General features: G+C 67.7%; 48 protein-coding genes and 3 rRNA genes (1 of these 51 only partly in view). 42 read left to right on the top strand and 9 right to left on the bottom strand.

Features of this window, described 5'->3' with window-relative positions; genetic code table 11:
• Positions 1 to 1,040: 1,040 nt before the first annotated feature.
• Together DYZ02_RS01645 and DYZ02_RS01640 are read right to left on the bottom strand one after the other, a co-directional pair.
• The gene (locus tag DYZ02_RS01645; protein ID WP_245945815.1) at positions 1,041 to 1,589 is read right to left on the bottom strand and encodes a YdcF family protein; all 549 of its coding nucleotides are present in this window, start codon (positions 1,587 to 1,589) and stop codon (positions 1,041 to 1,043) included.
• Positions 1,590 to 1,802: 213 nt separating this feature from the next.
• Positions 1,803 to 2,573, bottom strand: coding sequence for a GDSL-type esterase/lipase family protein (locus DYZ02_RS01640; protein WP_281268997.1), 771 nt, complete (start codon positions 2,571 to 2,573; stop codon positions 1,803 to 1,805).
• A gap of 323 nt (positions 2,574 to 2,896) precedes the next feature.
• On the opposite strand from DYZ02_RS01640, the gene polA reads away from it, so the two are divergent.
• The 7 genes from polA to DYZ02_RS01605 all read left to right on the top strand — a co-directional run bounded on the left by polA (position 2,897) and on the right by DYZ02_RS01605 (position 11,658).
• A complete protein-coding gene (polA, locus tag DYZ02_RS01635; RefSeq protein ID WP_245945810.1) occupies positions 2,897 to 5,500 on the top strand; it encodes a DNA polymerase I in 2,604 nt (867 codons plus the stop codon).
• Positions 5,501 to 5,950: 450 nt separating this feature from the next.
• On the top strand, positions 5,951 to 7,411 hold the full coding sequence (gene rpsA / locus DYZ02_RS01630) for a 30S ribosomal protein S1 (protein WP_115684706.1): 1,461 nt from the start codon (positions 5,951 to 5,953) through the stop codon (positions 7,409 to 7,411).
• 65 nt (positions 7,412 to 7,476) lie between these two features.
• Positions 7,477 to 8,076, top strand: a complete 600-nt coding sequence (gene coaE, locus DYZ02_RS01625) for a dephospho-CoA kinase (RefSeq protein ID WP_115686320.1) — start codon at positions 7,477 to 7,479, stop codon at positions 8,074 to 8,076.
• Positions 8,077 to 8,131: 55 nt separating this feature from the next.
• Positions 8,132 to 8,485 carry a DUF4259 domain-containing protein gene (locus DYZ02_RS01620; RefSeq protein WP_115684705.1) on the top strand — a complete coding sequence of 118 codons (354 nt, stop codon included), beginning with the start codon at positions 8,132 to 8,134 and terminating at the stop codon, positions 8,483 to 8,485.
• A gap of 60 nt (positions 8,486 to 8,545) precedes the next feature.
• Positions 8,546 to 10,645 carry an excinuclease ABC subunit UvrB gene (gene uvrB / locus DYZ02_RS01615; protein ID WP_115686319.1) on the top strand — a complete coding sequence of 700 codons (2,100 nt, stop codon included), beginning with the start codon at positions 8,546 to 8,548 and terminating at the stop codon, positions 10,643 to 10,645.
• Positions 10,646 to 10,666: 21 nt separating this feature from the next.
• On the top strand, positions 10,667 to 11,125 hold the full coding sequence (locus tag DYZ02_RS01610; protein WP_115686318.1) for a universal stress protein: 459 nt from the start codon (positions 10,667 to 10,669) through the stop codon (positions 11,123 to 11,125).
• An 89-nt stretch (positions 11,126 to 11,214) separates the two neighbouring features.
• Positions 11,215 to 11,658 (top strand): universal stress protein, encoded by a 444-nt coding sequence (locus DYZ02_RS01605; protein WP_115684704.1) that lies wholly within the window; start codon positions 11,215 to 11,217, stop codon positions 11,656 to 11,658.
• Positions 11,659 to 11,661: 3 nt separating this feature from the next.
• Here the strand turns inward: DYZ02_RS01605 and DYZ02_RS01600 are convergent, their stop codons facing one another.
• From DYZ02_RS01600 to DYZ02_RS01590, 3 genes are all read right to left on the bottom strand, one after another.
• The gene (locus DYZ02_RS01600; protein ID WP_181896861.1) at positions 11,662 to 13,872 is read right to left on the bottom strand and encodes a HelD family protein; all 2,211 of its coding nucleotides are present in this window, start codon (positions 13,870 to 13,872) and stop codon (positions 11,662 to 11,664) included.
• Positions 13,873 to 13,976: 104 nt separating this feature from the next.
• On the bottom strand, positions 13,977 to 14,963 hold the full coding sequence (locus tag DYZ02_RS01595) for a DoxX family membrane protein (protein WP_115684702.1): 987 nt from the start codon (positions 14,961 to 14,963) through the stop codon (positions 13,977 to 13,979).
• A gap of 81 nt (positions 14,964 to 15,044) precedes the next feature.
• Positions 15,045 to 15,647, bottom strand: a complete 603-nt coding sequence (locus tag DYZ02_RS01590) for an MBL fold metallo-hydrolase (protein WP_115684701.1) — start codon at positions 15,645 to 15,647, stop codon at positions 15,045 to 15,047.
• Between the two features lie 94 nt (positions 15,648 to 15,741).
• Here DYZ02_RS01590 and uvrA point away from each other — a divergent pair, with 94 nt between their 5' ends.
• The 4 genes from uvrA to DYZ02_RS01570 all read left to right on the top strand — a co-directional run bounded on the left by uvrA (position 15,742) and on the right by DYZ02_RS01570 (position 21,303).
• Positions 15,742 to 18,594, top strand: coding sequence for an excinuclease ABC subunit UvrA (gene uvrA / locus DYZ02_RS01585; RefSeq protein WP_115684700.1), 2,853 nt, complete (start codon positions 15,742 to 15,744; stop codon positions 18,592 to 18,594).
• Between the two features lie 210 nt (positions 18,595 to 18,804).
• Positions 18,805 to 20,091: a hypothetical protein gene (locus tag DYZ02_RS01580; RefSeq protein ID WP_425450992.1), complete on the top strand. Its 1,287-nt coding sequence runs from the start codon at positions 18,805 to 18,807 to the stop codon at positions 20,089 to 20,091.
• Positions 20,092 to 20,116: 25 nt separating this feature from the next.
• Positions 20,117 to 20,698 (top strand): hypothetical protein, encoded by a 582-nt coding sequence (locus DYZ02_RS01575; protein ID WP_115684699.1) that lies wholly within the window; start codon positions 20,117 to 20,119, stop codon positions 20,696 to 20,698.
• On the top strand, positions 20,698 to 21,303 hold the full coding sequence (locus DYZ02_RS01570) for a hypothetical protein (protein WP_115684698.1): 606 nt from the start codon (positions 20,698 to 20,700) through the stop codon (positions 21,301 to 21,303). Before DYZ02_RS01575 ends, DYZ02_RS01570 begins: the two co-directional genes overlap by 1 nt.
• Here the strand turns inward: DYZ02_RS01570 and DYZ02_RS01565 are convergent.
• The 3 genes from DYZ02_RS01565 to DYZ02_RS01555 all read right to left on the bottom strand — a co-directional run bounded on the left by DYZ02_RS01565 (position 21,287) and on the right by DYZ02_RS01555 (position 23,438).
• Positions 21,287 to 21,952: a response regulator gene (locus DYZ02_RS01565; RefSeq protein WP_115684697.1), complete on the bottom strand. Its 666-nt coding sequence runs from the start codon at positions 21,950 to 21,952 to the stop codon at positions 21,287 to 21,289. The genes DYZ02_RS01570 and DYZ02_RS01565 overlap by 17 nt on opposite strands.
• Positions 21,949 to 22,164 (bottom strand): hypothetical protein, encoded by a 216-nt coding sequence (locus DYZ02_RS01560; RefSeq protein WP_115684696.1) that lies wholly within the window; start codon positions 22,162 to 22,164, stop codon positions 21,949 to 21,951. The genes DYZ02_RS01565 and DYZ02_RS01560 overlap by 4 nt, the downstream gene beginning before the upstream one ends.
• Before the next feature lie 71 nt (positions 22,165 to 22,235).
• On the bottom strand, positions 22,236 to 23,438 hold the full coding sequence (locus DYZ02_RS01555) for a sensor histidine kinase (protein ID WP_115684695.1): 1,203 nt from the start codon (positions 23,436 to 23,438) through the stop codon (positions 22,236 to 22,238).
• Positions 23,439 to 23,796: 358 nt separating this feature from the next.
• Between DYZ02_RS01555 and infC the strand changes: the two genes are divergently transcribed.
• From infC to DYZ02_RS01535, 4 genes are all read left to right on the top strand, one after another.
• Positions 23,797 to 24,318: a translation initiation factor IF-3 gene (infC, locus tag DYZ02_RS01550; protein WP_115684694.1), complete on the top strand. Its 522-nt coding sequence runs from the start codon at positions 23,797 to 23,799 to the stop codon at positions 24,316 to 24,318.
• Positions 24,319 to 24,357: 39 nt separating this feature from the next.
• A complete protein-coding gene (gene rpmI, locus DYZ02_RS01545; RefSeq protein ID WP_052204458.1) occupies positions 24,358 to 24,552 on the top strand; it encodes a 50S ribosomal protein L35 in 195 nt (64 codons plus the stop codon).
• 60 nt (positions 24,553 to 24,612) lie between these two features.
• Entirely contained in the window at positions 24,613 to 24,996 is a 384-nt protein-coding gene (rplT, locus tag DYZ02_RS01540; RefSeq protein ID WP_115684693.1) for a 50S ribosomal protein L20, read from the top strand.
• A gap of 93 nt (positions 24,997 to 25,089) precedes the next feature.
• Positions 25,090 to 25,908 (top strand): TrmH family RNA methyltransferase, encoded by an 819-nt coding sequence (locus tag DYZ02_RS01535; RefSeq protein ID WP_115684692.1) that lies wholly within the window; start codon positions 25,090 to 25,092, stop codon positions 25,906 to 25,908.
• A 15-nt stretch (positions 25,909 to 25,923) separates the two neighbouring features.
• Here the strand turns inward: DYZ02_RS01535 and DYZ02_RS01530 are convergent, their stop codons facing one another.
• Positions 25,924 to 26,931, bottom strand: a complete 1,008-nt coding sequence (locus tag DYZ02_RS01530; protein ID WP_115684691.1) for a dioxygenase family protein — start codon at positions 26,929 to 26,931, stop codon at positions 25,924 to 25,926.
• A gap of 396 nt (positions 26,932 to 27,327) precedes the next feature.
• On the opposite strand from DYZ02_RS01530, the gene pheS reads away from it, so the two are divergent.
• From pheS to DYZ02_RS01395, 27 genes are all read left to right on the top strand, one after another.
• Complete coding sequence (gene pheS, locus DYZ02_RS01525; RefSeq protein WP_115684690.1) at positions 27,328 to 28,374, top strand: phenylalanine--tRNA ligase subunit alpha; 1,047 nt, start codon at positions 27,328 to 27,330, stop codon at positions 28,372 to 28,374.
• Between the two features lie 26 nt (positions 28,375 to 28,400).
• Complete coding sequence (pheT, locus tag DYZ02_RS01520; RefSeq protein ID WP_115684689.1) at positions 28,401 to 30,908, top strand: phenylalanine--tRNA ligase subunit beta; 2,508 nt, start codon at positions 28,401 to 28,403, stop codon at positions 30,906 to 30,908.
• Positions 30,909 to 30,945: 37 nt separating this feature from the next.
• On the top strand, positions 30,946 to 31,989 hold the full coding sequence (gene argC, locus DYZ02_RS01515) for an N-acetyl-gamma-glutamyl-phosphate reductase (protein WP_115684688.1): 1,044 nt from the start codon (positions 30,946 to 30,948) through the stop codon (positions 31,987 to 31,989).
• 37 nt (positions 31,990 to 32,026) lie between these two features.
• The gene (gene argJ / locus DYZ02_RS01510; RefSeq protein WP_115684687.1) at positions 32,027 to 33,187 is read left to right on the top strand and encodes a bifunctional glutamate N-acetyltransferase/amino-acid acetyltransferase ArgJ; all 1,161 of its coding nucleotides are present in this window, start codon (positions 32,027 to 32,029) and stop codon (positions 33,185 to 33,187) included.
• A 36-nt stretch (positions 33,188 to 33,223) separates the two neighbouring features.
• The gene (gene argB / locus DYZ02_RS01505) at positions 33,224 to 34,156 is read left to right on the top strand and encodes an acetylglutamate kinase (protein ID WP_115684686.1); all 933 of its coding nucleotides are present in this window, start codon (positions 33,224 to 33,226) and stop codon (positions 34,154 to 34,156) included.
• Positions 34,153 to 35,361, top strand: a complete 1,209-nt coding sequence (locus DYZ02_RS01500; RefSeq protein WP_115684685.1) for an acetylornithine transaminase — start codon at positions 34,153 to 34,155, stop codon at positions 35,359 to 35,361. The genes argB and DYZ02_RS01500 overlap by 4 nt, the downstream gene beginning before the upstream one ends.
• Entirely contained in the window at positions 35,361 to 36,308 is a 948-nt protein-coding gene (argF, locus tag DYZ02_RS01495) for an ornithine carbamoyltransferase (protein ID WP_115684684.1), read from the top strand. Before DYZ02_RS01500 ends, argF begins: the two co-directional genes overlap by 1 nt.
• Complete coding sequence (locus DYZ02_RS01490; RefSeq protein WP_115684683.1) at positions 36,308 to 36,811, top strand: arginine repressor; 504 nt, start codon at positions 36,308 to 36,310, stop codon at positions 36,809 to 36,811. The genes argF and DYZ02_RS01490 overlap by 1 nt, the downstream gene beginning before the upstream one ends.
• 116 nt (positions 36,812 to 36,927) lie before the next feature.
• On the top strand, positions 36,928 to 38,130 hold the full coding sequence (locus DYZ02_RS01485; protein WP_115684682.1) for an argininosuccinate synthase: 1,203 nt from the start codon (positions 36,928 to 36,930) through the stop codon (positions 38,128 to 38,130).
• Positions 38,131 to 39,561, top strand: a complete 1,431-nt coding sequence (gene argH, locus DYZ02_RS01480) for an argininosuccinate lyase (protein WP_115684681.1) — start codon at positions 38,131 to 38,133, stop codon at positions 39,559 to 39,561.
• 32 nt (positions 39,562 to 39,593) lie between these two features.
• Complete coding sequence (locus DYZ02_RS01475) at positions 39,594 to 39,779, top strand: Trm112 family protein (protein ID WP_115684680.1); 186 nt, start codon at positions 39,594 to 39,596, stop codon at positions 39,777 to 39,779.
• A gap of 9 nt (positions 39,780 to 39,788) precedes the next feature.
• A complete protein-coding gene (gene tyrS, locus DYZ02_RS01470; RefSeq protein WP_115684679.1) occupies positions 39,789 to 41,054 on the top strand; it encodes a tyrosine--tRNA ligase in 1,266 nt (421 codons plus the stop codon).
• 654 nt (positions 41,055 to 41,708) lie between these two features.
• Positions 41,709 to 43,227 (top strand): 16S ribosomal RNA (locus DYZ02_RS01465).
• A gap of 367 nt (positions 43,228 to 43,594) precedes the next feature.
• Positions 43,595 to 46,671 (top strand): 23S ribosomal RNA (locus DYZ02_RS01460).
• 130 nt (positions 46,672 to 46,801) lie between these two features.
• A 5S ribosomal RNA gene (gene rrf, locus DYZ02_RS01455) occupies positions 46,802 to 46,919 on the top strand.
• Together the 16S, 23S and 5S rRNA genes form the textbook arrangement of a ribosomal RNA operon.
• 151 nt (positions 46,920 to 47,070) lie before the next feature.
• Positions 47,071 to 47,949 (top strand): tetratricopeptide repeat protein, encoded by an 879-nt coding sequence (locus DYZ02_RS01450; RefSeq protein WP_115684678.1) that lies wholly within the window; start codon positions 47,071 to 47,073, stop codon positions 47,947 to 47,949.
• Between the two features lie 7 nt (positions 47,950 to 47,956).
• Positions 47,957 to 48,940: an HAD-IIA family hydrolase gene (locus tag DYZ02_RS01445; protein WP_115684677.1), complete on the top strand. Its 984-nt coding sequence runs from the start codon at positions 47,957 to 47,959 to the stop codon at positions 48,938 to 48,940.
• Positions 48,941 to 48,945: 5 nt separating this feature from the next.
• Positions 48,946 to 49,113 (top strand): hypothetical protein, encoded by a 168-nt coding sequence (locus tag DYZ02_RS11280; protein WP_181896860.1) that lies wholly within the window; start codon positions 48,946 to 48,948, stop codon positions 49,111 to 49,113.
• Positions 49,114 to 49,154: 41 nt separating this feature from the next.
• Positions 49,155 to 49,982, top strand: a complete 828-nt coding sequence (locus DYZ02_RS01435; protein ID WP_115684675.1) for a TlyA family RNA methyltransferase — start codon at positions 49,155 to 49,157, stop codon at positions 49,980 to 49,982.
• Positions 49,982 to 50,902, top strand: a complete 921-nt coding sequence (locus DYZ02_RS01430; RefSeq protein WP_115684674.1) for an NAD kinase — start codon at positions 49,982 to 49,984, stop codon at positions 50,900 to 50,902. Before DYZ02_RS01435 ends, DYZ02_RS01430 begins: the two co-directional genes overlap by 1 nt.
• A complete protein-coding gene (gene recN, locus DYZ02_RS01425) occupies positions 50,902 to 52,629 on the top strand; it encodes a DNA repair protein RecN (protein ID WP_115684673.1) in 1,728 nt (575 codons plus the stop codon). Before DYZ02_RS01430 ends, recN begins: the two co-directional genes overlap by 1 nt.
• Before the next feature lie 41 nt (positions 52,630 to 52,670).
• Positions 52,671 to 53,885 carry a putative cytokinetic ring protein SteA gene (steA, locus tag DYZ02_RS01420; RefSeq protein WP_115684672.1) on the top strand — a complete coding sequence of 405 codons (1,215 nt, stop codon included), beginning with the start codon at positions 52,671 to 52,673 and terminating at the stop codon, positions 53,883 to 53,885.
• Between the two features lie 22 nt (positions 53,886 to 53,907).
• Complete coding sequence (locus tag DYZ02_RS01415) at positions 53,908 to 54,777, top strand: copper transporter (RefSeq protein WP_181896859.1); 870 nt, start codon at positions 53,908 to 53,910, stop codon at positions 54,775 to 54,777.
• Between the two features lie 41 nt (positions 54,778 to 54,818).
• Positions 54,819 to 55,466, top strand: coding sequence for an NUDIX domain-containing protein (locus tag DYZ02_RS01410; RefSeq protein WP_115684670.1), 648 nt, complete (start codon positions 54,819 to 54,821; stop codon positions 55,464 to 55,466).
• Positions 55,466 to 56,374: a site-specific tyrosine recombinase XerD gene (gene xerD / locus DYZ02_RS01405; RefSeq protein ID WP_115684669.1), complete on the top strand. Its 909-nt coding sequence runs from the start codon at positions 55,466 to 55,468 to the stop codon at positions 56,372 to 56,374. The genes DYZ02_RS01410 and xerD overlap by 1 nt, the downstream gene beginning before the upstream one ends.
• 100 nt (positions 56,375 to 56,474) lie before the next feature.
• A complete protein-coding gene (locus DYZ02_RS01400; protein ID WP_115684668.1) occupies positions 56,475 to 57,347 on the top strand; it encodes a ParA family protein in 873 nt (290 codons plus the stop codon).
• A protein-coding gene (locus DYZ02_RS01395) for a segregation and condensation protein A (RefSeq protein WP_115684667.1) crosses the window boundary here: on the top strand, positions 57,344 to 57,671 show its start. It continues 494 nt past the right edge of the window; 328 of the gene's 822 nt are visible here — the first part of the coding sequence; it begins with the start codon at positions 57,344 to 57,346; its stop codon lies off the right edge, out of view. The genes DYZ02_RS01400 and DYZ02_RS01395 overlap by 4 nt, the downstream gene beginning before the upstream one ends.

The following is a 57,671-nucleotide window of genomic DNA, read 5'->3' as shown; positions in this document are numbered from 1 at the left end:
ACGTGTCCACGCCATTGCTCGGCGACAGGCCAAGCACTGACCCGCAGCCCTCGCCCCCGCCCACCGCGGCGGGGGCTTCGTCATGCGTGGGCGAGGTAGTGGCGAGGTGTTGTCACGTCCCGGCTCGCGAGAGTGCGTGGTGTAGAGCCGGGCCCGGTTTGGGCCACTTTTGGAGCACGCCCACACACGAACCCCGTAGACAGGTACCCACGGGGTCTACCAGGAGCGGAGCTATATGCGGAGGTGGGGCAAAAATCATCCGAAAATGGTCACCCGTCCGGTGTGAGTTCGAGTCTCACCTGGGGCACCGTAACGGCAGACGATCAGCGCGCGGGCTCTGCGGTTTGCGAAGGCGGTATTCGCTGCGTTCCGTCGGTGATCAATGAATGCATGAGATGAATGCTGCGGCAAGGGTGGTGCGGCGCACTGCGCATTATTCCGTGCGCGGGGGGCTAACTCACGGAAGGCGGGCACATCGCCCAGGGGAGTCGTTGTCTGGGAAGAGTAAACCTGTTTTGCGTTCGTACCGTTTCGTTCCCGGGATACTCGGTGCGGGGCCTTACGGCAATCCGGGTGAGAGTATTCTCCGCGTACCCGGCAGGGTGATGATTCGCGGCGGATCCGGGGCCGGCGGCTGGCTTTGCCCTAGTAGGCAGCCCGCAACAGCCTCTCAAACGGAGGGAGCGCGAGGGAGGACCAGCAGGTGTTATGCCTTCAAACGGGGTCTCTGGGCTCCGCTCGGTCGCGGCGCGGTACCTGAAGCCCGTTCTGGAGCGAATGCCCCGAATGACATTGACGAGATGGCGGGGCCAAGCCGTGAGGAGGCGCCCGGTTACCGGCCGCGGCGGCTCATTACTCGTTCTGAGTCGTTGCTTCCGCGGCAGCGCGGCGGCGTGAAACCGGACGTACGTGCTTGGGGAGAGGAAATAAGCTCACGTTCCCGGCTGCTTTGGCCCCGGAGGTTCCACCTCGTTGAAAACGGTGCCACCGTGGTGGGGCAGGAATTGCGGTCAACTGATTCACGGCCGCCCCAGTCGGGGCTAGTCAACCTGGGAAGCCACGGCAAGCCACAGCGCCGCAGAGTCGGTGGCTGCGTATGTGTCTACCGCGCGAGGGACATGGGAAGGAGAGGTGACAATGACGCCGACGCGGGGGCCATTGCCCGCCGGGGCCGCGTAGTGCGCCGTTTCCAGGGCGTTGCCCACGGTGGAGAAGGACCCCTCCTTGACCGAAATGCGGCCGGGGGCGACGCCGGTGGCGGCGAGCGCATCACGCATGTGTGTGGCCTCGCTGGGGCACCCGGCCTGAGTATGCCCGCCCGTAACGATGACCGGGTTCGCCGGGTGCACCGCCGCCAGAACCCGAGCGGTGGCCAGACGATCCGTGAGAACAGCGGGTGCCGAGCAGTCCGGGTTAAGCCGAGCGCCGAGGACTATAATCGGAACACGCGGGTCAAGGAGAGCGACGTCTGCTGCGGCGCGACCGACAAGGGTCGCTTTGAACTGCGATGCGGCCGGCAGATTGCCGTAATCGAGCAGGGCCTCGTTCGGACTTATCCCGGCTGCCTGCGCCGGAGTTAGTGCGAGCACGGCTGTGGCGGCGACGGCCGCGGCCAAGGTGCCTATCTGTTTTTTCAAAGTTAATCCTTGTGTCGTGGGCTTTTAATCGTCGTCCGTGGGACTCCGGCGGCAAGTGGGTAACTCGCGACGACATTGTACAAGTTCTCGGACTGAATGTCCTTTGCGATGGTCGTCGCGGAGGCTTCGGCAGTGCTTCGCTTCTCCCTGACTGGTGGGGGCCGCCTAGACGTGCGGGGCAAGGCGGTCAGCGATGAATTGCGACCCGAGATCGGAGGGGTGCGTGTTCATGTTGTAGTTCGGCGTGGTGGTGTCGATGATCCCGGCGACATACCGCTCACGGTCCGGAGCGCAGGTGCCGTGCCCGCCCGAGGGAAGACGCATATCAACGAAGGTGGCGCCCGTGGCCTGGGCGGCTGCGCGTTGGTTGTTTTCGGTGCCCGCTTCAGCCGCCGCCAGCGCAGGAAAAGGGAATCCGCCCGGGGCGTTGGGGACGACGTTGAGCGGGCAGAACATGTGGGGTGCGGATGGGTGGGAAATCGCAATCATGCCGGAAAGCACCAGCTTTGCGTTGGGTGCGACGTGGCGAACCTTGTCTGCGGCGATGCGCATGTTGGCAACGTAGTTTTCGGTCATCATGGTCGGGTTCCACGGCTGCAGGCCCTGCTGGACGCCGGCGAGGCCGTAATCGTTGATTCCGACGGAGATCACCACTGCACGGGTCCCTGCGTGAAGGTCCCCAGTCTCGATCGCCCGGTCCAGACGCTGGATGACGGTCCGGGATGATTGTGCGTTGCAGGACCAGTCGGCAACGGGGGCGCCAACGCGCGCACCGAGCTTTCGCGGCCAGTTGTTGGGCCCCTGCAGGCATCCCGACTGGTGGGGGTAGTTCCCCACGAAGTCCTGAACCGCTGGGATGTTCACCCTGCGCAGAGAGTTGCGAATTTGATCCGGGTTAGCGGTGTACGAGTCCCCCAGCGTGACAATATTTCCCACGGGCGCCGCGCCAGAGACGGGTGACTGGACCGCCGCCGCGGCGAGGGTGAGGCCTGCGGCGAGAGTGGAGAGGAGGCGTCGAAACTGCACAGGGGCCCTTTCTCGTTGCTGAATCGGCGATGAAGAGACGTACCTAGACTGCTTACCTACTGAAAATCTAAAAATCAACTGAATTACACCATCGGCGTGGCTGTACGTGCGATTCTGGCCGGAGGGCTGATTGGGCGATCCTGCGGTGGTGCCGGTGTACGGGGAGGGTCGGCCGCGGGTGTCTAGACTGGGGAACCGTGACTAAGCGCCTTCTTCTCATCGACGGACATTCCATGGCCTTCCGCGCCTTCTACGCCCTCCCCGCGGAGAACTTCTCCACTTCGGGCGGGCAGCACACCAACGCCGTCTACGGGTTCTTGTCAATGTTCGCCAACATCGTCGCCGAAGAGAAGCCGACGCACGCCGCGGTCGCGTTCGACGTGGGGCGAAAGACCTTCCGCACGGAGAAGTTCCCCGAGTACAAGGCCCAGCGCGAGGCGGCGCCGCCCGAGTTCAAGGGGCAGGTGCCGCTTATCGACGACCTCCTGGGCGACCTCGGCATTGTCACCCTGTCTAAGGAGAACTTCGAGGCCGACGACATCGTCGCCACCCTGGTCACCGAAGCGCGCGCGGAGGGCGGCTACGAGATCGTCATTGTCACCGGCGACCGCGACTACCTGCAGCTTGTCGACGACACCACGACCGTCCTGTACCCGACCCGCGGCGTGTCCGTCCTGACCCGGTTCACGCCGGAGGAGGTGGAGAGGAAGTACGGGCTGACGCCGGCGCAGTACCCGGATTTCGCGGCGCTGCGCGGCGACCCCTCGGACAACCTGCCCAGCGTGCCGAAGGTGGGGGAGAAGACCGCGACGAAGTGGATCGTGCAGTACGGCGGTCTCGACGGGCTCATCGAGCACGCCGAGGAGATCAAGGGCGTCGCCGGGAACAACTTCCGCGAGCGCATCGACCAGGTCTGGCTCAACCGGGAGCTGACCCGCATGGTCACGGACGTCGAGCTGCCGGTCGTGCCCGATGACCTGGAGCTCAAGCCCGCCGACGTCTCGCGCGTGGCCCAGGCCTTCGACGACCTCGAGTTCGGGGTCAACCTGCGCGAGCGCGTGCTCGCGGCCGTGCCGACGGAGGGCGGCGCGCCCCAGCCCGAGGTGGCCGAGCTGGAGGAGATCCAGATCGAGGAGGGCCCGCTCGACGAGTGGCTCGCCGCCCGCGAGGGCGAGGGCCTCGCGCTGCACCTGACCGGCAACGGCGCCCCGGGCCGGGGGGACGTCGGGGCGCTGGCGCTCGTCGACAAGCGCAGGCGCGGCATTCAGAAGGAAGCCGCGGATCTCTCGCCCGCCGAGGACGCGGCGTTCCAGGCGTGGGCCGAGTCGGCGAGCCCGAAGTACCTCCACGAGGCGAAGCGGGCATTCCACATGCTGCGCGGCAGGGGAATCACCCTGCGCGGCATAGCCCACGACACGGCGATCGCCGCCTACCTCCTTCGCCCCGGCCAGCGCACCTACGAGCTGGCTGACGTGTACCAGCGCCACCTCCAGCGCCAGCTCAGCGAGGGCGGCGACCAGCTCAGCCTCCTCGGCGACACCTCGCTGGTCGATTCGGCCGCCGCGGTCCTCGAACTCGCGGAGGCGCTGACCGCGCAGCTGCGCGAGATCAAGGCCTACGAGCTGTACTCCGACCTCGAGGTGCCGCTGGTGACGATCCTCGCCGAGATGGAGGACGCGGGCATCGCGGTCGACGTCGCGGTCCTCGAGGGCGAGCTCGAGCAGTTCACCCGCAAGGTCGCCGAGGTGGAGGAGCAGGCGCGCACGCTCGTCGACGAGCCGGGCCTCAACCTCTCCAGTCCGAAGCAGCTCTCCGTGGTGCTCTTCGACAAGCTGGAACTGCCGAAGACCAAGAAGACGAAGACCGGCTACTCCACCGCCGCGAAGGAGATCGAGGCGCTGGCGGCGAAGAACCCCCATCCGTTCCTCGACGCGCTGCTGGCGCACCGCGAGTACCAGAAGATGAAGTCCACTATCGAGGGCCTCATCAAGACGGTGCAGGACGACGGGCGCATCCACACCACCTTCAACCAGACGGTTGCCTCCACGGGGCGGTTGTCCTCGACGGAGCCGAACCTGCAGAACATCCCCGTACGCACCGACGCCGGGCGCGTCATCCGCTCCGCGTTCACGGTGGGGAAGGGCTACGACTGCCTGCTCACGGCGGACTACTCCCAGATCGAGATGCGCGTGATGGCCCACCTCTCCCAGGACGCCGGCCTCATCGAGGCCTACCGGGAGGGCGAGGACCTGCACAACTTCGTCGGCTCCCGGGTCTTCGACGTGCCCATCGACGAGGTGACCCCCGAGCTGCGCCGCCGCGTCAAGGCGATGAGCTACGGCCTGGTCTACGGCCTGTCCGCCTTCGGGCTGTCCCAGCAGCTGGGCATCACGGCCGCCGAGGCGAAGCAGATCATGGACAGCTACTTCGTCCGCTTCGGCGGCGTAAAGCGCTACCTCGACGAGGTGGTGGAGCAGGCGCGCCGCGACGGATACACCGAGACGGTTTTCGGGCGCCGCCGCTACCTGCCCGAGCTCAACTCCGATAACCGCCTGGCCCGGGAGAACGCCGAGCGCGCCGCGCTCAACGCCCCGATCCAGGGCACGGCAGCCGACATCATCAAGGTCGCCATGGTGCGGGTGGACCGCGCCCTTGAGGGGTGCGCCTCGCGCGTCCTGCTCCAGGTGCACGACGAGCTCGTGGTGGAGGTTGCCCCCGGCGAGCTCGACGAGGTCCGCGCCATCGTCGAGCGTGAGATGGACGGCGCGATCCACCTCCGCGTCCCCCTCGAAGTGTCCACCGGCACCGGCCCCAACTGGGACGCCGCCGCGCATTAACCCCGAACACTAACCCCGAACAATCAACCGGGCCCCCGCCGCCCCCGCAGCTTCAGGGCCCGGGGCCGAAGCCCCGATATACAACCCAGATACTAGCGTCGACCTAATAGTTCTGTGTGTGTTCACTGAGGAACAGTGGGGAAACTTCCGGTTAACGGTCGGTCGTGGTCGCGCGAGCGGCGAACGCCAGTCAACGGGAGTAAACGCCTGTGAATCGGCGCGGGGTGACGGCTCGGTTTATTTGCCCGAGCTGCGAAAAGGCGATAGAGTATCAGGCGCGTGTCTGTGCCGAGGGGTGCTCCAAGTCGTATAGGAGGGCTCGGGGTATGCCTGGAGTGAGATCGCAATGCGCGGCGTCGGCGCCGGGAAACCGGCTGGTCAACCCGCGGATTCGAGAGACGCGCTCATGTTCATTTTCGATCTCCTACCCGTTTCGGAGCACTTTAACCTATGCCCACTTCCAACGCACCCCAGGTTGCCATCAATGACATCGGCAGCGCTGAGGACTTTCTTGCCGCAGTAGACGCGACCATCAAGTACTTCAATGATGGCGACATCGTCACCGGCACCGTCGTCAAGGTCGACCACGACGAGGTTCTCCTCGACATCGGGTACAAGACCGAGGGCGTCATCCCCACCCGCGAGCTCTCCATCAAGCACGACGTCGACCCGGACGAGGTTGTCGAGGTCGGCGACGAGATCGACGCGCTTGTCCTGACCAAGGAGGACAAGGAAGGCCGCCTCATCCTGTCCAAGAAGCGCGCCCAGTACGAGCGCGCCTGGGGCACCATCGAGGAGCTGCAGAGCAACGACCAGCCGGTCACCGGTACGGTCATCGAGGTCGTCAAGGGCGGCCTCATCCTCGACATCGGCCTGCGCGGCTTCCTGCCGGCGTCGCTCGTCGAGATGCGCCGCGTGCGCGACCTGGAGCCCTACATCGGCCAGGAGCTCGAGGCGAAGATCATCGAGCTGGACAAGCACCGCAACAACGTCGTGCTGTCCCGCCGCGCCTACCTGGAGGAGACCCAGTCCGCGGTCCGCTCCGACTTCCTGCACCAGCTGCAGAAGGGACAGGTCCGCAAGGGTGTCGTGTCCTCCATCGTCAACTTCGGCGCCTTCGTCGATCTCGGCGGTGTCGACGGCCTGGTTCACGTCTCCGAGCTGTCCTGGAAGCACATCGACCACCCGTCCGAGGTTGTCACCGTGGGCGACGAGGTCACCGTCGAGGTCCTTGACGTCGATCTCGACCGCGAGCGCGTTTCCCTGTCGCTGAAGGCGACCCAGGAGGATCCGTGGCGCGTCTTCGCCCGCACCCACGCTGTGGGCCAGATCGTCCCGGGCAAGGTCACCAAGCTCGTCCCGTTCGGCGCGTTCGTCCGCGTCGAGGAGGGCATCGAGGGCCTCGTCCACATCTCCGAGCTGGCCCAGCGCCACGTGGAGGTCCCGGACCAGGTCGTCAACGTGGGCGAGGAGGTCATGGTCAAGGTCATCGACATCGACCTGGACCGCCGCCGCATCTCCCTGTCGCTCAAGCAGGCCGACGAGGACTACTCCGAGGAGTTCGATCCGTCCCGCTACGGCATGGCCGACTCCTACGACGAGCAGGGCAACTACATCTTCCCGGAGGGCTTCGACCCGGAGACCAACGAGTGGATGGAGGGCTTCGACGAGGCTCGCCAGGCATGGGAGGCCCGCTACGCCGAGGCCGAGCGCCGCTTCCAGGCCCACACGGCCCAGATCGAGCGCCACCGCGCGGCAGCCGCCGAGGCCGCCGAGCAGGGCACCGATTCCAACTACTCCTCCGAGTCCGGCGCTGCAGCTCCGGCAGCGGACCAGGCTGAGGAGTCCATCGGTTCCCTCGCATCCGACGAGCAGCTCGCTGCTCTGCGCGACAAGCTCGCAGGCAACTAAGAGCTAGCCGCTTCGCGACGACCCGCCACCGCAACAGGGGCGGGTTTTCGCATATCATGGGCCGCATGCTCAGGATTGGACTCACCGGCGGCATCGGCAGCGGCAAGTCGACGGTCGCCCGCATGCTGGCCGAGGCCGGCATCCCCGTCGTCGACGCCGACCAGGTCGCCCGCGACATCATGGAGCCCGGCGAGCCCGCCTTGGCCCGGGCGGCCGAGGAGTTCGGCGCCGACATCCTGGACACCGACGGCAGGCTAATCCGCTCCGAGCTGGCGCGGCGCGCCTTTGCCACCGAGGAGGCGACGGCGAAGCTCAACGCGATCACCCACCCCGCGATCCGGGAGGAGGCCACCCGCCGCCTCGACGCCTGTGAGGCGGCGGGGGAGCGGGCGGCGGTCTACGACATGCCCCTGCTGTTCGAGCTGGGTCTCGACGAGGCGATGGACCTCAACGTCGTGGTGGACACGGACGTCGAGGAGCGCGTGCGCAGGCTCGTCGAGAAGCGGGGGCTCGACGAGGCCGACGTGAGCAACCGGATTGCGCGGCAGGTGGGCGACGAGGTCCGCCGCACGAAGGCGGACGTGGTGCTGGACAACAACGGCTCTCCGGGGCAGCTCGAGGAGCAGGTCCGCGCGCTGGTGGCGCGGATCGACGCAGCGTCCTGAGACGTTCAACTGTTGGTAAATTCCCATTAATCTGCGTTGTCTAACGTGTCCCGACATGGGTACGTGGAACTACGGGCCGTTCGACAACGACAAGGCCCGCGACACCGTTCGCCAGCTGGCCGACGGCTCGTTCGACATGGCCCAGTTCCGCTTCGACTGCGGCGACGCGCCCCTGGACTCGGAGAGGGCGGAGGTCGTCGTCGCGCTGGTCGCGGTGCTGAACGGCCACCTGCCGGCGGACGCTGATCCCCGGGCGCTCGACTACCAGTTCACCTTCCGCGAGCGGCGCTGGCTGCGCTCCAAGCTGCGCGAGGCCCTCGACCCCCACAACTCCGAGCTCTACGAGCTGTGGAGCGAGACGGGGGAGGTGGACCAGTGGCTGGAGGCGACGGGGAAGGTCATTCACTAGCCCGCGCTGGGGCGCTTCAACGCCCGTGTCAGTAGAACATTCGTGCGCTACGATGGCGGCATGGCTTTTGCTGCTGAACACCCCGTCCTGGCCCAGTCCGAGTTCCGCCCGGTGGGCGAGATCGAGCGCCGGGAAAAGCCCTTCGAGGTTATCTCCGAGTATTCCCCCTCGGGCGACCAGCCGGCGGCGATCAAGGAGCTCGACGAGCGGCTGCGGCGCGGGGAGCGCGACGTGGTTCTCATGGGTGCGACGGGCACCGGCAAGTCGGCCACGGCGGCGTGGCTGATCGAGAAGCAGCAGCGCCCCACACTCGTCATGGCGCCGAACAAGACCCTGGCGGCCCAGCTGGCCAACGAGCTGCGCCAGCTCCTGCCGAACAACGCGGTGGAGTACTTCGTCTCCTACTACGACTACTACCAACCCGAGGCGTACATCGCGCAGACGGACACCTACATCGAGAAGGACTCCTCGATCAACGACGACGTGGAGCGCCTGCGCCACTCCGCCACCTCCGCGCTCCTCAGCCGCCGCGACGTGGTCGTGGTCGCCTCGGTGTCCTGCATCTACGGCCTCGGCACCCCGCAGTCCTACCTCGACCGCTCCATCGTTCTCAGGATCGGAGAGGAGGTCGACCGCGACCAGTTCCTCCGCCTGCTTGTCGACGTCCAATACGAACGCAACGACGTCGACTTCAAGCGCGGGACCTTCCGCGTCAAAGGCGACACCGTGGACATCATCCCCGCCTACGAGGAGGTCGCGGTGCGCGTGGAGTTCTTCGGCGACGAGATCGACGAGCTCTACTACATCCACCCGCTCACGGGAGACATCCTCAGCAAGGAGGACGAGGTCCGCATCTTCCCGGCCACGCACTACGTCGCTACCGATGAACGGATGGAAAAGGCGATCGAGGCGATCAAGGAGGAGCTGGCGGATCGGCTGGAGGACCTGGAGAACCGGGGCAAGCTGCTGGAGGCGCAGCGCCTGCGCATGCGCACCGAGTACGACCTGGAGATGATCCAGCAGGTGGGCTTCTGCTCGGGCATCGAGAACTACTCGCGCCACATGGACGGCCGGCCCGCGGGCTCGGCGCCCGCCACGCTGATCGACTACTTCCCCGAGGACTTCCTCACCATCATCGACGAGTCCCACGTCACCGTCCCCCAGATCGGCGGCATGTACGAGGGGGACATGTCGCGCAAGCGCAACCTCGTCGAGTTCGGCTTCCGGCTGCCCAGCGCGGTGGACAACCGGCCGCTCACCTTCGACGAGTTCGAGGCCCGCGTCGGCCAGACCGTGTACATGTCCGCCACCCCGGGCGACTACGAGCTCGAGGCCTCGGGCGGCGAGTTCGTCGAGCAGGTGATCCGCCCGACCGGCCTGGTCGACCCAAAGGTCACCGTCAAGCCGACGAAGGGGCAGATCGACGACCTCATTGAGGAGGTCCGCCAGCGCGTGGCCAAAGACGAGCGCGTCCTGGTGACCACCCTGACCAAGCGCATGGCGGAGGACCTGACGGACTACCTCCTCGACCACGGCATCAAGGTGCGCTACCTGCACTCGGACATCGACACCCTGCAGCGCGTGGAGCTGCTGCGCCAGCTGCGCCTGGGAGAGTTCGACGTCCTGGTTGGCATCAACCTCCTGCGCGAGGGCCTCGACCTCCCCGAGGTCTCTCTGGTGGCCATCCTCGACGCCGACAAGGAGGGCTTCCTGCGCTCGACGAAGTCGCTCATCCAGACCATCGGCCGCGCCGCCCGCAACGTCTCCGGGGAGGTGATCATGTACGCCGACACGGTCACGGAGTCGATGCAGCAGGCCATCGACGAGACGGAGCGGCGCCGGGAGAAGCAGCTCGCCTACAACAAGGAGCACGGGATCGACCCGACGCCGCTGCGCAAGAAGATTGCCGATATTCTGGATCAGGTCTACGACAACGCCGAGGCGGAGACCGAGGCCGGGGCGGCGGGCGAGGCTGCGGTCGTCGACAAGCCCGACGTCTCCGCGATGGCCTCCGACGAGGTGCAGAAGCTTATCGACGACCTCACCGCCCAGATGGGGGCCGCAGCGCGCGAGCTGAAGTTTGAGCTGGCGGGCCGGTTGCGCGACGAGATCGCCGACCTGCGCCGCGAGCTGCGTGGTATGAAAGAAACCGGAAACTAGCTGGAAGGACGGATGCACAGCATGCATACCTACACATCGATCGCGGTCGGGACGGACGGATCGCCGACCTCGCTCATGGCGGTGCGTGCCGCCGCGAGCCTGGCGCGGGTGTACGACGCCGACCTGACCGTCATCTGCGCCCACTACTCGGCGAGCGGGTCAATGCTCAATGCGACGAACGCGGAGCTGTCGAAGATCGAGATCGTCAGCGACGACGACGCGGAGCGCATCCTCTCCGCCGCGCGGGTTATCGCGGAGGAGGAGCAGGCGCCCCGCGTCACGCTCACCGCGCGCCCCGGCCAGCCGGCCAACGTCCTGCTCGAGGCCGCGCTCGAATACCACGTCGACCTGCTCGTGGTGGGCAACAAGGGGATGCGCTCGCTGGCCGGTCGGTTCTTCGGCAACATCCCCGGCAGCGTGGCGAAGAAGTCGCCGGTGGACGTCATGCTCGTTGATACGAGGGCGGAGGGTCACGACTAGTTTTTTCGGGGTAAACTGTTTAGTCAATCGCAGGTTCCGTGGTGGCGCGCCCGCCCGAGGCCCGAAGTTCAGGAAAGGTTAATTCACCCATGGCCAACAACTACAAGACCATCGTCGTCGGCAGCGACGGCTCGAAGTCCTCTCTCCTCGCCGTTGAGCGCGCCGCGAAGATCGCCGCCGCCTTCGGCTCCACGCTCGTGATCGGCACCGCCTACTACGAGACGGAGGACGACGCCTCCAAGACCCTGCGCCAGGACTCCGTGACCATCCTCGGCGACGAGCAGGCCCGCGCCAACCTCGACGCGGCCGTCGAGCACGCCCGCAGCGTCGGCGCCGAGGACGTGCAGACCGCGATCCGCCCCGGCACCCCCGTCGAGGCTCTTATGGCCATCGTCAACGACAACAAGGCCGACCTGCTCGTCGTGGGCAACCGCGGCATCAACTCCCTGACCGGGCGCCTCCTCGGCTCCGTCCCGGCCGACGTCGCCCGCCAGTCGGACTGCGACGTCATGATCGTCCACACCGTCAACTAGCGGCTAGGACGGCATCGGGCCGATCACTGTCAGCGTCTGGGTGGCGCGGGTGATCGCCACGTACAGGTCCTGCCACCCCTGGGGCGAGGACCCCACGATGGCCTCGGGTTCCACCACGACGACGTGGTCGAACTCGAGGCCCTTGCATTGGGCGACGTTGCCCGCCGTGATCACGGCGGAGGTGCGCCCGTCCTCGGCGGGCAGGGCGGAGGCCGGGTCGGTGCCCGAGGGCAGGTAACGCACCGGTACGCCGGTGGAGCGGATCGCGGTCGCCGGCTGTGCCCCCGGGTCGATCGCCGCGAGGACCTCGTTGGCCGATCCCATCACCTCCGCCGGGGTGCGGTAGTTCACCGTCAGCTCGTGGGTGCGGTAGCGCTCCCCGACGAAGGGGGCGAGCGCGGCCGACCAGTCGTCCGTACCCGCGGGTGCGGAGGTCTGCGCGGTGTCCCCCACGAGCGTCATCCACCGTGAGGGGCAGCGGCGGAACACCATCCGCCACTCCATCGGGGACAGCTCCTGGGCCTCGTCCACGATGACGTGGCCGTAGGCCCACGTCGCGTCGGCCCGGGCGCGCTGCGCCGTCGAGCGCACGTCCGTCTCCCGCTGGCGCTGCGCGAGCGTCTCCGCGTCGATGACGTCGGCGGCAGAGAGGATCTCCGCCTCGAACTGGTCGTCGTCGTTGTCCGTGGACTCCGAGGAGGCGAGGACGTCGAGTGCATCCTCGGCCTCGGCGACCTGCCGCAGCCACTCCTGCCGTTCCTGCTCCCGCTTCTCCTCCTCGTCCACGCGGCCGATCAGCTCGGCAAGCTCGTCGACCAGCGCCGCGTCGGAGGGGGCGAAGGCGGCGCCGTCGGGGCGGAAGAGGGCGTCGCGGGTGTAGTCGTCGTAGTCCTTCGCCACCTCGGCGATGAGCTCGCGGGAGGAGAGCAGCTCGGCGAGCACGGCTTCCGGGTCCAGGGCGGGGAAGAGGGCGTCGACAAGCTTCGCGACGCCCGGCTCCTCCGCCAGGTCGTCGTGGAGCTGGTCCACGTCCGCGGTGCTCAGGAGGTTCTCCCCGCCCAGGGGGTCCTCGCCGATGCGCTGCGCTAGCGCCTCGGCCAGCGAGCGCGTCAGCGCCTCGGCGAACACGCCGCGGGCGCGGTTGTGCGGCAGGCGCGCGCGGCGCGCGCGGGTGCGGGCGGCCTTGACCATCGCGGGGGTCGCGGCGATGCGCACCGAGCCCACCGCCAGCTCCACCGCCTCGTCGGGGACGCGCTGGTGGTGCTGGACGGTGCGCTTGAGGATGGTGGCCATCTCCTCCGAGCCCTTCACCTCCCGCGCGGCGAGAGGCTCGTCGCGGACGGTCGGGGAGAAACCGGGGACGAGGGTGTCGACGGTGCTGAGCACCACGCCCGTCTCGCCGAGCTCGGGCAGCACGCGCGAGATGTAGTCCAGGAAGGTTCGGTTCGGCCCGAGGATGAGCACGCCGGTGCGCGAGAGCTGCTCGCGCCACGTGTAGAGCAGGTAGGCGACGCGGTGGAGGGCGACAGCGGTCTTGCCCGTGCCGGGCCCGCCCTGCACCACGAGCACGCCCCGGGTGGAGTCGCGGATGATTTCGTCCTGCTCGCGCTGGATGGTCTCCACGATGGACTGCATGCGGCCGGTGCGGGCGCGGTTCATGGCGTCGCGAAGCGCGGCCTCGTTGCCCACGTCCGCCGTCGAGCCGACGCGCGCCTCACCGGAGAGGACCTCGTCGTCGACGCCGGTGACCGTGCGGCCGCGCATGCGGATGTTGCGCCGCGTCTCCACCCCCTCCGGGTGGGCGGTGGTGGCCAGGTAGTAGGGGCGGGCGAGGGGAGCGCGCCAGTCGAGGAGGAGGGTGCGGTAGTGGTCGTCCCGGTCGTCGATGCCCATGCGCCCGATGTAGCGCCGGTCCACGTCCGCGCGCCCCGGGGCGGGGTTCTCGGGCTCCGTGTCGGCGACGTCGATGCGCCCGAAGACGAGGCCGACCTCGGCCACGCCGAGGGCGTCGAGCTTCGCGTTGAGGCCGTGGTATTCCGTTTCGCGGCGCACGAGCGCGTCCGCGTCCGGGTTGTCGGGGTCGACGTCGGCCTGGACCTGTTCCAGCTTCTCCTGCGCCGCGCGGACCTCCGCGTCGAGGCGGGCGAAGAGGCCGTCCGCGTACGCCTGTTCCTCGGCTGGCGCCGGGTCGGCGTTATCCGTCGGGTTGTGCACCCGCACACCTCCTGGGGTCGATCATGGGAGGGCAACGATCCTAGCAACAGTACACCCCGCCGCCCTCGCCGAGGAGGGAGACGGGGTGCCGGCCGGGGTTCGGTTTAGCCCAGCTTCTTCTGCGCCCGCTTCACGGCCTTCTGGGCGCGCTTCTGGGCCTTGTTGGCCTTGCGCTTCCACTGGCGCTGCTGGCGCTTGGACGGGGCGACATCGAGGTTGTCGAACGCATCCTGCAGCTTGTCGACGGCCTCCTGAGCGCGGCCCTGAACCTTGGCGCTGGCCTTGGTGGCCTTGCGCTTCGCCTTCTTCTTGTCCGCGTCGGAGGGGGCGAGGTTGTCCAGCGAGTTCTGCAGGTCGCCCACGAGGCTGTTGACCTTGCGCTTCGCCTTGAACTGCTGCACCTTGCTCGGCTTCAGGTCCTCGTAGGTGCTCTGGGCCTGGTCTGCGGCGGTGGACAGGAGGCTGGTGGTCTGCTCCTTGGCGTCCTCGAGGAAGGAGCCGGCGGCCTTCTTCCAGTCGTCCTTGTTGTCGTCGACGTAGGAGGTGACCTGCTCGGTCGTGTCGGAGAGCCAGTCGCTGGCCTTGCCCATGGCCTTCTCGGTCTCGGACTGGGTGGGCAGCGCCTTCTGCACGTTCTTCTTCGTCTGCGACGCGGCCTTCTTGGCGCGCCACTGCAGGTTCGGCTTGCCCTCCGTGTCAACGGTGGCGAGCAAAACGCCGCCGAGGAGGGCGACGTCGGTCAGGGCACCGGTGCGGCGGCGGGTCTTCTCCTGCTCGTCGTGGGCGTCCCAGAAGGCGTGGCGGCCCAGCAGAGAGGGCACGGCGGTCGCGGCCAGCAGCGAGGCTGCGGTGCGCGGTGCCTTGCCCAGGGCGAAGAGGGCGCCCGCGCCCACCTTGACCCCGCCCATTGCCAGGGCGGCGGTCTCCGGGGAGTCCGGGACGAAGGAGCGGTACTCTCGCGGCACAACCGAGCGCACCTTCTTCAGGACGGCCTGGGCGTCGTCGCGGTGCGCGGAGGGGTTCAGAACCGTCTCCACGCCGTCGGCGACGTAGACCGACGCCAGCATCGGACGTGCGAACTTGCGAATCATCAGTTGCATTCCTTTTCTCTTACCTATTGGATGTTCGACTTCCACTCTAGACAGATTCCGCGGGCCGGTGCCACGGTTTTCTCACCACCTGCGCTCCCACCATTCGTCCAGGCTGGGGCGCTCCCGCCCCAGCGTCGTGGGCTTGCCGTGGCCGGGCCGCACGACGGCGTCGTCGGGGTAGGCCTCGAAAATCTTCTCCCTGACGTCGCGGAACAGGCGGACGAAGTCCCCCTCGGAATCCGTCTTGCCCAGCCCGCCCGGGAAGAGGGAATCGCCCACGAAGAGGTTGGTCACCCCGTCGATCTCCGCGACCACGCAGGCCCCGCCCGGGGTGTGCCCGCGGAGGATGTGCACCGGCAGCGCGTGCCTGGCGAAATCCACGGTGTCGCCCTCGTTGAGCTCGCGGTCGACCTCGGCGGGCAACGCCGGGGCGTCGAGGAAGGGGGCCCAGTGGGTCGCGCCGGTGTGCTCGAGGACCTCCGGCAGCGCCCGCACGTGGTCGTGGTGCCGGTGGGTGGTCAGCACGTCGGTGATCTGCACGCCCGCCTGCTCCGCGAGGCGGAGCAGGGCCGGGGCGTCGTCCGAGGCGTCGATAAGCAGGCCCCGGCCCCCGGCGGCGAGGAGGTAGCAGTTGTTGTCCATCTCGGAGACGGAGATCTGGTGGAGGGAAAGCTCGTCGGTCATGGGGGCCAGGGTAGCGGCGAATGAAATAACCCGGCTGACATCGGCGTTGGTAAGTTCGGTAGAAAAGCCCCCGACCCAAAGGACGAGAGACAACGTGGCTGATCGGCTCACTGTGCGCGGCGCGCGCGAACACAACCTCAAGGGCGTCGACGTAGAGTTGCCCCGCGACAAGATGGTCGTCTTCACGGGGTTGTCGGGCTCGGGGAAGTCCTCGCTCGCCTTCGACACCATCTTCGCCGAGGGGCAGCGCCGCTACGTGGAGTCCCTGTCCTCCTACGCCCGCATGTTCCTCGGCCAGATGGACAAGCCGGACGTCGACTACATCGACGGGCTCTCGCCCGCGGTGTCCATCGACCAGAAGTCGACCAACCGCAACCCGCGCTCCACGGTGGGCACCATCACCGAGATCTACGACTACCTCCGCCTGCTCTACTCCCGCGCCGGCACCCCGCACTGCCCGGTCTGCGACGCCGTCATCGACCGGCAGACCCCGCAGCAGATCGTCGACCAGATCCTCTCGCGCGAGGAGCGCGCCAAGTTCCAGGTCCTCGCCCCGGTCGTGCGCAAGCGCAAGGGCGAGTTCGTCGACCTCTTCGCCGACCTCGCGGCTCAGGGCTACTCGCGCGTCACCGTCGACGGCGAGACCCACCAGCTCTCCGACCCGCCGACGCTGGAGAAGCAGGTCAAGCACACCATCGACGTTGTCGTCGACCGCCTCCAGGTCAAGGAGAGCCAGAAGCAGCGCCTCACCGACTCCGTCGAGACCGCCCTCAAGCTTGCCGACGGCCTTGTCGCCGTCGAGTTCGTCGACGCCGAGGAGGGCGACCCGGAGCGCTACCGCATCTACTCCGAGAAGATGGCCTGCCCGAACGGCCACGCGCTCGGGGTGGAGGAATACGAGCCCCGCGCGTTCTCCTTCAACTCGCCCTTCGGCGCCTGCCCGGCCTGCGACGGCCTCGGCGTGCGCAAGGAGATCGACACCGAGCTGGTCATCCCAGACCCGGACGCGCCAGCCGTCGATGCCTTCCAGCCCTGGAACTCCAGCCCGAACAAGAACTACTTCGTCAAACTCATCGAGGCGCTCGCCGCTGAGGAAGGCTTCGACGCCCACGCGCCGTTCTCCTCGCTGACCAAGCCCCAGCAGAAGCACCTCGTCTCCGGGTCGAAGACCAAGATCAGCGTGCGCTACAAGAACCGCTACGGGCGGCAGCGCTCCTTCTCCGCCGCCTACGAGGGCGTGATCGGTTACCTCGAGCGCAAGATGGAGCAGGCCGAGTCGGACAGCCAGAAGGAACGCCTCCTCGCCTACACCCGGGAAATCCCGTGCCCGACGTGCGAGGGGACCCGCCTGAAGCCCGAGATCCTCGCCGTGCGCCTGGATTCGACCTCCCACGGCGAGAAGTCGATCGCGGGACTGACCGAGCTCTCCGTCGAGGACGCCTCCGAGTACCTCGACAACCTCAAGCTCGGCTACCGCGAGGAGATGATCGCCGGTGCGGTGCTCCGCGAGATCCAGGCGCGCCTGCACTTCCTCCTCGACGTCGGCCTCAACTACCTCACCCTGGCCCGCTCGGCGGGGACACTGTCGGGCGGCGAGGCCCAGCGCATCCGCCTGGCCACCCAGATCGGCTCCGGGCTGGCCGGGGTCCTCTACGTCCTCGACGAGCCCTCCATTGGCCTGCACCAGCGCGACAACCAGCGGCTCATCGCCACGCTGAAGAAGCTGCGCGACCTGGGCAACACGCTCGTGGTGGTGGAGCACGACGAGGACACGATCAAGGCTGCGGACTGGATGGTGGACGTCGGCCCGCTCGCGGGCGAGTACGGCGGGGAGATCGTCTACCAGGGCGAGCCCGCCGGCATCCTCGAGGCGGAGAACTCGCTGACGGGCGACTACCTCGCCGGGCGCAAGGAGATCGCGGTCCCCGAGACTCGCCGGCCGGTGGACAAGGACCGGCGGATCCGGATCACCGGCGCGCGGGAAAACAACCTGCGCAACGTCAGCGTGGACATCCCCCTCGGCGTCCTCGTCGCGGTGACGGGCGTGTCCGGCTCGGGCAAGTCGACGATGGTCAACGAGATCCTGGCCAAGACCCTGCAGAACCAGCTCAACGGAGCGCGCCAGGTGCCCGGCCGGGTGAAGAAGATCGAGGGGCTGGACAACCTGGACAAGCTGGTGCAGGTGGACCAGTCGCCGATCGGGCGCACCCCGCGGTCCAACCCGGCCACGTACACTGGGGTCTTCGACAAGATCCGCAACCTCTTCGCGGAGACGCAGGAGGCGAAGGTGCGCGGCTACAAGGCGGGCCGGTTCTCCTTCAACGTCAAGGGCGGCCGCTGCGAGGCCTGCCGCGGCGACGGCACCATCAAGATCGAGATGAACTTCCTGCCGGACGTGTACGTGCCCTGCGAGGTCTGCGGCGGCGCCCGCTACAACCGGGAGACGCTCGAAGTGCGCTACAAGGGCAGGAACATCGCCGAGGTCCTCGACATGCCCATCTCGGAGGCGGCCGAGTTCTTCGAGCCCATCACCTCGATCCACCGCTACCTCAACACGCTTGTCGACGTCGGCCTCGGCTACGTCCGCCTCGGTCAGGCCGCGACGACCCTGTCGGGCGGCGAGGCGCAGCGCGTCAAGCTCGCCGCGGAGCTGCAGAAGCGCTCCAACGGCCGGACCATCTACATCCTCGACGAGCCCACGACCGGCCTGCACTTCGAGGACATCCGCAAGCTCATGCTCGTGCTCAACGGCCTGGTGGAGAAGGGCAACACCGTGCTCGTCATCGAGCACAACCTGGACGTGATCAAGTCTGCGGACTGGATCATCGACATGGGCCCGGAGGGCGGCTCCGGTGGCGGCACCGTCGTCGCGCAGGGCACGCCGGAGGACGTCGCCCGGGTGGAGGGCTCGTTCACGGGCGGGTTCCTCAGGGACATCCTGGCCTAGCAGAACACCTGGCCGGGCGCACCCTGAAGGGTGGAGACGAAAGTAGATACCCTCGCCGTCTCCCCGGCCGAAACGCGCGGTCGGGCCAGGTTGGGCGCGACAGCGAAGGGGGATACTTTCGTTCACGTCTCCCTCGGGTCCCTCCCGCGGGCTCTTTCCTGGGCATAGCCTTCCAGCAGGAAGAGAAATGCCGAGAAAGAGGGGCACACGTTGACCAAGATTGCAGCAGCTGCCGTCGCCACGGCGCTGACGGCCCTGGCTGTGGGGGCCGCGCCCGCCGGCGCGGCGAACGTACCGCCGATGCCACAGGGCTACCCGATCGAGAACCTCTACCAGCCCTGCACGCCCGGCGAGGCGCACGCGCAGGGCTACCCCGAGTGGCGCTACGGCGAAACCGCGCGGCGCTACCTCAGCGACGGCGTCCTGGAGTTCAGGAACACCACCAGCCAGGCCGTCGACTATACGGCGAAGGTGGAAAGCGGCACCAACCATGTCATCTCCGCCAACTCGAAGGCGGCCCTGCCCTCCAACTGGGACACCACCGCGCGGTCCGACATAGGCCTGACCACGGACAACGGCTGGATTGAAGGGGAGACCTTCGGGCCGATCAAGCTCGGCCCGGGGGAGACCTTCCGCGTCGAGTTCGGGGTGCTGGAAAAGGACTTCATCTCGATGATGGTCACCTGCCAGGACGGGTTCTACCAGAACATGCCGGGCGCGAACGTCGTCCGCGGGACCGGGCCCGCCGAGCGCTACGCGTTCGCCCACATCATCCACGCGGACGGCAGCGTGGACCAGCAGGCCCTCCACATCCCCTCGCGCGCGCAGGGCGCGAACAGCAAACCCATCGACAAGCCCTACAACGCGGTGACCGGCCCGAGCCTGGAGAAGATCGCGGACGAGAAGCAGGACCGCATCGTCACCCCCTCCGCCACGCCGAAGCGCGACCCGAGCTGGCCGGAGTTCGGCGCGGCGTGCGACGCCGCCTACCCGCAGTGGTACCCGCACGAGATCCGGGGGATCGCCCCGACGTTCCGCAAGCCGGGCTACTCCCAGGACTTCCTGAACTGGTCCGACGGCCAGCAAACCTACACGCCCGTCGTCGACCACGTTGTCGGGGCCCAGTTCAACGGGGAGATGGCGTACCGCGGAAACGCCGGGCGCCTCCCGGAGGGCTGGCTCGAGTCCGTCGGGGCCGCCCAGCGCGCGTACATGCCCGTCGGCACGGCACTCGACCCCATCGAACTCGAGCCCGGAGACCGGGTGCGCGTGGAGTACGGCACCACGATGATGCGCGTGCAGTACTCGGAGTTCACCTGCGGCACGGCGGGCGCGGAGCGCAGCTACGACCGCGTCTTCGCGCGCGGCACCTCGACAGCCCCGGCCGGGTTCTGGGCCGAGGCGACCGTCACCTCGCGCGACGGCTCGACCCAGACTACCGACGTCACCCCCGACGAGTGGGCCGGGCTGCCCGTTCCCACCCAGACCACCTACTGACACCCCAACCGAAAGAGCACACCCCATGAGCATCGTTTCTCGCGCCGCGGCCACCGCCGCAGCCCTCGCCGTATCCGCCGGCGCACTCACCATCCCGGCCGCCCCCGCCGACGCCCTCCCCGCGCGCGACATGGGCACGGCGAACCCGACCACCATCGGCGCCGCCTGCGCCAACCCCGGGGACACGGGCCAGACCATCCGCATCGACCGCACCTACTTCGACGCCTCCGCCGGCACCTGGACCGTGTCCAACTACAACGCCACCCCGATCCCGCTGACGCGCTCGATCACGGAGAAGAAGACGAAGGAGTGGAAGGTCTCGGCGGGCATCGACTTCCCGATCCTCAACCTGATCAAGATGTCCTTCTCCACCAGCTACACGACGTCCGACTCCTACGAGGTCGGCGAGGTCGTCGGCCCGTACGACATCGCCCCGGGCACCACGGCCGTCATGCGCGCCGGCTGGGTCGTCTCCGACTTCTCCGGCGAGAAAACCGTGTGCGGCCAGGACGGCACCTGGCACGGCACCGGCCAGACCTTCACGGCCTCCCTGCCGGCGGAGCGCCACGTGGAGGTCAGCACCCGCGACAACGTGAAGTTCAGCTGATGCGGGCCCCGATCCTGTATGCGGTGGCGGCGGCCGCGGCCCTCGCGCTGGCGTGGCCCGCCCCGGGCGCGGTGGCCGAGACGCGGGGCCCGGTCGAGTACATCCTCCCGCAGCGCTGGAACGACGATTACCGGCCGGGCAGCCGCTGCGCCACACCGGGCGAGGGCGGGATCGACGTCTCCGCCGAGCGCCGCTGGTTCGACCAGACGGACGCGGCGAGCGTGGCCAACCGCAACGACTTCGCGCTGCCGGTCAAGCAGACCGTCAAACAGGCCCGCACCACGACCCTCCAGGTCTCCGCCGCGGTGGCGCCGAAGGGGGAGATCGAGAAGTACCTCAGCATGGCCTACGGGTTCAACTACGTGCGCGTGCAGCACTGGTCGGTGGGCCAGGTCGTCGGGCCGTACCAGCTGGGGCCCGGCCGCCAGGGCAAGCTGGTGTGGGGGTTCATGATGCTCGACACGGACGCGCGGAACGTGCGCTGCTCCGAGGATCAGAAGTGGGTCGCCGAGGGCGCGCCGTACTCCGCGACGGTGCCCGAGTCCCGCTACGCCGAGCTGCGGGAGGATGACGCCCCCGTGTTCGGCTTCAGTACTCGGCGTTGAGGACCTTCACCACCAGGTTGAGGCGCGAGGTGGCCCCGAATTGGTCGATGATGCTGGAGACGTACTTCTTGATCGTCGACTCCGAGTAGTTCAGCTCCTCGGCCATCTCCGCGTTGGACATTCCGCGGCAGAGCAGGGTGAGCACGCTCTTCTCGGAGTTGGTGAGGGTCTGCAGCTTCATCGCCTCGGCGAGGGGGTCGACGCGGCTGTGCGCTGGCCGTTCGTCGCGCAGGTGGGTGACCAGGCGCGCCATGGCCTGTGGGGAGACGACCATGCCCCCGTCGGTGGCGGAGCGGACGGCGTCGATAAGCACGCGCGGGCGCTCGCTCTTCAATACGTACCCCGCCCCGCCCAGGCGGAGGATGCGCAGCATCGTGCGGTCCGAATCGAAAGCGGTCACGGCGATGAAGATCGGGCGGCGCTCCAGCAGGTTGATGTTCTCCAGCAGCGTCGGGCCGTCCATCGTCGGCATGTGGATGTCGGCGAGGACGACGTCGACGTCGTGAAGCGCGAGTTGCTCGAGGGCCTCCTCGCCGTTCGACGCCACCGCCACCACCTCGATGTCCTCCGTGGTGTCGAAGTAGTGGCGGAAGGAGCTGAGGACTAGCGGGCTGTCATCAACGAGGAGGACGTTGATGGTGCTGCTCATGCGTAGCGGGAGGCGTTAGGGCACCACGGGCGCATGGGGTAGTAGGTGCAGGAGAGGAAGTCGGTCATCGCGGAGTAGAAGCCGATGGTCTGGGTGGTCTCCTCCACCATGGGCTCCTCCGCGCGTGCGGGCGAAGACTCGGCCTGGGCGGACGGCGCGCAGCTCAGCGCGACCAGCGCGGCAGCGAGGCCGGCGACAATGCGGTTCTTCATCTCAGTTCCTTTCGCGAAAGGCGGTGTGTACGTTCACGCGGGACGCTGGATCCACGGGTTCAGCTCCATTTTCATCCCTGTGGTGCCGGCGGCTGGTGCCGGGCGGCAACCTTGGCACGAAAGTCTCCACCCGGAATGGGGGTGTGGTCGGGGCGGAAGAGCGCGGTGACGGGCAGTTCGAGGACGACCGCCCACCGCCCGTCGCGCACCCCCGCGGAAAATGTTCCCCCGTGGTGGGCCACGAGCCGCGCGCTCTGCTTCAGGCCGAAGCCGCTCGTCATGGCGGGCAGCGCCCGGCGCCGGGACGCCTCGTTCGACATCGTGAAGCGGAGGTTCGCGCCGCCCTGCTCCAGCGCCATCCTAATCTCCGAGCCCGGCCGCGCGTACTTCATCGCGTTGGTGGCCATCTCCGCGAAGACGCGCTCAAATCCCGCGGGGAAGGAATCGCGCCGGCCGCGGGCGGAGGCGTCGCCCTCGACCGTGAAGCCGTGGCTGCGCAGCAGGCGCGCGGTCACGCTGACCTGGTCGGAGATCGTGCGGTCGATCGGTGCGGGCTCGGGCTCGAGCGCGTCGTCGACCCTCGTGACCTGGATGAGGTGGCGCACCTCCTGCATCGCCTGGCGAGTTTCCTCGGCGATGAGCTCGGACGTCTCCTCCACGGCGGGGGAGTCGGCGGCGCTCAGGCCCAGCGTCTCCGCGCGCATCACCACGGAGGTCAGCGTGGTCGCCACAGAGTCGTGCAGCGCCCGCGTCAGCTGCTCCCGGCGCTGCTCCATCTCCTCCTCGAGGCGGCGCTGCTGGGCGCGGTGCTGGAGGCGCTGTCGGCGCAGGTGGGCACCCGCCCACAGGCCCGCGGCCAGAGTCGCGGCGAAGATGACCGTGCCCGAGAGGTCGTAGGGGAGCCACTGGCCGGTGAAGGGGCTGGTCACGCAGACGTATCCGAGCGCAACCGCGAAGGCGGCCGCGGCGCGGAGGTGGCCGGCGAGAGCCTGCGAGGCGACGAGGAAGGGCACGGAGAACACCACGACGGGGCTGCGCACGGTCTCGTTGGCGGAGACGACAAGAAACAGGGCAAGCATCGCGCACCCCGCGGACACGGGCCACCGCTGGGCGAGCGAGACGATCGCGACGGCGACGAGCCCGGCGGCAAGCGCCCCCAGGCCAGTGGGCTGGATGGCCGCCGAGACGGCGAGGGCCGCGGCCCCGAGGGCGGCAACTTTCCAGTTCAGTGCCGGGGCGTTGCTGGGCTGGCCCGGGGCGGCTACCTTGTTCACGCGTACAGGGTAGCGTCTCCGGCCGCTGATACCTAGGGGTGCCCAGGAGATACAGAGGATCAATACCTGGGGCGAGGGAGGGATTTGTGCCACCGGGGTAGAGGTGCTAACATTCGACTCACTACCGCCCGTGCGCCTTTGGCAGCGCGGGCCACAAGTGGAGTTTCTCCCACCCTCCGCCGCCCGGCAACGGGAAGGCTGCGGGTCAACGGTACGGCACGCGCCCCCCGGGCGCGGGCTGCACCCGGAAGGACTCCCGTGACGTCGTCAGGCGCGCGGGATTTTTTGCATGGGTTGAGCTCGACAAGAGTGGTTCGGTAGCGACCGACATTGTTTCTCACGTCTTTTAGGAGTTCTCATCAGCGCTGAAGCTCGGATCAATGAGCGCATCCGCGTTCCCGAAGTTCGTCTCGTCGGCCCGTCCGGCGAGCAGGTGGGCATTGTCCGCACCGATGACGCCCGCAAGTTGGCTTACGAAGCGGACCTCGACCTCGTCGAGGTTGCGCCCAACGCGAAGCCGCCCGTGGCCAAGATCATGGACTACGGCAAGTTCAAGTACGAGCAGGATCAGAAGGCCCGCGAGGCCCGGAAGAACCAGCAGCAGACTGTGGTGAAGGAACAGAAGTTCCGCCCCAAGATCGATGAGCACGACTACCAGACCAAGAAGGGCAACGTCGAGCGCTTCCTGGAAAAGGGTAACAAGGTCAAGGTCACGATCATGTTCCGCGGCCGCGAGCAGTCGCGCCCGGAGCTCGGCTACCGCCTCCTCGAGCGCCTCGCGGACGATATCGGGGAGCTCGGAGTGGTGGAGTCCCGTCCGAAGCAGGACGGCCGCAACATGACCATGGTCTTCGGGCCGGCCCGCAAGGGCAAGAAGTAGTACACATATCAACCGTCTGAACTCTGAAGGGCTTTCAACATGAAGCAGAAGACCCACAAGGGCACCGCCAAGCGCATCAAGGTCAACGGCAAGGGCAAGCTGCGTCGCGAGCAGGCCGGCAAGCGCCACCTGAACGAGAAGCTTTCCTCCAAGCGCCGCCGCAAGCTCTCCGGCACCACCGACGTCGCCCCCGCCGACGTCAAGCGCATGAAGCGCCTCCTCGGCATGTCCTAAGCACTGCCACACGTTAAGCAACCGCACCATCTTGAACAGCTAGACAAGGAAGTATGACTCATGGCACGTGTTAAGCGTTCGGTCAATGCCAAGAAGAAGCGCCGCGCAATCCTCAAGTCCGCCAAGGGCTACCGCGGCCAGCGCTCCCGCCTGTACCGCAAGGCCAAGGAGCAGTGGCTCCACTCCCAGACCTACGCGTACCGCGACCGCCGCCAGCGCAAGAACGAGTTCCGCAAGCTGTGGATCCAGCGCATCAACGCCGCGGCCCGCATGAACGACATCACCTACAACCGCCTCATCCACGGCCTCAAGCTGGCCGAGGTCGAGGTCGACCGCAAGATTCTCGCCGACCTCGCGGTCAACGACTTCGCGGCCTTCTCCGCCATCTGCGAGGTGGCCAAGAACGCCCTCCCGGAGGACGTCAACGCCCCCAAGGCTGCCTAAGCACGAGCTTGCCGACGCCCGCCCGCCCCCACCTCACCGTGGGACGGGCGGGCTTTCGCGTGTTCCGGCGGGGCCCCGGTACGCTGAGTATCCATGGCCCTCGACTTTTCTGAACCCTTCACGGAACGCACCCCCCGGATCGTCAACGCGGCGAAGCTGCACAGGGCGCAGGGGCGTCGTAAAGCGGGGCGGTTCCTCGCTGAGGGGGCGAACTCGGTGGAGGCTGCCGTGGCCACGGGCGCGGCGACGGACGTCTTCGTCACCGAGCGCGCGGCCGACGAGTTCGCGGAGATTGTCACCACGGCGGGGTACATGAACGTTTTCACGCACGCGATCACGGACAAGGCGGCCGCCCACCTCTCGGACACCGTGCACACGACGGGAATCTTTGCGGTGTGCTCGCCGGTCCTGTGGACCCTCGGGTCTGTGCTCAAGGGAAAGCCCCGCTTCGTCGCCGTGGGGGTGGAGACGAACGATCCCGGCAACGCGGGCACGCTCGTGCGTATCGCGGACGTCTGCGGCGCCGACGCCGTCGTCTTCGCGGGCGACGCTGTGGACCCTGAATCGGGCAAGGCGGTGCGCGCCTCCGCCGGGTCCCTCTTCCACGTGCCGGTCGCCCGGGAACGCGACATCGCGGGGGTTCTCGGTCAGCTGCGCGCGGCGGGGCTGACCATCGCGGCGACCACCGCAGGTGGGGAGGTCCCGCTCGACCAGGCGGCCCCGCGGCTGCGCGAGCCGACGGCCTGGCTGTTCGGCAACGAGGCCCACGGGCTGCCCGAGGACGTGATTGAGGCCGCGGACTACCGCGTGTCCATCCCCATCCACGGCAGCGCCGAATCGCTCAACCTGGCCACCGCGGCCGCGATGTGCATGTGGGAAACCTCCAAGGCGATCCACGCCCCGGAGGTGTAGGAGAGAGTACCCGGGCTAGCGGGTCGGGGGCTGCGGCGGCGTCCCGCCCATCGGGGGCTGGCCACCGCCCGGCATCCCGCCCATCGGGGGCTGGCCACCGCCCGGCATCTCGCCGCCGCTGTTGGCCGTGGTGGTGTCGATCGGGACGTCGATGGTGAAGGTGTAGCCCGCCTGGGTGTCCCCCGAAACCGTAGGCAGCTGCTGCTCCCAGCCGTCGGAGAAGACGTTGTCCGTGGCGAGGCTGACCTTCGCCAGGTTGGCGGCGGAGTTGCCGTAGTTGCCGGTGGCGTAGGCGGCGCTGGCCACCTCCGCCGGCACGGCGACCTGGGAGGTGAGGATCGCCTTGGTGGAGTCGGTGATGTCGGTCACCGAGGGGAAGACCTCGAAGTGGATGTGCGGCCAGCGCCCGTCGTAGCAGCCCGGGACGATGGTGGTGAATTCGACCGCGCCGTCGTCGCCCGTGACCTGGACGCCGCGCAGGTAGGTCTCGTCCTCCAGACCGCTGGAGTACATCGAGTACTGTCCCTCAGCGTTGCAGTGCCAGACGTAGACGGCGGCGCCCGCGAGCGGGGCGTTGGAGTTGACCATGTCGATGATGTTCATCCGCAGCGTCAGGGGGATGCCGCTGGCGGTGGCGCCGCCGCCGATGGAGCCGCGGATGTCGCGCCGCTCGACACCGACCTTCTCCAGCACGTCCGGCCCGTTCGAGCCGTCGCCGGGGTAGGGCCCGGCGGTCTCGGTCTTCATCTCGGTGAGCGCGGAGGTGCTCGACACAGCGCTCGATGCAATGCTCGACGCGGTGCCTGACGCAGTGCTTGACGACGCCACACCCGACGTCGTTCCCGAGGAGGAGCCGCCCGGGGCGCAGGCGGCGAGGGCGACGGAGCCGGCCCCGACGCCGAGCATGCCGAGGAGCCGGCGGCGGGACAGGCGGTTGTCGATGGTCTGGAGGTCGAACGCGAGGCCCTGGTCCTCGACGTCCTCGGCTTGTCGGTCGAGCGGGCGTCCTTCGAAGAAGCGCATGGGGTGTGATCCTTTCGGGAGTGGAGTGGCGGCCTCGTGGACCGTTGAAAGACACGCTAAACGCCGCCGCTGCGCCCGCCGTGCCATCGACCAGCCGGTTTGCCCCGAAAACGGCGGAAAGTCCCCGGGGTGATTCTGGGCGTTTGCTGTATGCCGCGGCCTTCACGCCCGGGCCCACCGGGAGTCCCTCGCGGAGGCGTTCGAGCTCATGGACCTGTACCTGCGGGACGACCGCACCGTCTTCGAGGCGGTCGAGTGGACAGGAACGTGGAGTAGGTGTTCCGGTGCGCCCGTGGGGCGTCGGCAAGATCGGCGCGACCAGTTGCCTGGTGCCCTGGTGAACCCCGCTAAGATAGCCCACGAAAGTTTTCGCGTGAGAAGAAGGCATACAGGCACGTGTCCGACACACCTCAGATCGAATTGACCGAAGCTGCGCTGGGCGCGGCTGCCGATAGCGCCATCGCGGCCTTCGACGCCGCGACGACGCTCGACGAGCTCGCTGTGGCGCGCCGCGAACACCTGGGGGAGCAGGGGTACATCCCGCAGGCCCGCATGGCGCTGGGCCAGCTGCCGAAGAGCGAGCGCAAGGACGCCGGCAAGGCCGTCAACATCGCGCGCGGCCGCGTGGAAAAGCACTTCGCACAGGTCAGGGACATGCTCGAGGCGGAACACCGCGAGCGCCAGCTCGCCGAGGAGACCGTCGACGTCACCCTGCCCACCAACCGCGGCCAGCTCGGTGCGATGCACCCCATCACCACCCTGAGTGAGAACATCGCCGACATCTTCGTCGGCATGGGCTGGGAGGTCGCCGAGGGCCCCGAGGTTGAGGCGGAGTACTTCAACTTCGACGCGCTCAACTTCATCCCGGACCACCCCGCGCGCACGCTGCAGGACACCTTCTACGTGGGCGAGGAGGGGTCGAAGCAGGTCATGCGCACCCACACGTCCCCGGTCCAGGTGCGCACCATGCTCGAGCGCGAGGTGCCCATCTACATCGCCTGCCCTGGCCGCGTGTTCCGCACCGACGAGCTCGACGCCACCCACACGCCGGTGTTCCACCAGATCGAGGGGCTGGCCGTCGACAAGGGCCTGACGATGGCGCACCTGCGCGGCACCCTCGACCACCTGGCGAAGGTGCTGTTCGGCCCGGAGACGAAGACGCGCATGCGCACCAACTACTTCCCGTTCACCGAGCCCTCCGCCGAGGTCGATGTGTGGTTCCCGAACAAGAAGGGCGGCGCCGGCTGGATCGAGTGGGGCGGTTGCGGCATGGTCAACCCGAACGTGCTGCGCGCCGTCGGGGTCGACCCCGAGGTTTACAGCGGCTTCGCCTTCGGCATGGGCCTGGAGCGCACCCTGCAGTTCCGCAACGGGCTGACCGACATGCGCGACATGGTCGAGGGCGACGTCCGATTCACCATCCCGTTCGGCGTACAGGCCTAGTCAGGCGTAGGAGGAGCACAACAACAATGCTGATTTCACAGAACTGGATCACCCGCCTGCTGCAGGGAGCCGGAAACGAGGGCTGGGCCGTCAGCCCGGAGGAGCTCGACGCCGGGTTCGTCCGCGTCGGCTTCGAGACGGAGGGCTACGAGCCCATTCCGGAGACGACGGGGCCGCTCGTCTTCGGCCGCGTGCTCGAGATCGAGGAGCTCACCGGCTTCAAGAAGCCCATCCGCTACTGCCAGGTCGACGTCGGGCAGGCCAACGGGACCGGCGAGCCGCAGGGCATCATCTGCGGCGCGCGCAACTTTGCAGAGGGCGACCTCGTGGTCGTGTCCCTGCCGGGCGCGGTGCTGCCGGGCGGCTTCGAGATCGCCGCGCGCGAGACCTACGACCACATCTCCAACGGCATGATGGCGTCGGCCGCTGAGCTCGGTCTGACGTCGAGGAGCGAGGGCATCATCACCCTGCCGGAGGGCTTCGGCACCCCCGGCGAGGACGCGCGCGAGGGCCTCGGGCTCGCCGACACCGTCTTCGACGTCAACGTCACGCCCGACCGCGGCTACGCGCTGTCCGCCCGCGGCCTGACCCGCGAGATCGCCTCCGCGTTCGGCCTCACCTATGCCGATGTCGCCCGCGACCCCTCGGTCGCCGGGATCGACGTCTCGGGCGTCCCCGCGCCGAGCGGCACGCTCATCGACGTCCACCTCGACCCCGCCACGGAGGCCAAGCGATTCGGCCTGCGCAAGGTCGAAGGCATCGACCCGGCCGCCCAGGCACCGTTCTGGATGCAGCGCGAGCTCATGCTCTCCGGCATCCGCTCCGTCAACGCCGCGACCGACATCACCAACTACGTCATGGTCCTGCTCGGCCAGCCGATGCACGCCTTCGACGCCGACAAAATCGCCGGCGGCCTGCGCGTCCACAACGCGGCCGGGGGAGAGAAGTTTGAGACCCTCGACCACACCACCCGCACGCTCAGCGAGTCCGACGTGGTGATCTCCGATGACAACGGGATCCAGTCGCTCGCAGGCGTCATGGGCGGCACGACCTCCGAGATCTCCGGGTCCACCACGAACGTCTACTTCGAGGCCGCGACGTGGGACGAGCTCACCGTCGCGCGCACCGCGCGGCGCCACAAGCTGAGCTCCGAGGCTTCCCGACGCTTCGAGCGCGGCGTGGACCCCGCGATCGTCGAGGTAGCCCTGGACATCGCCTGCGCGCTGCTGGTGCGCTACGCCGGCGGCACCGTCGCCGCCGGCCGCACGCTGGTCGGGGAGGTGCCCGGGCGCGAGGCTATCGAGATGGCGGTCTCCGCCCCCGGCGCGCTCATCGGCGTGGAGTACGCCCCGGAGGTCGTCGTGAAGCGGCTCGAGGAGGTCGGCTGCGCCGTCGAGTCCGCCGGCGACACGCTGCGCGTGACCCCGCCGACCTGGCGCGGGGATCTGACCGTGCCGGTGGAGCTGATCGAGGAGATCGTCCGCCTCGAGGGCCTCGACGCTATCCCGTCGGTGCTGCCCACCCCGCGCGGCGGGCGCGGACTCTCGCGCGGGCAGAAGCGCCGCCGCGCCGTCACCCACGCCCTGGCCTACGCCGGGTACGTGGAGGTCATCCCGACGCCGTTCATCGCCAACGACACCTTCGACACCTGGGGGCTGGACGCTGACGACCCGCGCCGCAACACCGTGAAGGTGCAGAACCCGCTCGACGCCGACTACGGGGTGCTGGGCACCACGCTGCTGCCCTCGCTGCTGGAGGCCGTCGGCCGCAACGTCGCGCGGGGTCGCCACGACCTCGCCCTCTTCTCCGTCGCCCAGGTGGCGTTCAAGCGCGCCGACGCCTCGCCGCTGCCCAGCGTGGCCTCCCGCCCCGACGACGCCACCATCGCGGAGCTCATCACTTCCCTGCCCGAGCAGAACCTCCACGCTGCCACCGTCGCCACGGGCGCCGAGGAACTCGCCGGGCCGTGGGGAGAAGGCAGGGCCTACACCTGGGCCGACGCGATCGAGTCCGCCCGGGCCGTGGGCCGCGCGGCGGGAGTCGAGCTCGAGGTCGCCGCCGCGCAGCACCTGCCCTGGCACCCGGGCCGCTGCGCTGAGCTGCGGGCGGGGGAGCGGGTGGTCGGCTACGCCGGCGAGCTGCACCCCCAGGTCCTTGAGGCGCTCGAGCTTCCCGCGCGGACGTGCGCCATGGAGCTGGATCTCACGGCCCTGCCCTTCGAGGAGCGGCTCCCGGCGCCGGTGCTCTCGGCGTTCCCGGTGGTGAACCAGGACATCGCGCTGGTCGTCGACGAGGAGGTTCCGGCGGAGGCGGTGCGCCGCGTCGTGGAGGAGGGTGCGGGAGAGCTTGTCGAGAGCGTGACGCTTTTCGACGTCTACCGTTCCGCTCAGCTGGGGGAGGGCAAGAAGTCCCTGGCATTCGGCCTAGTTTTCCGCGCCGCGGACCGCACGCTGACCGAGGCGGAGGCATCCGAGGGCCGCCTGGCGGCCGCCGCCGCGGCGAAGGAGAAGTTCGCGGCGGAGATGCGTGCATAACTTGCAACTAGGCGCATAATTGCGTAATGTGGCCCCTATGACACTCAAGGTAGCGGTAGCGGGGGCCACGGGATACGCCGGAGGCGAGATCCTTCGCCTTCTGCTGGGCCACCCCAGGTTCGCCGCGGGCGAACTGGAGATCGGCTCGCTCACCGGCAACAGCAGCGCCGGTCAGCCGGCTGCCGAGCTGATGCCGCACATCCCCGCCCTCGCCGGGCGGGTGATCGAGCCGACCACCGCCGAGGTGCTGTCCGGCCACGATGTCGTCTTCCTCGGCCTGCCCCACGGGTTCTCCGCCGAGATCGCCCGCCAGCTGCCTGAATCGACGCTCATCCTGGACTGCGCCGCCGATTTCCGGCTGCGCGACGCCGCCGACTGGAACCGCTACTACGGCGAGGGCCACGCTGGCTCCTGGCCCTACGGCATCCCCGAGATGCCCGGCCACCGCGAGCAGATCGCGGGTTCCTCGCGCGTTGCGATCCCCGGCTGCTTCCCCACGGGCGCAACCCTCGCCGCCCTGCCGGCCTTGGCCGCCGGGATCGCCGAACCCGACGTCTCCGTCGTCTCGATCACGGGCGTCTCCGGGGCGGGGAAGAAGGCCAGCGTCGCCCTCTTGGGGGCGGAGACGATGGGCTCGCTCAAGGCATACAACACGGCCGGGCGGCACCGCCACACCCCGGAGATCGCGCAGAACCTCGCGGAGGTGACGGACACGCCGGTCACGGTCAGCTTCACGCCGGTGCTCGCACCAGTCCCGCGCGGTATCCTCACCACCGTCACCGCCCCCCTCGCCGAGGGTGTGACCACCTCGCGTGCGCGCGAGGTCTACGAGGAGTTCTACCGCGACGAGCCCTTCGTCTGGGTCCTGCCGGAGGGCACGCAGCCGCAGACGCAGAACGTCGTGGGCAGCAACATGTGCCACGTCCAGGTCGAGGCCGACGAGGACGCGGGGCGCCTCCTTGTCACCTCCGCCATCGACAACCTGACCAAGGGCACCGCCGGGGCCGCAATCCAGTGCATGAACATCGCGCTCGGCTGGGAGGAGACCGCAGGTCTCCCCACGGTGGGCGTCGCGCCCTAGCCTGACACCGCCCGACCACACAGAACACGAGGAGAGGATCCCCATGACGGGAGTCACCACACCCGCCGGCTTCAGCGCGGCGGCCACGACCGCAGGCATCAAGCCCTCCGGTACCCCGGACATGGCGCTGGTGGTCAACGAGGGCCCGGAGTTCTCCGCGGCCGCCGTGTTCACCCGTAACCGCGTCGTCGCCTCGCCGGTGAAGGTTTCGCGCCGCGCGGTCGAGGACGGGCAGCTACGGGCCGTCGTCTTCAACTCGGGCAACGCGAACGCCTGCAACGGCGCCCAGGGCGACCGCGACGCAGCGGAGGAGCAGGAGCTCGTCGCCGCGGCCCTCGGGCTGGCGGCGGCAGACGTCGCGGTGTGCTCCACCGGGCTGATCGGCGACATGCTGCCGATGGACAAGGTCCGTCGCGGAATAAACGAGCTCGCCGGGGGCCTCGGCGGCCACGGTGCGGAGGCCGCGCGGGCGATCATGACCACCGACACGGTGGCCAAGGAGGCCCACGCAGCCGGAGACGGATGGTCGGTCGGGGCGATGGGCAAGGGCGTCGGCATGATGGCGCCGTCCCTGGCGACGATGCTCGTGTGCGTCACCACGGATGCGTCGGCAAGCCCGGCCCAGCTCGACGAGGCCCTGCGGAAGGCGACCGCCGTCACCTTCGACACCCTCGACATCGACGGCTCCACCTCGACCAACGACACCGTGATCGCCCTGGCCAGCGGGGCCAGCGGCCGCACCCCCACGCAGGAGGAGCTCGACGCGGCCGTGCTCTCGGTCTGCGCCAGCCTGGCGGAGCAGATGCAGGGCGACGCGGAGGGCGTGACCAAGCGCGTCTCCATCACCGTGCAGGGCACCGCCAACGACGAGCAGGCCCGCAACGCCGCGCGCACCATCGGGCGCGACAACCTGTTCAAGTGCGCCATGTTCGGCTCCGACCCGAACTGGGGGCGCACCCTGGCCGCCGTCGGCATGGCGGACGCCGAGATGGACCCGGAGAAGATCTCCGTCAGCTTCAACGGCCACCCCGTCTGCGTCGACTCCACCGGGGCCCCGGGCGCGCGCGACGTGGACCTGTCCGGCACCGACATCGACGTGGTCGTCGACCTCGGCACCGGCGGGCTGGGGCGCGCCACCGTGCGCACCACCGACCTGTCCCACGACTACGTGGAGATCAACTCCGCCTACAGCAGCTAGGTGCTGTGGGCCCGGACACCGAGGGAGGAGACAACCGTGAACCTCAACAATGAAACGCGCGCCAACGTGCTGGCCGAGGCGCTGCCGTGGCTGCAGCACTACCGCGACAAGATCGTGGTGGTGAAGTACGGCGGCAACGCCATGATCGACGAATCGCTCAAGGCCGCCTTCGCCGCCGACATGGTGTTTTTGCGCACCGTCGGCGCGAAGCCGGTGGTCGTCCACGGCGGCGGTCCCCAGATCTCCGCGATGCTCTCGCGGCTCGGCCTCGAGGGCGGGGAGTTCGTCGGCGGGTTCCGCGTGACCACCCCGGAGATCCTCGACGTGGTGCGCATGGTGCTCTTCGGCCAGGTGGGGCGCGACCTGCTGGGCAAGATCAACTCCCACGGGCCCTACGCGGTGGGCACCTCCGGCGAGGACGCGGGCCTGTTCCACGCGGTGCGGCGCACCGTCGAGGTGGACGGCGAGCAGCGCGACATCGGGCTGGTCGGAACGATCGTCGACGTCAATCCGTCCGCCGTGATGGACATCATCCAGGCCGGCCGCATCCCCGTGGTGTCCGGGATCGCCCCCGGCGACGACGGGGAGGTCTACAACATTAACGCGGACGAGGCTGCCGGCGCTCTGGCCGCCGCGATCGGCGCGGAGCGCCTCGTCGTGCTCACCAACGTCGAGGGCCTGTACACGGACTGGCCCAACAAGGACTCACTGCTGTCCAAGATCCAGGTGGGGGAGCTGGAGCGGATGATGCCCAGCCTCGACTCGGGCATGATCCCAAAGATGGAGGCCTGCCTCACCGCCGTGCGCGGGGGAGTCAGGGCCGCACACGTCATCGACGGGCGCATTGCGCACTCCGTCCTGCTCGAGCTCCTCACCATGGGCGGCATCGGCACGATGGTGCTTCCCGACGCCTACGATGCCGCCAACTACCCAGAGGGAACCGTCTTTCGGAAGGATGACCAGGCATGAGTGAGATCACCTCCCAGTGGGGCGAGGTGCTGATGAACACCTACGGCACCCCGCCCGTCGAGCTCGTTTCGGGCCGCGGCGCCGTGGTGACCGACTCCGAGGGCAACGACTACATCGATCTGCTGGCCGGGATCGCGGTCAACGCGCTCGGCCACGCCCACCCGGCGATCGTCGACGCGGTGACCGCGCAGCTGTCCTCGCTCGGCCACGTCTCGAACATCTTCGCCTCCGCCCCGGTGGTGCGCCTCGCCGCGCGGCTCAAGGAGATCGTCGGCGACGACTCCGCGCGCGTGTTCTTCTGCAACTCGGGCGCCGAGGCCAACGAGGCCGCCTTCAAGATCGCGCGCCTGACCGGCCGGCGCAGGGTCTTCGCCGCACGGCACGGTTTCCACGGCCGCACGATGGGCTCGCTCGCGCTGACGGGTCAGCCCGACAAGCGCGCGGCTTTCGAGCCGCTGACTCCGGGCGTGGAGTACTACCCCTACGGGGACAGCGACTATCTGCGCACCCTCGTCGGGATGGACCCGAGCTCCGTCGCGGCGATCTTCCTCGAACCAATCCAGGGGGAAACGGGCGTCGTCCCTGCCCCGGAGGGCTTCCTCGCCGCCGTCCGCGAGCTCTGCGACGAGCACGGCATCCTCATGGTCGTCGACGAGGTTCAGACGGGCGTCGGCCGCACCGGCGACTTCTTCGCCCACCAGCACGAGGGCGTCTCTCCGGACGTGATCACGATGGCGAAGGGCCTCGGTGGGGGCCTTCCCATCGGTGCGGCCATCGCGCGGGGCCGGGCGGCGTCCCTGCTCACCCCCGGCTCCCACGGCACCACCTTCGGCGGCAACCCGGTGGTGTGCGCCGCGGCCAACGCGGTGCTCGACACCGTGGACGAGGGTTTCGTCGCGGAGGTCGCGAGAAAGGGTGAGGCTTTCGCCGGCCTGCTTCGCGACGTCCCCGGGGTGCGGCAGGTGCGCGGACGCGGGCTCATGCTCGGTGTCGTGCTCGACGAGCCGCTCGCCAAAGAAGCGGTGGGCGAAGGACTGCGGCGCGGGCTGATCCTGAACGCGCCGTCGGAAAGCGTTGTGCGCCTCACCCCGCCGCTGGTGATCACCCACGATGAGATCGCGGAGGCCGCGCTGCGCTTCGCGGAGACCCTCGCCGCCTGCAGCTCGCGCGACGTCTCGGGTACACAGACTAAGGAGAACAACTGATGAGCCACACACCCCGGCACTTCCTCGCCGACGACGACCTCACCCCCGCCGAGCAGGCGGAGGTGCTCACCCTCGCCGCGGAGCTGAAGCGCGCGCCGCTGTCTCGCCGCCCGCTCGAGGGCCCTCTGTCGGTCGCCGTGCTCTTCGACAAGACGTCCACGCGCACCCGCTTCTCCTTCGACGCGGGGATTGCCCACCTCGGCGGCCACGCGATCGTCACCGAGACCGGCAACTCCCAGATGGGCAAGGGTGAGACGTACCAGGACACCGCGGCGGTGCTGTCGCGCTACGTCGAGGCGATCGTGTGGCGCACCTACGCCCACCAGAACCTGCTCGACATGGCGGAGACGGCCACCGTTCCCATCGTCAACGCCCTCTCCGACGACCTGCACCCCTGCCAGATCCTCGCCGACCTGCAGACCTGCGTGGAAAACCTCTGCCCCGATGAGGGCCCGGCGGGGCTGAAGGGGCGCAAGGCCGTCTACCTCGGCGACGGGGACAACAACATGGCCAACTCCTACATGATCGGATTCGCCACGGCGGGCATGGACATCTCCATCATCGGCCCCGAGGGCTTCCTGCCCAAGGAGGAGTTCGTGGAGCGTGCCCGCGCCCGCGCCGCGGAGACGGGGGCGACGGTCACCGTCACCTCCGACATCGGGGAGGTGGTCGGCGCCGACGTGGTCATCACCGACACGTGGGTGTCGATGGGCATGGAGGGCGACGGCAAGGACCGCCGCACCCCGTTCCTGCCGTACCAGGTGACGCAGGAGGTCATGGACCGCGCGGGCGCCGAGGCCATCTTCCTGCACTGCCTGCCCGCCTACCGCGGCAGCGAGGTGACGGCCGAGGTCATCGACGGGCCCGCCTCCCGCGTGTTCGACGAGGCGGAGAACCGTCTGCACGCGCAGAAGGCCCTGCTGGTCTGGCTCCTGGAGCACCAGTAATGGCCCAACCCGTCTCGCGCACGGCGCGACAGGCCCGCATCCTGGAGATCCTGGGCGCGACCCGCGTCTACTCCCAGGTCCAGCTCTCCGAGCTCCTGCTTGCCGACGGCATCGACATCACCCAGGCGACGCTCTCGCGCGACCTGGACGAGCTCGGCGCCAAGAAGGTCCGCCCGGCGGGCGGAGGCCGCTCCTTCTACACCGTCAACACCACCGCCGAGTCCCTCGGCCACGGCCAGTCGGGCCCGCGGGAGAAGCTGCGGCGCATGCTCGACGAGCTCGTTGTCTCCGCGGATCACTCCGGTTCGACCGCGGTACTGCGCACCCCGCCGGGTGCGGCCCAGTACCTGGCCAGCTACATCGACCGTGTGGGGCTGGAGCAGGTCGTCGGGTGCATCGCGGGCGACGACACGATCTTCGTCCTCGCCCGCGACCCCCTCTCCGGCAAGGAGCTGGCGGAGGTTCTCCTCAGCGGTTCCACGCCGGGCGAACCCGACGCCTAAAGCCCCGGGCCCGGCCCCGACGTGTCGGGGAGGGCCGGTATTGTCACTTATAAGCCTTGAACTCACCCGTTTTCGGGCGGTCCGCTGCGGCCGCCCGCAGTAAAGGAGTCTTTTCCATGACCAACCGCGTAGTCCTCGCATACTCCGGCGGCCTCGACACCTCCGTGGCCATCCCGTACCTGGGCGAAATGCTCGAAGGTGACGTCGTCGCCGTGGCCCTCGACCTCGGCCAGGGCGGCGAGGACATGGAGTCGGTCCGCCAGCGCGCCCTCGACTGCGGCGCGGCGGGGTCCATCGTCATCGACGCGAAGGACGAGTTCGCCGAGGAGTACTGCCTGCCGGCGATCAAGGCCAACGCGCTCTACCAGGGCGAGTACCCGCTCGTTTCGGCGATCTCCCGCCCGCTGATTGTCAAGCACCTGGTCAAGGCGGCGCAGGAGCACGGCGGCACCCACGTCGCCCACGGCTGCACCGGCAAGGGCAACGACCAGGTCCGCTTCGAGGTCGGCTTCCTCAACCAGGACCCGGACCTGGAGATCGTCGCGCCGGCGCGCGACTACGCCTGGACCCGCGACAAGGCCATCGCCTACGCGGAGGGCAAGAACTTGCCCATCGAGCAGTCCGCCGCCTCGCCCTTCTCCATCGACCAGAACGTGTGGGGCCGCGCCGTCGAGACCGGCTTCCTGGAGGAGCTGTGGAACCCGCCGACAAAGGACCTCTACGCCTACACCGAGGACCCGGCCATGGGCAACGCCCCGGACGAGGTCATCATCTCCTTCGAAGCCGGCAAGCCCGTCGCGATCGACGGCCGCCAGGTCACCGTGCTGGAGGCCATCGAGGAGCTCAACCGCCGCGCCGGCGCGCAGGGCATCGGCCGCCTCGACATGGTCGAGGACCGCCTCGTGGGCATCAAGTCCCGCGAGGTCTACGAGGCCCCGGGCGCGATCACGCTCATCACCGCGCACAAGGCCCTCGAGGACGTCACCGTTGAGCGCGAGCTCGCCCGCTACAAGCGGCTTATCGACGCCCGCTGGTCCGAGGAGGTCTACGACGGCCTCTGGTTCGGCCCGCTGAAGCGCTCCCTGGACGCCTTCATCGAGTCCACCCAGGAGCACGTCACCGGCGACATCCGCCTCGTGCTGCACGCGGGCCGCGCTGTGGTCAACGGCCGCCGCTCCAACCACTCGCTGTACGACTTCAACCTGGCCACCTACGACACCGGCGACACCTTCGACCAGACCCTGGCCAAGGGCTTCGTGCGCCTGCACGGCCTGTCGTCGCAGATTGCCAACAAGCGCGACCGCGAGGCCGGCAAGTAAATGGAGCAGCACAAGACCAACGAGGGCGCGCTGTGGGGCGGGCGCTTCTCCGGCGGGCCGTCCGAGGCGATGTTCGCCCTGTCCGTGTCCACCCACTTCGACTGGGTGCTCGCGCCCTACGACGTGCTCGCCTCGAAGGCCCACGCGAAGGTGCTCAACAGGGCTGGCCTGCTCTCCGACGCTAACCTCGCCACCATGCTCGACGGGCTTGACCAGCTCGGCCGTGACGTGGCCGACGGGTCGTTCACGCCCGCCCCGACGGACGAGGACGTCCACGGCGCGATGGAGCGCGGCCTGATCGAGCGCGTCGGCCCCGAGGTCGGTGGCCGCCTGCGCGCGGGCCGCTCACGCAACGACCAGGTCGCGGCCATGTTCCGCATGTGGTGCCGCGACGCCCTGCGCGGCGTCGCCCTCGACGTCGCCGACCTCGTCGATGCGCTCGTCGAGCAGGCGGCGGCCCACCCCGACGTGATCATGCCGGGCAAGACCCACTTCCAGGCTGCGCAGCCGATCCTTTTGGCGCACTCGCTGCTGGCCCACGCGCAGCCGCTGCTGCGCGACCTCGAGCGCATCCAGGACGCCGACAAGCGCTTGGCCGTCTCTCCCTACGGCTCCGGCGCCCTCGCCGGCTCCTCGCTGCACCTCGATCCCGAGGCTATCGCGGAGGAGCTCGGGTTCGACTCGGCCACGGACAACTCGCTCGACGGCACCGCCTCGCGCGACTTCGCCTCCGAAACCGCCTTCGTCCTCGCCCAGGTCGCGGTGGACCTCTCGCGGCTCGCGGAGGAGATAATCGCGTGGTCGACGCCCGAGTTCGGCTACGTCACGCTTCACGACGCCTGGTCGACCGGCTCGTCGATCATGCCGCAGAAGAAGAACCCCGACGTTGCCGAGCTCGCCCGCGGCAAGTCCGGTCGCCTGATCGGCAACCTGACCGGCCTGCTCGCCACCCTCAAGGCGATGCCGCTGGCCTACAACCGCGACCTGCAGGAGGACAAGGAGCCGGTCATCGACTCCGTCACGCAGCTGCGCATCCTTCTGCCGGCCATGACGGGCCTGGTCTCCACCCTCGTGTTCCACGAGGAGCGGATGCGCGAGCTCGCCCCCGCGGGCTTCACGCTGGCCACCGACCTCGCCGAGTGGATGGTGCGTCAGGGCGTCCCGTTCCGCGAGGCCCACGAGGCCTCCGGGGCATGCGTGCGCATTGCCGAGGCGCGGGGCGTGGACCTCGTCGACCTGACGGACGAGGAGCTGGCGGGCGTCGATAAGCGACTGCTCCCGGAGGTCCGCGAGGTGCTGACCATCGACGGCGCCGTCGCCTCGCGCGACACCCGGGGCGGCACCGCCCGGCCGCGGGTGGAGGAGCAGCGCGAACGCGTCGCGGCGGCGAGCGGGCGATATCGCGCGTGGGCGCAGACCCCGCTGCGCTAGACCGGCGGCGGCCACCCACTAGGATGGTCGCCATGAGTCTTGATCCGCAGCTGCTCCAGGTGTTGGCGTGCCCCAAGGACAAGGGTGCGCTGACCTATCTGGAGGATCAGCAGCTCCTCGTCAACCCCCGCCTGGGCCTCGCGTACCGCATCGAGGACGACATCCCGGTGCTCCTCATCGATGAAGCCCAGCCCTACCCGGGCGAACCCCACCCATAGAAAGCTTTCATGTCTACCGAGAACACCATCATCGACGAGCTCGAGTGGCGCGGACTGATCAACCAGTCGACCGACCTCGACAGCCTCCGCGAGGCGACCGCCTCCCCGATCTCCCTGTACTGTGGCTTCGACCCGACCGGCCCCTCGCTGCACGCCGGCCACCTCGTGCCGCTGCTCATGCTGCGTCGCTTCCAGCTCGCCGGGCACCGCCCCATCGTGCTCGCCGGCGGCGCGACGGGCATGATCGGTGACCCGCGCGACGTGGGGGAGCGCTCGATGAACTCCTCCGACACGGTAGCCGACTGGGCCCAGCGCATCTCCGGGCAGCTGTCCCGCTTCGTCGACTTCGACGGTCCGAACGGTGCCCTTCTGGTCAACAACAACGACTGGATCAAGGACTGGACGGTGATCGACTTCTTGCGCGACGTGGGCAAGCACTTCTCGCTGTCCACCATGCTGGGACGCGAGACCGTCAAGCGCCGGCTGGACAACGACGGCATCTCCTACACCGAGTTCTCCTACATGCTGCTGCAGGCGAACGACTTCGTCCAGCTGCGCCGCAACCACGACTGCGTGTTGCAGGTCGGTGGCGGCGACCAGTGGGGCAACCTCGTCGCCGGCGTCGACCTGAACCGGCGTATGGACGGCGAGCAGGTCCACGCGCTCACCGTGCCCCTCGTGACGGACTCGGAGGGCCGCAAGTTCGGCAAGTCCACCGGCGGCGGTTCCCTCTGGCTCGATCCGGAGATGACCAGCGCCTACACCTGGTACCAGTACTTCGTGAACACCGCCGACGCAGACGTCATCCGCTACCTGCGCTGGTTCACCTTCCTCGACCATGAGGAGCTCGACGCCCTCGCCGTCGAGGTGGAGGAGCGCCCCTTCAAGCGCGAGGCGCAGAAGCGCCTGGCCCAGGAGATGACCAACCTCGTCCACGGCCCCGAGGCCACCGCCGCCGTTGAGCTGGCATCGCAGGCGCTGTTCGGGCGCGCGGAGCTCACGGCTCTCGACGAAGCCACCCTGGCCTCGGCCGTGCGGGAGACCTCGGTGCACTCCGCCGCAGCCGGCGAGACCATCGTGGACTTCCTGGTCGGGACAGGCCTGGCCGACTCCCGCGGCGCCGCCCGGCGCTCCATCAAGGAGGGCGGTGTCTACGCGAACAACGCCCGCGTCGAATCCGACGAGTGGGTTCCCGGACCCGAAGACCTGCTGCACGGGAAGTGGATCGTCCTGCGCCGCGGCAAGAAGAACTTCGCTGGGGTCGAGGTTTCCTAGGGGGCCACTTAGCGCCGCGATGTGAGGGGCAAGCCCGAGAAAAGCTTGCCCTTTTTGCATGTCTACCTGCGGGTTTGTGTTGTTGGTGGGTTGGGGTTAATGTTTCTCCTCGTCGCCGCGGCCGGGTTGGTTCGGTTGGGGTGAGTGGGATGTTTTAAGTGCATAACGGTGGTTTCCGAGGGTTGTCGGGGTTGTTGTTTACTTCGATTTTGACTTTTGGTTACTGGTTGTGTAGATTCATCTCTTGCTGCTTGACTGGCCTGGTTTTTGCTGGGTTGTGTTGGGTGTGCGTGTGTTGTGTGAGAACTCGATAGTGTGCCAATGTACTTTTTTGTTTGTGGGTTGGTTGTGTGCTGTGTGTGCTTGCTGCTGCTTTTGTGGTGGTGGGTGTGTGCCGGTGGGTTGTGCCTGAACCATTTGATGGGGCGCGGCTTTGTTGGTGTTTGCATGGTGCGTGATTGATTCGCGTTTGTGACAGATACTTTTTTGTGGTTGCCTTTCCCTGTTTTTTCCCTCGTCAGGGTGGGGAGGGGTGGCCGGTAATTTTGTGGATTGCCAGCGCGCTTGGTGCCTGCTTTTTGGTGGGTGTTGGGTGTGGTGGTTTGTTTTGGTTGGGTTTTGGGCTTTTCACGGCCTGTTTCTTCTGAAGCATTTTTTGTGGAGAGTTTGATCCTGGCTCAGGATGAACGCTGGCGGCGTGCTTAACACATGCAAGTCGAACGGAAAGGCCCTGCTTGCAGGGTACTCGAGTGGCGAACGGGTGAGTAACACGTGGGTGATCTGCCCTGTACTTCGGGATAAGCTTGGGAAACTGGGTCTAATACCGGATAGGACTGCATCGTGGGTGGTGTGGTGGAAAGCTTTTGCGGTATGGGATGAGCTCGCGGCCTATCAGCTTGTTGGTGGGGTAATGGCCTACCAAGGCGTCGACGGGTAGCCGGCCTGAGAGGGTGTACGGCCACATTGGGACTGAGATACGGCCCAGACTCCTACGGGAGGCAGCAGTGGGGAATATTGCACAATGGGCGCAAGCCTGATGCAGCGACGCCGCGTGGGGGATGACGGCCTTCGGGTTGTAAACTCCTTTCGCCAGGGACGAAGCGTAAGTGACGGTACCTGGATAAGAAGCACCGGCTAACTACGTGCCAGCAGCCGCGGTAATACGTAGGGTGCGAGCGTTGTCCGGAATTACTGGGCGTAAAGAGCTCGTAGGTGGTTTGTCGCGTCGTTTGTGTAAGTCCACGGCTTAACTGTGGGACTGCAGGCGATACGGGCATAACTTGAGTGCTGTAGGGGAGACTGGAATTCCTGGTGTAGCGGTGAAATGCGCAGATATCAGGAGGAACACCGATGGCGAAGGCAGGTCTCTGGGCAGTAACTGACGCTGAGGAGCGAAAGCATGGGTAGCGAACAGGATTAGATACCCTGGTAGTCCATGCCGTAAACGGTGGGCGCTAGGTGTGAGTCCCTTCCACGGGGTTCGTGCCGTAGCTAACGCATTAAGCGCCCCGCCTGGGGAGTACGGCCGCAAGGCTAAAACTCAAAGGAATTGACGGGGGCCCGCACAAGCGGCGGAGCATGTGGATTAATTCGATGCAACGCGAAGAACCTTACCTGGGCTTGACATACACCGGACCGGGCCAGAGATGGTCTTTCCCTTTGTGGCTGGTGTACAGGTGGTGCATGGTTGTCGTCAGCTCGTGTCGTGAGATGTTGGGTTAAGTCCCGCAACGAGCGCAACCCTTGTCTTATGTTGCCAGCACGTTGTGGTGGGGACTCATGAGAGACTGCCGGGGTTAACTCGGAGGAAGGTGGGGATGACGTCAAATCATCATGCCCCTTATGTCCAGGGCTTCACACATGCTACAATGGTCGGTACAGCGCGTGCGCGAGTTCGTGAGGATGAGCTAATCGCTGAAAGCCGGTCGTAGTTCGGATTGGGGTCTGCAACTCGACCCCATGAAGTCGGAGTCGCTAGTAATCGCAGATCAGCAACGCTGCGGTGAATACGTTCCCGGGCCTTGTACACACCGCCCGTCACGTCATGAAAGTTGGTAACACCCGAAGCCAGTGGCTCAAACTCGTTAGAGAGCTGTCGAAGGTGGGATCGGCGATTGGGACGAAGTCGTAACAAGGTAGCCGTACCGGAAGGTGCGGCTGGATCACCTCCTTTCTAAGGAGTTTTTGTTTTTGTGTGCCCCACGGTTGTGGGGTGTGTGGTTGAGTGCCCGTGTGTGGTGCTGCCGCGTTTTTTGTTGAAATCCGGGTGGAGGCATGCCGGCATCATTGTGTGTGGTGCTTTGTGCGTGTGGTGTGCAATTGTTGCCTGCAAGCGAGTGGTCTTTTGTGGACGGGTATGTTGGTGCGCTGTCGGGTGTCTGGGATGATACGCGTTTGTGTGTTGTTTCCTTAGGCCCTGCATGCTTGGGCACGTCCGTGTGGTGTGTTTTTGGTGTGTGGGTGTGGTGTGTGAGAACTGTATAGTGGACGCGAGCATCTTTATTCTTGTGTGCGTGCCTGCCTTGTGGTGGGTGCGTGTTGTTAGTGTTTTTTAAGGGCGTACGGTGGATGCCTTGGTATGCTGAGCCGATGAAGGACGTGTGAGGCTGCGTTAAGCCTCGGGGAGTTGCCAACAAAGCGTTGATCCGAGGATGTCCGAATGGGGAAACCCGGCACCAGTTGTGTGGTGTGACCTGCAGGTGAATTCATAGCCTGTGTGGGGGTGACGCGGGGAAGTGAAACATCTCAGTACCCGTAGGAGAAGAAAACAATTGTGATTCCGTTAGTAGTGGCGAGCGAAGGCGGATGAGGCTAAACCATGTGTGTGTGATACCTGGCAGGGGTTGCGCATGTGGGGTTGTGGGGATGCATGTTGCAGGTACTGTCATGCCTGTGCACATTCAGCGCGTGTTAGCGGAAGTTGCCTGGGATGGTGCGCCGTAGTGGGTGAGAGCCCCTGTACGTGAAGGCGTGTGTTGGTGTGTTGTGTGTTTCCCGAGTAGCAGCGGGCTCGTGGAATCTGCTGTGAATCTGCCGGGACCACCCGGTAAGCCTAAATACTCAGTGTGACCGATAGTGGATAGTACCGTGAGGGAATGGTGAAAAGTACCCCGGGAGGGGAGTGAAATAGTTCCTGAAACCGTGCGCTTACAATCCGTCAGAGCACCTCGTGTGTGTGATGGCGTGCCTTTTGAAGAATGAGCCTGCGAGTCAGCGGCATGTCGCGAGGTTAACCCGTTGGTGGGGGAGCCGTAGCGAAAGCGAATCCTAATGGGGTGTTGCAAGTGGCATGTCCTGGACCCGAAGCGGGGTGATCTACCCATGGCCAGTGTGAAGCAGCTGTAAGAGGTTGTGGAGGCGCGAACCCACTTAGGTTGAAAACTGAGGGGATGAGCTGTGGGTAGGGGTGAAAGGCCAATCAAACTCCGTGATAGCTGGTTCTCCCCGAAATGCATTTAGGTGCAGCGTCATGTTAGCTTGCCGGAGGTAGAGCTACTGGTTGGTTGAGCGGGACTATCATCTTAGCAATGTCAGCCAAACTCCGAATGCCGGTTGAAGTGGTGCATGGCAGTGAGACTGTGGGGGATAAGCTTCATAGTCGAGAGGGAAACAGCCCAGATCGCCGGTTAAGGCCCCTAAGGGTGTACTAAGTGGAAAAGGATGTGGGATCGCGAAGACAGCCAGGAGGTTGGCTTAGAAGCAGCCATCCTTGAAAGAGTGCGTAATAGCTCACTGGTCGAGTGGTTCCGCGCCGACAATTCAGTGGGGCTCAAGTACACCGCCGAAGCCGCGGCATAACATGTGTTATGGGTAGGGGAGCGTCGTGCATGGGGTGAAGCAGTACCGGAAGGGGCTGTGGACTGTGTGCGAGTGAGAATGCAGGCATGAGTAACGAGTGATAAGTGAGAATCTTATCCGCCGGATGACTAAGGGTTCCTGGGTCAAGTTCGTCTTCCCAGGGTGAGTCGGGTCCTAAGGCGAGGCCGACAGGCGTAGTCGATGGTCAACGGGTTGATATTCCCGTACCCGTGTATACGCGCCCAAGACTGGACCGGTGATACTAACCACGCCGAGTGCTGCTGTCACTTGCTCTTTGAGTGGTGTGGTGGGACGAGGTGTGGGGCCTGATCCGTAGTAGGTCAGTGATGGGGTGACGCAGGAAGGTAGCTACGCCGCTTAATGGATTGCGGTGCAAGCGTGTGGCACGGGCCCTTGTTAAATGCGGGGCTCATTATGTGTGAGGCGTGATGCGTAGCCCCTTTGTGGGGTGATGGTGGTGATCCTATGCTGTCGAGAAAAGCCTCTAGCGAGTGTGTACACGGCCCGTACCCGAAACCGACACAGGTAGTCAGGTAGAGAATACTAAGGCGGTCGGGTGAACTGTGGTTAAGGAACTCGGCAAATTGCCCCCGTAACTTCGGGAGAAGGGGGACCCTGCTGTGTGCGCCATCTTTACGGTGGTTAGCGTGGTGGGGTCGCAGAGAATAGAGGGGAGCGACTGTTTATCAAAAACACAGGTCCGTGCGAAGACTTTTACGTTGATGTATACGGACTGACGCCTGCCCGGTGCTGGAAGGTTAAGAGGACCTGTTAGGCATGTTGTGCCGAAGCGGAGAATTTAAGCCCCAGTAAACGGCGGTGGTAACTATAACCATCCTAAGGTAGCGAAATTCCTTGTCGGGTAAGTTCCGACCTGCACGAATGGCGTAACGACTCCCCTGCTGTCTCAACCACAGGCCCGGTGAAATTGCAGTACGAGTAAAGATGCTCGTTTCGCGCGGCAGGACGAAAAGACCCCGGGACCTTCACTATAGCTTGGTATTGGTGTTCGGTGCGGTTTGTGTAGGATAGGTGGGAGACTGTGATACGGCCACGCCAGTGGTTGTGGAGTCGTTGTTGAAATACCACTCTGACCGTAGTGGATACCTTAACCTTGGCCCATGATCTGGGTTGGGGACAGTGCCTGGTGGGTAGTTTAACTGGGGCGGTTGCCTCCCAAAGAGTAACGGAGGCGCCCAAAGGTTCCCTCAGCCTGGTTGGCAATCAGGTGGCGAGTGTAAGTGCACAAGGGAGCTTGACTGCGAGACTGACTAGTCGAGCAGGGACGAAAGTCGGGACTAGTGATCCGGCACCTACTTGTGGATGTGGTGTCGCTCAACGGATAAAAGGTACCCCGGGGATAACAGGCTGATCTTCCCCAAGAGTCCATATCGACGGGATGGTTTGGCACCTCGATGTCGGCTCGTCGCATCCTGGGGCTGGAGTAGGTCCCAAGGGTTGGGCTGTTCGCCCATTAAAGCGGCACGCGAGCTGGGTTCAGAACGTCGTGAGACAGTTCGGTCTCTATCCGCCGCGCGCGTTGAAACTTGAAGAAGGCTGTCCCTAGTACGAGAGGACCGGGACGGACGTACCTCTGGTGTGCCAGTTGTTCCGCCAGGAGCACGGCTGGTTGGCTACGTACGGAAGGGATAACCGCTGAAAGCATCTAAGCGGGAAGCCTGTTTTGAGATGAGGTTTCTTTTGAGGTTCCCCACAGACTATGGGGTTGATAGGCCGGATCTGGACACGCAGCAATGCGCGAAGGTGACCGGTACTAATACACCAACAAACACAACAAACAATGAGCACCAAGAATCGTGCCCGCGTCCACTATGCAGTATCTGACACACCACACCACCAACCAGTGCGTGTGTGGAGGCCAGAACAATAATTGAACATGAACCCAACATGATCAACCCAACAAGTGTGTCGGTGGTTGATGGCGGCGGGGAAACGCCCGGACCCATTCCGAACCCGGAAGCTAAGCCCGCCCGCGCTGATGGTACTGCCCCCGGGAGGGAGTGGGAGAGTAAGTTACCGCCGACCCAACAACTTCACAATATGAGCGTGGCCCGCAACCCACGCGCCCCTGTCATGAGGGGCTGCACTGCGGGCCACGCTCACTTTTATGCCCACCCACCCGCAGGCTCGTCGCGAGCGCGCCTATACTGGGTGAGTCTTTACAGAAAGGGTTTTTATGTCCGAAGAGTCGAACTCTCGTCACCGGGACGACCGCCCCCGCGGCGGTAAGCGCCGCCCTTCGGGCAACAGGGAGCGCCAGGGGGAGCGCAAGGGCGACCACAAGCCGCGCCGCCGCGGCGACGACGGCTCGCGGCGCGAGGACGGCGGCTACAAGCACAAGCGCTCCAACCCGCAGCGTCACGGGTACCGGGAGGACCGGATGGCCCAGCGCCTCTCCGAGCCGGACCTGCCGCCCGAGATCGACGTCAACGAGCTCGACCCTTCGGTTCTGCAGGATCTTCGCGTGCTGTCGAAGGACAACGCTGACCGCGTCGCCAAGCACATGATCATGGCGGGGTCGCTCCTGGAGGATGACGCGCAGCTCGCGCTGCGGCATGCCCGAGCCGCGAAGAACCGGGCGGGCCGCGTTGGAGTGGTCCGCGAGACGAACGGCATCGTGGCCTACCACGCCGGCGAATGGCGCGAGGCCCTCTCCGAGCTGCGCGCCGCGCGCCGCATGTCGGGTGGCCCCGGCCTGCTCGCGGTCATGGCCGACGCCGAGCGCGGCCTAGGCAGGCCCGAGAAGGCTCTTGAGATCGGTCGCGGGCCGGAGGCGCGCGAGCTCGACGAAGCCGGCAAGATCGAGCTGGCCATCGTTCTCGCCGGTGCGCGGCACGACCTCGGACAGCATGAGGCCGCCCTCGCCACCTTGGAACGGATGCAGCCCTCCCTCGACTCGCAGGGCTCGGAGCAGGCTCGTCTGTCGTACGCCTACGCGGAGGCGCTCCTTGCCCTCAAACAAGGGGACGAGGCCCGGGCCTGGTTCGAGCATGCGGCTGCCATCGATTCCGACGGGTCCACCGATGCCGCTGAGCGTGCCGCGGAGCTGGGGTAGGGCGCCTGTGGCTCTCATCGACTCCTTCGACGCACTTCTTCTGGACCTCGACGGCACCGTCTGGGAGGGCGGCAGGGCGCTGCCCAACGCCGTGGAGGCCATCGGTGCGGCGAACGTTCCGGTTGTTTACATCACCAACAACGCCTACCGCGCACCCGAGACCGTGGCGGAGCTTCTGCAGGGGATGGGTATCGGGGCATCGCCTGACGACGTCCTCACCTCCGCCCAGGCCGCCATTGAGATGTCGCGGGAGCACCTTGAGCCCGGGGACAAGATCCTCGTCCTGGGCTCCGCGTCCTTCCGGGCGCTCGCCGAGGATGCGGGTTACGAGGTGGTGGACAGCGCAGCGGCCGCCCCCAAGGCTGTTCTGCACGGCCACAACCCGGAGACGGGGTGGCGCGAGCTGTCCGAGGCCGCGCTGGCCGTGGCGGACGGGGCGGTTTACCTCGCGTCGAACCTCGACACCTCTCTGCCCACGGAGCGCGGGCTCATGGTGGGCAACGGTTCGATGGTCGCTGCTGTGACTTCCGCGACGGGCGTCGTCCCGCGCTCCGCGGGCAAGCCGGAGCCGGCGATGTTCATCCAGGCTGCCCGACGTGTCGGCGCCGCCCGTCCGCTGGCGGTCGGCGACCGACTCGACACCGACCTCGCCGGCGCGGTGGCCGCCGGGATTCCGTCGCTCCACGTGCTCACTGGCGTCTCAGGCCCTCTCGCGCTTTTCGAGGCCCCGAAGGAGCAGCGCCCGACCTACATCGGCGCTGACCTGTCCGCGCTGCGCCAGGACCAGAACGAGCTGAAGGTGGGCCCGCAGGGCGGGTTCACCGCGCGGGTCGACGGGGACGACATCATGCTCGGCCGAGGCAACGCGGACGCGACAGCCGAGCAGGCCCTGCGCACCGCACTGCAGGTGGCGTGGCACATGCCGTCGCCGCCGGAGCTCGTGCGACCCGATTCGGAGGCCGCCGAACGGGCCTGCGCCCAGTGGTGGTGAGCACCGTGTCCGTACCCGTACCGCACGACCCGCGCGCGCCGCGGGTGAGCCCGGAGGAGCTGAGCCGCCGCGTCGAGGAGACGCTCGGCACCGAGGAGCCAACGCTGCGCGAGGAGCTGGAGCAGCTCAACCGGGCGCACGATCTGCTTAACGACGCGCTGCAGGACCGCTGACGCGGAATCACCGACAACCACCGAGGGAAGGAGAGGGGCGGATGGCACCAGGACGCCGCAGGCTCGATTCCGAGCTCGTGCGCCGCAAGATCGCGCGCTCGAGGGAGCAGGCGCAGACCTGGATCAAGCAGGGCCGCGTCGAGGTCGGGGGCTTCGTCGCCACGAAGCCGGCAACGGTCGTCGAGCCGGACGTCTCCATCCGGGTCTCGGTCGACGAGGCGGACAACTGGGCGTCCCGGGGCGCGCACAAGCTGCTCGGCGCGCTGGAGGCGTTCGAGGCGGGCGGGTTGGTCGTCGATAAGCGCCGTGCGCTCGACGCTGGTGCCTCGACCGGCGGTTTCACCGACGTGCTGCTGTCGCGGGGCGCCGCGGTGGTCGTGGCCGTCGACGTCGGCTACGGGCAACTCGTGTGGCGGCTGCAGAACGACCCGCGCGTGCGAGTCCTCGACCGCACCAACATCCGCACCCTGACACCCGAGGCGATGGGCGGGCCCGCCGACCTCATGGTGGGCGACCTGTCCTTCATCTCCCTGAAGCTGGTCCTGCCCGCCATCGCGGAGTGCCTGAGCGAGGGCGCGGACCTGCTCCCCATGGTCAAGCCGCAGTTCGAGGTGGGCAAGGAGAGGCTCGGCAGCGGGGGAGTCGTGCGCTCGCCGGAGATGCGGGCGGAGGTCACCTGTGAGGTGGCGCAGTTCGCGCAGAGCCTCGGGCTGAGCCTGCGAGATGTTGTGGCGTCCCCGCTTCCCGGGCCGAGCGGCAACGTAGAATACTTCCTATGGCTCGTCAAGGATTCCGGCGCCAGCACGCTTGACGACGACACCCTCCGCGCCCTTGTTCACCGAGCTGTCGAGGAAGGACCCCAGAACTGATGAGTGCACGCAACAACCGCGCGATCCTCCTCGTGCCGCACACCTACCGGGCGGGCAACATCGCCGCGGCCGCGCGGGCCGCCGAGCTGCTCACCGCCGCCGGCATCGAGGTGCGGCTGCTCGACCAGAACAACATGGGCCCGGTCGAGGAGGAGGACTCCCTGCGCACCCTCGAGCGCGTGCAGGAGGGGCCGGAGGCCGCGGCGGACTGCGAGCTCGTCCTCGTGCTCGGCGGCGACGGAACGTTCCTGCGCGCCGCGAACTACGCGCACGCCCAGGACGTCCCGGTCCTGGGCATCAACCTGGGCCACGTGGGCTTCCTCGCGGAGTGGGAGCAGGAGAGCCTGGAGGAGGCGATCGGCCGGGTCATCGACTGCACCTACCGGATCGAGGACCGCATGACCATCGACGTGGTCCTGCTCGACTCGGGCGACTACGTGCTCGGCACGGGCTGGGCGCTCAACGAGGCCAGCATCGAAAACGTCAACCGCACGAAGGTCATGGACGCCACCCTCGAGGTGGATTTCCGCCCGGTGTCCTCCTTCGGCTGCGACGGCGTGCTCGTGTCCACGCCGACCGGCTCAACCGCCTACGCCTTCGCCGCCGGGGGGCCGGTCATGTGGCCGGAGGTGGAGGCCCTGCTCGTGGTGCCGAACAACGCCCACGCGCTGTTCACCAAGCCACTCGTGGTCTCGCCGCGCTCGACGGTGGCCATCGAGTCGGAGTCGAACACCGGCGAGGCCAACGTCGTGCTCGACGGCTTCCGGACCATGGCGATGCCGCCCGGCTCACGCGTGGAGATCGTCCGCGGCCGCCGGCCCGTCCGCTGGGTGCGCCTGGACGAGCACCCGTTCACCGACCGGCTCGTGCACAAGTTCAAGCTTCCCGTCTCCGGGTGGAGGGGACCGGCCGCGAAATAATGCTGAGCGACATCTCCATCTCCAACCTGGGCGTGATCCCCCGCGCCACCGCCGAGCTCAGCCCCGGGCTGACGGTGCTCACCGGCGAAACCGGTGCGGGCAAGACCATGGTTGTCACGGGACTTCGTTTGCTCACCGGCGGGCGCGCCGATGCCTCGCGCGTGCGCACCGGCGCGGAGCAGGCGGTGGTCGAGGGCGCCTTCGCCGTCGACGGCCTTCCGGCCGAGGCACAGAGCGCCGTCCGCGAGATTGCGGAGGGAGCGGGGGCGGAGGCGGACGAAAACGGCGAGTACGTCGTGTCCCGCTCCGTCAAGGCCACCGGCCGCTCGAAGGCGCACCTGGGCGGCCGCACCGTCCCCGCCGCCACCCTCGCGGAGCTCGCCGGGCACGTGCTGACCATCCACGGCCAAAACGACCAGCTCCGGCTCATGTCCCCGGACCAGCAGCTCGGTGCCCTCGACCGCTTCGACCCGGCGATTGCCCCCGTTCTCGAGGCCTACCGTGAGACGTGGGCGCAGTGGAGGGCGGCTGCCCGCGAGCTGAAGGAGCGCACGGAGAAGCGCCGCGAGCTGGCGCAGGAGGTCGACCGCCTCCAGTTCGCCATCGCGGAAATTGACGAGGCCAATCCGGTGGCCGGTGAGGAAGAGGAGCTGGTGGCCAGCATCAACCGGCTGCAGGACGTCGACGCGCTGCGCGAGGCCGCTGAGACCGCCCTCGTGGCCATCGACGGTGCGGACGCGGTCGGCGCGTTCGGGGGCGAGGAGGAGGCCGCCTCGGCTCTCATCGGCCGCGCGGCCTCCGCCCTCGCGGCCGCCAGCGACGCGGACCTGAAGTCCCTGGGCGAACAGCTCAGCGACGTCGCCGGGGTGCTCTCCGACATCTCGGCGGAGCTGGGCAGCTACTCCGCCAACCTCCCTTCCGACCCGGAGGAGCTGGACAAGCAGCTGCAGCGCCAGCAGGAGCTCAAGACGCTGACCCGCAAGTACGCCCCCGACATTGCCGGGGTTCTGGCCTGGAGGGCGAAGGCAGGCAAGAGGCTGGGCAGGATCGACACCTCCGCCGAGGCTCTCGACGAGCTGAAGAAGCGCGTCGCCGCCCTCGAGAAGGAGCTGGAGAAGCGGGCGCGCGCTCTGACGAAGGCCCGCACGGCCGCGGCCTCCGCGCTCGGTGAGGCCGTGACCGGGGAGCTGCGCGGCCTGGCGATGCCGAAGGCGCGCCTGAGCGTGGAGGTGGAGAAGCAGCCCTATGGGCGCGACGGTGCGGACGCGGTGGAGCTGCGGCTCGCGCCGAATGACGCCATGGAGCCCCAGCCGCTGGCCACGAGCGCCTCCGGCGGTGAGCTTTCCCGGGTGATGCTGGCCCTCGAGGTCATCCTCAGTGCCTCGGCGACGGGCGCGACACTCGTGTTCGACGAGGTCGACGCGGGCGTCGGCGGGCGCGCAGCGGTGGAGATCGGTCGCCGCCTCGCCCGGCTGGCCACCAACAACCAGGTCATCGTGGTCACGCACCTGCCGCAGGTGGCCGCTTACGCCGACACACACCTCCACGTGGCCAAGAACGTCGGCGACGAGACGGTAACCTCCGGAGTCTCCCGGCTCACGCCCGAGCAGCGGGTGGAGGAGCTGGCCCGGATGCTTGCGGGCATGGAGGATTCCGAGACGGGCAGGGCGCACGCGGCGGAGCTTTTCGAGCGGGCGCAGGCCGAGGTCGCATCCGCCCGGGGTTGATCCCGCGCGCCTCCACCCTCGGGGCCCGCCCAACCTGCACAATGTTGCCCATGAGTGTCTTTTCGCGCGCCTCCGGCGAATCTCCCGCCCCCGCTGAATCGTCCCCCGCCCAGGTGCAGGGGACGTTGCGTGACTGCACCGCGCGCGGAACCTCGCGGGTGAAGGCGGGCGACATCGCGGTGGTCAACTCGCCGAACATGAACCGCCGCGAGGCGGAACTGCTCATCGACGCCAAACCGGCCGCCGTGGTCAACCTCGCCGCCTTCTCGACGGGGTCCATGCCGAACTACGGGCCCCACCTGCTTCTCGACGCCGGCATCGCCCTGTTCGAGGAGGGCGGCGACGCCCTCGGCTCGGCGCTGCGAGACGGGCGGAAGGGCGCGGTGACGGCGGACGGGCAGGTGTTCTCCGGCAAGAAGCTCGTGGGCGAGGCCCGCCCGGTCGAGCGCGAGAGCATGGACGCCACCTTCTTGGCGGCCCAGCGCAGCCTGCTCGACCACATGGAGGCCTACTTCGGCAACACCATCGAGTTCATCCATTCGGAGTCGCCCCTGCTCATCGATGGCGTCGGCGTGCCCGAGATGGGCGACGCGATGGCGGGACGGAAGGTGCTCGTCGTCGCCCCCGGCCCGCAGGCGCGGGAGAAGGTGGGCAGGCTGCGCAACTTCATCCGGGAGTACAAGCCGGTGCTCATCGGCGTCGGTTCGGCGACAGACGCGCTGGCGGAATCGGGCTACGCACCCGATTTCATCGTCGGCGACCCCGCCGACGTCGCGGCAGAGAACCTGCGCGGGGACGCGCGCGTTGTCCTGCCCGCCGATCCGGACGGGCACGCCGCCGGCCTGGAACGGATCCAGGACCTCGGTGTCGGGGCGATGACCTTCCCCGCGGCGACCGATTCACCGCTCGACCTCGCGATTCTGCTGGCGGCGTTCCACGGCGCGGAGATGATCGTCACCGTCGGCGACGCCGTGGACCTCGACGCGATCTTCGCCGGGGACGACCACTCGGGCCCCGCGGCGCTGCTCACCCGACTCAAGGCGGGCAGCCGGGTGGTGGACTCGAGCGTCATCGAGAACCTCTACGCCCTGCAGCCCCGCGGGGGTCTCGCGTGGGCGTGGGCGATCCTCGGCCTGCTCGTCGCCGTGGCGACGGTCGTTCTGGTGGTCGGTCTCGGCGGCGACGGGTCTTTCGCGGACAACCTCGTGGACACCTGGAACGCCATCGCGCTGAAGTTCCAGAACTGGGTGCGCTAGGCGCGGAGAGGAGGAGCGGATCGTGTCAGCAAAGAAGGGCCGTGGAGCCCTCGTCCTGGCGGGCCTGGCGTGGGGCACCGCTCTCGGCGTCGCACTGGGCTCCCTGGTGATTTCACCGGCCCTGCAGGAGGTGCGGGGGACCGGCCAGGGCGCCCAGCAGGCGGAGACCGCGAACCCGCGCGCCGAAGAGGCGGAGGCGCAGGCGGAAGAGGCGAACGCGCTGCTCGCCGAGGAGTCGGGGGCCATCCTCGCCGATTCCCTGAAGGGTTCCGCGGTGATCGTGCTGCGCGCCCCGGGCGCGGCCGCGGACGATGCCGCGAGGATCCGCGAGCTGCTGGACGCGGCCGGCGCCGACAACGCCGGCGAGGTGACCCTGACGGAGAAGTTCCTCGCGCAGGGCAGCGCCGACCAGCTCGGATCCATCATCGCGAACACGCTGCCGGCGGGGGCGCAGCTCTCGGTCGATGCCCGGTCGCCGAGCCGGCACGCCGGCCAGTCGCTCGCCGCGGCGCTGTTTTCCGACGGCGCGGGGTCAGCGCGCGCCACGCCCGAGGACCGCGAGTTCGTCCTCAGCACCCTCGCCGAGGCCGGTTTCCTGGAGTACACAGGTGCTGACTTGGCGGCGGCGAACGCGGCGGTCATCGTCGGAGCACCGGACGGGGAGGATTCCTTCGCGGACGGTGCGCTCGCGGACTTCGCCGCGGGGCTCGACGCGGAGTCCGCGCCCGTCGTCCTGGCCCTGCCAGGCGCGGGCAACGACGGTGTCGCCGGTGCGCTTGCTTCGCGCGGTGAGACCGGGGTGGTTGTCCAGGACGTCGCCGAGACCGAAGCCGGGGCCATCCAAACGGTGCGCTCCGTGCGGCGGGTGATCGACGAGGCCGGGGCTCAGTAGCCGGGTCCCGTGCCGGTGGCTGTGGAGTAACTTGGGGCCCTATGGCTCACGAATTCGCCGTCACCGGCTCAGAGATACTTGTCGACGCCCCCATCCTCGCCCTCCGCCGCGACCGCGTGGTCATGCCCGGCGGCCGCGAGGCGAACCGCGAGATCGTCGAGCACTTCGGTGCCGTGGCCATCGTCGCGCTCGACGAGGACGGCCGCGTCGCCATGGTGGAGCAGTACAGGCACTCGGTCGCCGCGCGCCTTCTCGAGCTTCCCGCCGGCATCCTCGACGTAGCCGGGGAACCCGAGCTCGAGTGCGCGAAGCGCGAGCTGCGCGAGGAGGCGGGGCTCGCCGCGCGGGACTGGGAGGTGCTCGTGGACCTGGTCACCTCCCCGGGATTCGCCGACGAGGCTGTCCGCGTGTTCCTCGCCCGCGGTCTGAGCGAGGTCGAGCGGCCCGAGGCGGAGGACGAGGAGGCGGACATGACCCTCGAGTGGGTGTCGCTTGACGACGCCACACGCAAGGTCCTGGCCGGGGAGATCGTCAACTCGATCGCGGCGTCGGGCATCCTTGCCGCCGCGGCCGTGCTCGGCGGCGCGCGACGGGCCCGTCCGGTGGAGGAGCCCTTCGCCTTTCGGCCGCAGGCGCTGGCGCGGCGGCGCGCCGCACAGGGCCTCGGCGGGGACATGAAGAAGATCTGATGCGCCCGGGTGACGTCGTCAAGCTGTGGCTCAACCACCTGGCGGTCGAACGGGGGCGCTCCGCGAACACGCTGAGGAACTACCGGCGCGACGCCCAGCGCTACGTCGACTGGCTGGCCCAGTCCGGGCGCCGGGACCTCGGGGAGGTCACCTCGCTTGACCTGGAGGCCTACGTGGCGGACCTGCGGCGCGGCTACGGGGACTGCGCGCCGCTGGCGGCCTCCTCGGCGGCGCGGGCGCTGACGGTGGCGCGGGGGCTGCACAGGTTCGCGGTGGCGGAGGGCCTCCTCACGGCCGACGTGGCCGCCGCAGTCCACCCGCCGCGCGCCGGAGAGAAGCTGCCGGACACGCTGAGCATCGACGAGGTGGCGGCGCTGCTCGACAGCTGCCCCGCCGACACGCCGACCCAGCTGCGGGACAAGGCCCTGCTCGAGCTGCTCTACGCCAGCGGGGCCCGCGTCTCGGAGGCTCTCGCGCTCAACCTGGATGACGTGACCGGTGACGAGGGGGTGATCACCGTGACCGGCAAGGGCGGCAAGCAGCGCCTCGTGCCCGTCGGCGCGGCCGCGCGCGCAGCCCTCGATGTGTACCTCGTGCGCGGCCGGCCGGCGCTGGCCAACGGGACCTCGCACGCCCTGTTCCTGAACAAGCGCGGCGGGGCACTGTCGCGGCAGAGCGCGTGGATGGTGATCAAGGACGCCGCCGAGCGCGCCCGCCTGGGCAAGGACATCTCCCCTCACACACTGCGACACTCGTTTGCCACCCACCTGCTCGAGGGCGGGGCGGACGTGCGCACCGTGCAGGAGCTGCTGGGCCACTCCTCGGTGACGACGACGCAGATCTACACCCACGTCACGGCGGAGAATCTCCGCGAGGTCTGGGCCAGCGCCCACCCGCGTTCCCGGTAGCGCCCGGGGGGCGTGGGTGGGCCGCCGCCGAAATGACAAGGGTGTAAGCTCGGAGTCAACCCGCTAAGGTAGACGGAACGCGCGAGGGGAAGGTGTGTCGATGACGGACGGCTCGTTGTTCGAGGCCAAGGAAGTGGAGGTGGGCCTGACTGGCAGGCCCGTCCGCGAGCTGCCGCAGCCGAAGCCGCTGGGCAAGCACGGTCCCGCCACGGTGATCTCGATGGTGAACCAGAAGGGCGGCGTGGGCAAGACCACCTCCACCATCAACCTCGGGGCGTGCCTGGCGGAGCAGGGGCGTAAAGTCCTGCTCGTTGACTTGGACCCGCAGGGTGCCCTGTCGGCCGGGCTCGGCGTCTCGCACGACGAGGAGCAGACCACCGTCTACGATCTGCTCTTCGACAACACCGCCAGCATCCACGCCGCGATCCGCCACTCCAACGTGTCCGGCCTCGACCTGGTCCCCGCCAACATCGACCTCTCGGCAGCCGAGATCCAGCTTGTCAACGAGGTGGGCCGCGAGCACACCCTGGCGCGGGCGCTGCGCCCGGTGCGCAAGGAATACGACATCATCATCCTCGACTGCGGGCCCTCCCTCGGCCTGCTCACCGTCAACGCGCTCGCCGCCTCCCACGGCGTGATCATCCCGATGGAGTGCGAGTACTTCTCCCTGCGCGGCCTGGCTCTGCTCACCGACACGGTCGAGAAGGTGCGCGACCGCATCAACTTCGACCTCGAGATCGTGGGCATCCTGGTCACGATGTTCGACCGCCGCACCACCCACGCCCGTGAGGTGATGGACCGCGTCCTCGAGGTGTTCGGCGACACCGTCTTCGACACCGTGATCACCCGCACGGTCCGCTTCCCCGAGACTTCCGTGGCGGGCGAGCCGATCATCACGTGGGCGCCGAACTCCCAGGGCGCGAAGCAGTACCGCGACCTCGCCCTCGAGGTCCTGGAGCGCACGGAGCGGTGAGCACCCCGCCCGGGCAGGCGGGGGAGCAGCCGGAGATCACGGGGTTCACCCTCGTGCTCAACAACTTCGAGGGCCCCTTCGACCTGCTGCTCAACCTCATCAACTCGAAGAAGCTCGACGTCACGGAGGTCGCGCTCGCCGAGGTCACGGACGAGTTCATCGCCTACACCCGGGCGCTCGGCGAGTCCGCGCAGCTCGATGAAGTCACGGAGTTCCTCATCGTCGCGGCCACCCTGCTCGACCTCAAGGCCGCGCGCCTCCTGCCACGCGGGGAAATGAGCGAGGAGGCCGACCTCGAGCTGCTCGAGTCTCGCGACCTCCTCT

The organism is Corynebacterium senegalense, from assembly GCF_900411315.1.
GTDB lineage: Bacteria > Actinomycetota > Actinomycetes > Mycobacteriales > Mycobacteriaceae > Corynebacterium > Corynebacterium senegalense.
The sequence above is the reverse complement of the archived record's forward strand: the minus strand, read 5'-3'. Positions and strand labels throughout refer to the sequence as shown.

What these genes read in the sequence shown, in the direction of transcription:
- polA (WP_245945810.1), top strand. Translation starts at nt 2,897, where the DNA reads ATGGCCTTCCGCGCCTTCTACGCCCTCCCCGCGGAGAACTTCTCCACT.
- rpsA (WP_115684706.1), top strand. Translation starts at nt 5,951, where the DNA reads ATGCCCACTTCCAACGCACCCCAGGTTGCCATCAATGACATCGGCAGC.
- coaE (WP_115686320.1), top strand. Translation starts at nt 7,477, where the DNA reads ATGCTCAGGATTGGACTCACCGGCGGCATCGGCAGCGGCAAGTCGACG.
- DYZ02_RS01620 (WP_115684705.1), top strand. Translation starts at nt 8,132, where the DNA reads ATGGGTACGTGGAACTACGGGCCGTTCGACAACGACAAGGCCCGCGAC.
- uvrB (WP_115686319.1), top strand. Translation starts at nt 8,546, where the DNA reads ATGGCTTTTGCTGCTGAACACCCCGTCCTGGCCCAGTCCGAGTTCCGC.
- DYZ02_RS01610 (WP_115686318.1), top strand. Translation starts at nt 10,667, where the DNA reads ATGCATACCTACACATCGATCGCGGTCGGGACGGACGGATCGCCGACC.
- DYZ02_RS01605 (WP_115684704.1), top strand. Translation starts at nt 11,215, where the DNA reads ATGGCCAACAACTACAAGACCATCGTCGTCGGCAGCGACGGCTCGAAG.
- DYZ02_RS01595 (WP_115684702.1), bottom strand. Translation starts at nt 14,963, where the DNA reads ATGATTCGCAAGTTCGCACGTCCGATGCTGGCGTCGGTCTACGTCGCC.
- DYZ02_RS01590 (WP_115684701.1), bottom strand. Translation starts at nt 15,647, where the DNA reads ATGACCGACGAGCTTTCCCTCCACCAGATCTCCGTCTCCGAGATGGAC.
- DYZ02_RS01575 (WP_115684699.1), top strand. Translation starts at nt 20,117, where the DNA reads ATGAGCATCGTTTCTCGCGCCGCGGCCACCGCCGCAGCCCTCGCCGTA.
- DYZ02_RS01570 (WP_115684698.1), top strand. Translation starts at nt 20,698, where the DNA reads ATGCGGGCCCCGATCCTGTATGCGGTGGCGGCGGCCGCGGCCCTCGCG.
- DYZ02_RS01565 (WP_115684697.1), bottom strand. Translation starts at nt 21,952, where the DNA reads ATGAGCAGCACCATCAACGTCCTCCTCGTTGATGACAGCCCGCTAGTC.
- DYZ02_RS01560 (WP_115684696.1), bottom strand. Translation starts at nt 22,164, where the DNA reads ATGAAGAACCGCATTGTCGCCGGCCTCGCTGCCGCGCTGGTCGCGCTG.
- rpmI (WP_052204458.1), top strand. Translation starts at nt 24,358, where the DNA reads ATGAAGCAGAAGACCCACAAGGGCACCGCCAAGCGCATCAAGGTCAAC.
- rplT (WP_115684693.1), top strand. Translation starts at nt 24,613, where the DNA reads ATGGCACGTGTTAAGCGTTCGGTCAATGCCAAGAAGAAGCGCCGCGCA.
- DYZ02_RS01535 (WP_115684692.1), top strand. Translation starts at nt 25,090, where the DNA reads ATGGCCCTCGACTTTTCTGAACCCTTCACGGAACGCACCCCCCGGATC.
- DYZ02_RS01530 (WP_115684691.1), bottom strand. Translation starts at nt 26,931, where the DNA reads ATGCGCTTCTTCGAAGGACGCCCGCTCGACCGACAAGCCGAGGACGTC.
- pheT (WP_115684689.1), top strand. Translation starts at nt 28,401, where the DNA reads ATGCTGATTTCACAGAACTGGATCACCCGCCTGCTGCAGGGAGCCGGA.
- argC (WP_115684688.1), top strand. Translation starts at nt 30,946, where the DNA reads ATGACACTCAAGGTAGCGGTAGCGGGGGCCACGGGATACGCCGGAGGC.
- DYZ02_RS01500 (WP_115684685.1), top strand. Translation starts at nt 34,153, where the DNA reads ATGAGTGAGATCACCTCCCAGTGGGGCGAGGTGCTGATGAACACCTAC.
- argF (WP_115684684.1), top strand. Translation starts at nt 35,361, where the DNA reads ATGAGCCACACACCCCGGCACTTCCTCGCCGACGACGACCTCACCCCC.
- DYZ02_RS01490 (WP_115684683.1), top strand. Translation starts at nt 36,308, where the DNA reads ATGGCCCAACCCGTCTCGCGCACGGCGCGACAGGCCCGCATCCTGGAG.
- DYZ02_RS01485 (WP_115684682.1), top strand. Translation starts at nt 36,928, where the DNA reads ATGACCAACCGCGTAGTCCTCGCATACTCCGGCGGCCTCGACACCTCC.
- argH (WP_115684681.1), top strand. Translation starts at nt 38,131, where the DNA reads ATGGAGCAGCACAAGACCAACGAGGGCGCGCTGTGGGGCGGGCGCTTC.
- DYZ02_RS01475 (WP_115684680.1), top strand. Translation starts at nt 39,594, where the DNA reads ATGAGTCTTGATCCGCAGCTGCTCCAGGTGTTGGCGTGCCCCAAGGAC.
- tyrS (WP_115684679.1), top strand. Translation starts at nt 39,789, where the DNA reads ATGTCTACCGAGAACACCATCATCGACGAGCTCGAGTGGCGCGGACTG.
- DYZ02_RS01450 (WP_115684678.1), top strand. Translation starts at nt 47,071, where the DNA reads ATGTCCGAAGAGTCGAACTCTCGTCACCGGGACGACCGCCCCCGCGGC.
- DYZ02_RS01435 (WP_115684675.1), top strand. Translation starts at nt 49,155, where the DNA reads ATGGCACCAGGACGCCGCAGGCTCGATTCCGAGCTCGTGCGCCGCAAG.
- DYZ02_RS01430 (WP_115684674.1), top strand. Translation starts at nt 49,982, where the DNA reads ATGAGTGCACGCAACAACCGCGCGATCCTCCTCGTGCCGCACACCTAC.
- recN (WP_115684673.1), top strand. Translation starts at nt 50,902, where the DNA reads ATGCTGAGCGACATCTCCATCTCCAACCTGGGCGTGATCCCCCGCGCC.
- steA (WP_115684672.1), top strand. Translation starts at nt 52,671, where the DNA reads ATGTTGCCCATGAGTGTCTTTTCGCGCGCCTCCGGCGAATCTCCCGCC.
- DYZ02_RS01410 (WP_115684670.1), top strand. Translation starts at nt 54,819, where the DNA reads ATGGCTCACGAATTCGCCGTCACCGGCTCAGAGATACTTGTCGACGCC.
- xerD (WP_115684669.1), top strand. Translation starts at nt 55,466, where the DNA reads ATGCGCCCGGGTGACGTCGTCAAGCTGTGGCTCAACCACCTGGCGGTC.
- DYZ02_RS01400 (WP_115684668.1), top strand. Translation starts at nt 56,475, where the DNA reads ATGACGGACGGCTCGTTGTTCGAGGCCAAGGAAGTGGAGGTGGGCCTG.